The organism is Streptacidiphilus fuscans (genome assembly GCF_015690355.1).
Lineage (GTDB): Bacteria > Actinomycetota > Actinomycetes > Streptomycetales > Streptomycetaceae > Streptacidiphilus > Streptacidiphilus fuscans.
Window position 1 is genome coordinate 453,182 of sequence record NZ_JADPRT010000004.1, and the last position, 50,696, is coordinate 503,877.

Consider the following 50,696-nt stretch of genomic DNA (forward strand, 5'->3'; position numbering starts at 1 on the left):
GCCGGTCACCCTTCTCCGTGCCGTCCTCCCCGGTGCCGTCGGCGCTGTCGTCGCCGCTGGCGTCACCGCCGCCGTCCGGGCGGGCGGGGTCGTCCTGGGCGTCCCAGGCCTTGTTGTGCTCGTCGATCGACTCCAGCGCGTGGCTCGCCGCCTCCGCGGTCGGGAACGGGCCGAGCAGGAAACGTTCCGGGTCCTGGCGGCCCTGTTCGACGCGGTTGTGGCGAAGGCACCAGTACCACTGCTCCGGGGTGCCGAGCTGCTCCTCGTCGAGGTCCTTCTTGAACTGCTCGCCTGCGTCCCAAGCCACGGGGTCCACCTCCGGGCGGCTCTACCGACTCGTCGGCTCCATCCTTTCGCGTTCCTTTCGCGGGACGCGTGCCGGGCGGGCCCCGGGTGAGCCGAACGGGGCACGGCGGGACACACCGGGACACAGGAACCCGTTGGGTGGACCGGTGCAGCGGACCGGGCTGATGATCTGAAATGCTGCCTCGACCTGGTTCCTCACGACATCGAATGGAGAGCTTCATGGAGCCGGACCGGCCCGAGACGCCCGAAGCCGACAACGCCGGGCAGCAGGAGCCTGTCGCCCCCGCAGCGCCTGCCGCGCCGTTGTCGATGCTGGACGCGGTCGGACGCCTCAGCCCCGACCAGGCAGGCCTGATCGGCGTGCTGCTCGGGCTGCACCGCCTCAGCGACGACCCGCCGGAGAAGGCGGTCAAGGGGGACGCGCCGGAGCTGTAGCGCCGCGTTCCGCCGCTCGTCCTTCACGTTTCCGGCTCATCCTGGAAAAAAGAGTCGCTGCCGCTGTCGATCCCCGGGGTTCCCGTTCGTACAGAGGGTGAAGAGACTCCGGAGGAGGAGACCATGAAGCAGTATCTGCTCAGTGTGGTGACACCGACCGAGGGCACTCGGCCGGAACCCGAGGTGCTGGCCGGGATCATGCGGGAACTGGAGGTGTTCCACGCGGAACTGCGCGCCGCGGGCGCGTGGGTCTTCGCGGGAGGCCTCCACGACCCGAGCACCGCGACCCTGCTGCGGCCCGAGCCGTCGACCGGCGAGGTGCTGGTCACCGACGGCCCCTACGCCGAGGGCAAGGAGTACCTCGGCGGCATCTGCATCGTGAAGGCGCCGGACCTGGACGCGGCGTTGGAGTGGGGCCGCAAGGCCGCACGCGCGACCACGCTGGCCATCGAGGTGCGGCCGTTCACGGGCGAGGCCGACGGCTGATGGCCGACCCGGGCGGGCCGGGCGGACCGGGGGACCCGGGCGAGGTGTCGGGGGTCGCGGAGACCCCCGACATCGGGGAGATCCCTGACGTCGCGGAGATCCCAGACGTCGCGGAGGTCCCCGAGGTGGCGCAGATCCCTGACGTCGCCGGGATCGAGCGGGTCTTCCGCAGCCACTACGGCAAGGCCGTCGCCGTCCTGGTCCGGGCCTTCGGCGACATCGACCTCGCCGAGGAGGCGGTCCAGGAGGCGTTCGTCGCCGCCGTCCAGCGATGGCCCGAGACCGGTCCTCCGCCCAGCCCCGAGGGCTGGATCGTCACCACCGCCCGCAACCGCGCCGTCGACCGCCTGCGCCGCGAGGCGGGACGCGACGCCCGGCACGCCGAGGCCCTGGCCCTGCACGGCGAAGCCGAAGCCGAAGCCGACGCCGGAGCCGGGTCGCACGAGCGGGAGGAGGAGGGAGCCGTGTCGGACGACCGACTGCGCCTGATCTTCACCTGCTGCCACCCGGCCCTTGCCGTCCCGTCCCAAGTCGCTCTGACGCTGCGCCTGTTGGGCGGGCTCAGTACGGCCGAGATCGCGCGGGCGTTCCTGGTGCCGGAACCGACGATGGCGCAGCGGCTGGTCCGCGCGAAGGGGAAGATCCGCGACGCCCGCATCCCCTACCGCGTCCCGCGCGAGGCGGACCTGCCGGACCGGCTCCGCTCGGTGCTCGCGGTGCTCTACCTCGTCTTCAACGAGGGCTACGCCGCCTCCGCCGGCGAGGAGTTGGTCCGTCAGGACCTGTGCGCGGAGGCGATCCGGCTGGCCCGGCTGCTGGTCGCGCTGATGCCCGACGAGCCGGAGGCGCACGGCCTGTTGGCGCTGATGCTGCTCACCGAGTCCCGCCGCCCGGCGAGGACCGCGCCGGACGGCTCGCTGGTGCTGCTGCCCGACCAGGACCGCTCCCGCTGGGACGCCGCGCTGGTCGCCGAGGGCCAGGACCTGGTCCGCCGCTGCCTGCGCCGCAACGCTCCCGGGCCTTACCAGCTTCAGGCGGCCATCGCCGCCGTCCACAGCGACGCGGCGTGCGCGCAGGACACCGACTGGGCGCAGATCGTCGCCCTCTACGACCACCTGCTGCGCCTCGCGCCGAGCCCGGTGACCGCGCTCAACCGGGCCGTCGCGGTGGCGGAGCGGGACGGTCCGGCGGTCGCGCTGCCACAGGTGGACGCGGTCGCAGGGGAGTTGGACCGGCTCTACGTGCTCCACGCCGTCCGCGCCGACCTGCTGCGCCGCCTCGGCCGACGGGAGGAGGCGCTCGCGGCGTACGAGGCCGCGCTGGCGCGCTCGGACAACGCGGCGACCGCCGCTTTCCTGCGGTCACGCCACGACGCGCTTCAGGACTGCTCCGGCTCCGGCTCCGGCCCCACGGGCTTGTCCGGCTTCACGGGCTCGTCGGGCGGTGCGGGTGCCGCAGATGCTGCAGGTTCCACCGGGTCGACGGGGTCGGACGCCGAGACGTAGGCCTTGTCGCGGAGCGGGAGTTCCTTGAGGAACCAGCTCAGCACGAACGCCAGCAGCCCGATCGGCACGCCGACCAGGAACACCACGTGCAGCGAGGCGTCGAAGGCCTGGATGAAGCCGTGCCGGATCGGCGGCGGCAACGCGTTGAGCTGGGACGGGCTGGCCGTCACCGTGCTGCCGTGGAGCTGCTGGACCGCCTGTGGCGGAAGGTACTTGGGCAGGTTGGCGGTCAACTGCCGGTTGAAGACCGCGCCCAGCGCCGAGACGCCGAACGAACCGCCGATGGTGCGGAAGAACGTCGTCGAAGAGGTCGCCGCGCCCAACTGCTCGTGCGGGACCGCGTTCTGCACCGCGACGACCAGCACCTGCATCACCAGGCCGATGCCGAAGCCGACCACGAACATGTAGGCGGACGACACCGCCAGGCTCGTCGTCGGCGTCATCAGCGAGAGCAGCCAGACGCCGAAGGTCATGATCGCGGTGCCGAAGATCGGGAAGATCTTGTAGCGCCCTCGTGAGGTGACCAGACGCCCGCTGGTGATGAAGGTGATCAGCATCCCCAGGATCAACGGCAGCAGTTGGAGACCGGAGCTGGTCGGACTGGCCGAGTGGACCGTCTGGAGGTAGAGCGGAATGTAGATGATGACGCCGAACATGGTCGCGCCGATCAGGAACCCGATCGAGTTGGCGACCGCGAAGACCGGCGTCCGGAACAGCACCAGCGGCAGCACGGGCTGCGCCGCGTGCCGCTCCACGACCACGAAGAGCCCGATCGACACGATCGCGGCCACGCCGAGGCCGATGATCGGCCCGGAGGTCCAGCCGTAGGTGGTGCCGCCCCAGGTGGTGAGCAGGATGACGGCCGTGGCCGCCGCGCCCAGCAGGGCCGCGCCCGCGTAGTCGATCCGCTGCCGGGTGCGGGTCCGCGGCAGGTGCAGCACGGCGGCGATGACGAAGACCGCCAGGGCGCCGATCGGCAGGTTGATGTAGAAGACCCAGCGCCAGCTCAGGTGCTCGGTGAAGAACCCGCCCGCCAGCGGGCCGATCACCGACGAGGCGCCGAAGACCGCGCCGAAGTACCCCATGTACCGGCCGCGTTCGCGCGGGCTGACCACCTCGCCGATGATCGCCTGCGCGCCGACGATCAGCCCGCCCGCGCCCGCGCCCTGGATCGCGCGGAAGATGATCAGCTCGATCATGTTCTGCGAGAGCCCGGACAGAGCCGAGCCGACCAGGAAGATCACGATCGCGGCCTGGAACAGCTGTTTACGCCCGAAGAGGTCGCCCAGCTTCCCCCAGAGCGGCGTGGAGATGGTCGACGTCAGCAGATACGCCGTCACCACCCAGGACAGGTGGTTGAGTCCGTGCAGGTCGCCCGCGATGGTGGGCAGCGCGGTGGCGACGATGGTCTGGTCGAGGGCGGCCAGGAACATGCCCATCATCAGGGCGGAGAGGATGATCAGGATCCTGCGGTGCTCGGCGCGCGGGTCGGGCACGCCGGGGCCGCCGGGTGCGCCGGGGCGGTGCGGGTCCGGGGGACGTGTGGAGGTGGGCGTACCTGGTCCACCGCGTGGCCGGTCAGGTGTGTTCCCGGTCATGCCGCACCTCCTGGTGGCGGGACCCGAGCGCTGTCACCTCACTCTCCAGGCTAGTTAGTTGCCTGTAACAGGTAAACAGGAACAGAAGCGGAGGGAAGCGTTTCGCTTGGCTGGGGGCGGGTAGCGCGGACAGTAGTGCCTGTGTGGCTTCCGGACGACGGAGCGTTTCCATGACTGCCACGACTGCGAAGCACCCTGGGAAGAGCGCCGAGGAGGAGGTCTGCGTCCAGTTCGCCGGATGCCGACCCGAGGACGCCGAAGCGGTGATGACCGCGCTGGAAACGGCCTTCCCGCCTGAGCCCACCGCCGGCCACGTCCGGCCCGAGGGATCCCGCCCGGCCTCGAACGTCTGGTCGTTGCTGCTGGACACCGGCGGACGCCACGGTACGCACCTCGCCCCGGTCCACCTCGACGGCGAGGTCTCCGCCGACCTGATCGGCGCGGCGGACTCGGTGCACCGCGTCCGCGAGGCGCTGGAGGAGGCCGTCCACGTCCAGGACCGCGGCGTCGTACCCGGCGAGCACGAGCTGGAGTTGCGGCTGTTGCTCACCTGACCTGACCTGTTCTGACATCTCGGCTGACCATGCGATTCAGGGACCGGATCGACGCAGGCAGACAGCTCGCCGAACGCCTGCTGGACCGTGGCGTGGCGGACCTGCCCGACCCCCTGCTGCTCGGCCTCGCCCGGGGCGGCGTGCCGGTCGCCGAGCGGGTCGGCGTCGCCCTGGACTGGCCGTGGGACGTCCTGGTCGTCCGCAAGATCGGCGCGCCGGGCTGGCCGGAGGTCGGAGTCGGCGCGCTGGCGGGCGACGACCCTCCCCTGTTCGACGACGCCTCGCTGGCCACGCTCGGCCTGACCCCGGCCGAGCTCGCCCCCGACGTCGCTCGCGAACGCGCCGAACTCCACCGCAGGGCGCTTCGCTATCGCGGTGACCGGCCGGCCCCTGTCATCTGTGACCGGGCGGTGGTCGTCGTCGACGACGGGCTCGCGACGGGCATCACCGCTCGCGCGGCGTGCACGCACCTGCGCGCAGCGAAGCCCGCGCGGCTGCTGGTCGCGGTCCCGGTCGCTGCGCGGGAGGCGATCGGCGTCGTGGGACGCGTGTGCGACGAGGTGATCTGCGTCGAAGTCCCGCGCTTCTTCGGCGCGGTGGGGGAGTGGTACCAGGATTTCCACCAACTGACGGACGAGGACGTGCTCCACGCGTTGCGTTAGTTCCCCGCGCCCCTGAAGCGGGTGCAACTCCCTGCGGTAGCTCACAGAAATGTCCAACTTGTCCGCAGCCGCAAGCCCACTCAGCCAACGCTCAGCAGGCTGTCGCAGAGTTGTGACGCTCGTGACCCCCAACTCGGGACTGAGGCCCTGACCTCGCGCCTTAGGGTTGGTCCGTGGCAGCGAAGCGATCTCCCCTCTCCGGTACGTCCCCGCGCGAATCCCGCGGCCCGGGACACAAGGCCTTGCTCGGTGTTCAGCTCGTCGGCGCCTCCGCGCTCGCCGGCGCGATCGTCGCGGGGATCGCGTTGCCCGCCGTCGGTGGGGTGGGGCTGTCGGCCAAGGCCGCTGCGAACGACTTCAACAACCTTCCCGGCGACCTCGTCGTCCCGACGCTCTCGCAGGCGTCGACGATCTACGACGCCAACGGCGGCGTCATCGCGACCGTGTACTCGCGTGACCGCACGTCCGTGCTGCTCAGCCAGATCGCCCCGGTGATGCAGAACGCGCTGGTCGACATCGAGGACCACCGCTTTTACCAGCACGGCGCCATCGACCTCCAGGGCACGCTCCGCGCGCTCCTCAAGGACAGCAGCAGCGGCGGCGTCTCCCAGGGTGGATCGACGCTGACCCAGCAGTACGTGAAGAACGTCTTCATCGAGGAGGCCGGCGACAGCGCGGCCGGTGTCGCCGAGGCGACCCGGCAGACCGCCGGGCGCAAGATCCAGGAGCTGAAGTACGCGATCGAGCTGGAGCAGAAGCTCAGCAAGCAGCAGATCCTGGACAACTACCTGAACATCACCTACTTCGGTGGCGGCGCCTACGGCGTCGAGGCCGCGGCGGAGCTGTACTTCAGCAAGCACGCGAGCCAGCTGACGCTGCCCGAGGCGGCGCTCCTCGCCGGGCTGGTGCAGTCGCCGTCCGCCTACGACCCGGTGCAGAACCCGGCGTCGGCGTTGACCCGCCGCAACGAGGTGCTGGACGCGATGGCCAGCTACGGGAGCATCTCCACCGCCCAGGCGGTCCAGGCCAAGGCCCAGCCGCTCGGCCTGAAGGTGACCACGCCGAAGACCGGCTGCATCGCCGCCAAGGCGGGCGACGAGTTCTTCTGCAACTACGTCGAGCACGTGCTGCTGGACGACCCCGCGTTCGGCGCGACGTCGGAGGCGCGGCAGGCGCTGTTCGACCAGGGTGGGTTGAAGATCCACACCACGCTGAACCCGCAGGACCAGGCCGCCGAAGAGCAGGCCATGCAGAACCACATCTACTCCAGCGACAAGGCGGTCGCGGTCTCCAGCATGGTGCAGCCCGGCAGCGGGCAGATCCTGGCGATGGCGCAGAGCCGTCCGTTCGGCACCGGCACCAACCAGACCGAGATCAACTACAACGTCGACGCCATGCACGGTGGCGGCGAGGGCTTCCAGACCGGATCGGTCTTCAAGGCCGTCACCGCGGCGACCGCGCTCTCCCAGGGCATTCCGCTCAGCTACCCGATCAACTCGCCCGCCTCCGCGGACTATCCGGCGATGACCGACTGCGACGGCGTGGTCCACCCGGCCGTCCCCGGCGACCAGAACGACACCACCGTCCCGTACGGGAACATCGACATGGTCAAGGCCATGGCCGACTCGGTGAACACCTACTTCGTGCCGCTGGAGGCGCAGGCGGGCCTGTGCAACGTCGTGCACATGGCGCAGAGCCTCGGGCTCGGCAACCAGGGCATGATGAACGCCGCCGGGACCGGCCTGGAGCCGCTGGCGCAGGCGCAGTCGCTGACCCTGGGCGTCAACGACCTCACCCCGCTGCAGATCGCCAACGCCTACGCGTCCTTCGCAGCCAACGGCACGTACTGCAGCCCGACGGCGATCACGCAGGTGGTCGACGCCTCCGGCAAGAGCCTCACGGTGCCGTCGGGCAACTGCCACCAGGTGCTCACGCCCGCCGTGGCGCAGCAGGTCAACACGCTGCTCCACTCGGTCGTCTCCGACCAGGGCACTGGTGCCTCGGTGGCCATCCCGTACTCGGACGCGGGCAAGACCGGTACCACCAACAGCGAGGCCCAGGCCTGGTTCGCGGGGTACACCACGCAGGTCTCGGACGCGACCGTGGTCACCAACCCGAACTACCCGCTGAACTCCCTCAACGGCGTGGACATCGGCGGCCACAGCTACGACCCGGCCTACGGTTACGAGACCGCCGGCCCGATCTGGCACGACGCGATGATCGCGGCGATGTCGGGCCAGCCGAACACGGCGCTGGGCTTCGCGCCCGGCCCGAAGAACTGAGAACTGAGTTCTGACGAACTGCACCTGCCGGTGGCCCCGCGCGGCGGAATGATGACCATGTCCGCCGCGTTGGGCTGGGTGGAACGGACCGAAGGAGGATCTCGTGGTGGCGCAGACGGAGAAGGCTGTCCTGGCGGGCGGTTGTTTCTGGGGCATGCAGCAGCTGATCCGGCGGCAGCCGGGCGTACTGACGACGAGGGTCGGCTACAGCGGAGGTGACGTCCCCAACGCCACCTACCGCAATCACGGCACCCACGCGGAGTCGATCGAGATCGTCTACGACCCGGCCGAGACCGACTACCGGGCGATCCTGGAGTTCTTCTTCCAGATCCACGACCCGACGACCAAGGACCGCCAGGGCAACGACATCGGCGCCAGCTACCGCTCGGCGATCTTCTACCTGGACGACGAGCAGAAGCGGATCGCCGAGGACACCATCGCGGACGTGGAGGCGTCCGGGCTGTGGCCCGGCAAGGTCGTCACCGAGGTGGCCCCGATCGGGCCGTTCTGGGAGGCCGAGCCGGAGCACCAGGACTACCTGGAGCGCTACCCCAACGGCTACACCTGCCACTTCCCCCGTCCGGGCTGGAAGCTGCCGCGCCGCGAGAGCTGAGCGACGCCCGATCGCACCATCGCGCCCCGGACCGGCAAGCCCGGTTCCGGGGCGCGATCGTTGTGCGGCTATGGTGTCCCGATGCCCGACACCGCCGTGACCGCAGCTCCGACCGCGACCTCGACCGCGACCTCGACCGCGACCTTGTCCGCCACCTCGACCGTCCGCACCCGTCTCTACCGTGACGGGAAGCTCGCCCTGGAGAACTTCCCGGCCGCCGAGATCTCGGACCACGTCGCCGAGGACGGCTCGGTGGTCTGGCTCGACCTCTGCGCACCGACCCCGGACGACTTCGCGCTGCTCACCGAGGAGTTCGGCCTCCACGAGCTCGCCGTCGAGGACGCCCGCCACGAGCACCAGCGGCCCAAGCTGGACCGCTACAAGGACCACTGCTTCCTCTCCATGTACGCGGTGTGCGCCGCCCATGACCACGAGGACCTGGTCATCCGCGAGCTGTCGGTCTTCGTCACCGCGAACGCGCTGATCACCGTCCGGACGGACGACCGGTTCGACATGGACGACGTCGTCTCCCGCTGGGACGACGCGCCGGAGCTCGGCCAGTTCGGCGTCGGCTTCCTGCTGCACGGGCTGCTCGACCACGTCGTGGACGGGCACTTCCGCGCCGTGCAGGACATGGACGACCGGATCGAGGAGCTGGAGGACATCCTCTTCGACGCCAACGCCAAGGAGACCCGCGACATCCAGCGCGCGTCCTTCGCCCTGCGCAAGAGCCTGGTCCGGCTGCGGCGGATGGCGCTGCCGATGCGCGAGATGGTCAACACCCTGATGCGCCGCGACGTGCACGTCGTGGCCGACCCGATGATGCCGTACTACCAGGACGTCTACGACCACGTGCTGCGGGTGACCGAGTGGACCGAGTCGCTGCGCGACATGGTCGGCTCGATCATGGAGACCAATCTGACGGTCCAGGGCAACCGGATGAACATGATCATGAAGAAGGTGACCAGCTGGGCGTCGATCGTCGCCGTCCCGACCGCCGTCACCGGCTTCTACGGCCAGAACGTCCCGTACCCGGGCTTCGGCACCGAGTGGGGCTTCTGGGTCTCGACCGGCGTGACGATCGGCATCTCGGTCGCGCTCTACTTCGGCTTCAAGCGCCGCGACTGGATCTGAGCGGGGAGATCGGAACTGCCTCGGGCGGGGTAAGAGAGACGCGGGGGACCTCTTTCGACCGGAGGTGCTTCTGATGAGTATCGAGACCCACATCGACCGCGACCGCGCCCAAGGCGACCTGCTCGACGGCCTGATCGCCGACCACGAGGAAATCACCCGGACCTTCAGCGCCTTCCTGGGCGTCGGCTTCGGCCACCCGGAGCGCAAGGAGATCGCCGACCAGGTCACCCGCCAGATCGTGGCGCACGACGCCATCGAGGAGGCGCTGGTCTACCCGATGATCCGCGAGCGGACCGAGGGCGGCAGTGCGATGGCCGTCCCGTGCCTCGGCGCGCACGCCCAGACCGACGTGCTGCTGCGCCGGATCCGTCTGCTCGACGCGCACGCGCCCGGCTTCGACCGGCTGATGGGCGTGCTGGGAACCCACGTCACCGGGCACATGCACTGGGAGGAGGCACAGGTCTTCCCGCTGCTGCGCGCCACGCTGGACCAGGAGGAGCTGGACCAGCTCGGCGACCGGGCGCGCGGGATGCGCCGCCACCCGCTGCTGGAACCGGCCCCGCACCCGGGCATCGAACCGCCGGCGGACGACTACCGCCCGGCGGAGCGCACCACGACGGGCAAACTGCGCTACCTCTTCACCCCTGCGGGAGGCTGGGACCGGATGCGTCCGCACTGACGTCACTGGCTCCACTGACGCCTGCGGGGACGGGGTCGGCTACCGGTTCGGTCTCGGCGTCGGCGGGGACGTGCGGGGCGGCCTGCTGCGCCGCGGTCCAGCGTGCCTGGAACGACGGCAGGAGCCGGAGCAGGTAGCCGACGCGCAGCGGCTCGCCGGTACGTCCCTTGATGTCGTGCTGCTCGAAGAGCCAGGCGGACAGCTGCTCGGCGTTCGGGTGGGCGCCGTGCTGCCGGGTGTACTCGTCGAAGCCGTGCTGGTACTGCTCGATGGGCGTGCCGGCGCCGAACACGGTCGGCGTGGACGGGACGGTCACGGGGACCGCTTCCTGCTGCTCTTCGACCGGCTCCGTCACGCCCTGCTCGGGCTCGGTAGGCGCGGGCGGCAGCGCGGGGCGGACCGGGGGAGCGGGGGCGGGCTCGGGCTCGATCCGGGCGATCTCCAGCTCGAACTCGGGCAGCCGTTCGCCCAGGTTGGCCAGCTTGAGCAGCAGGATCTGGTCGACCGGCGCCTTCTGCCGCCAGAACAGGCCGTAGCGCGACCGCAGTCGGGCCCGGAAGACCAGTCGGCGGCGCTCCATCTCCAGCGCGTCCTGGTAGTTGCGCAGCTCCCACAGCTGGCGGCGGCGCCAGAGCCGGAAGGTGGCGACGGGGGCGAAGAACCAACGGCCCAGCCGCGTCCCCTCCATGAACTGGTTGGCCTCGATCTGGGCCATCCGCCCGACCATGTGGCGCGCCGCCTCGATCGCCGCGACGAACAGCAGCGGGACGACCGCGTGCATGCTCGTGGCCAGCGGATTCGGCCAGGCCGAGGCGGCGTTGAAGACGACGGTCGCCGCCGTCAGCAGCCACGCCAACTGGCGCAGCAGCGCCAGCGGGATCCGCATCCAGGTCAGCAGCAGGTCCAGCGCCAGGAAGACGGTGATGCCGACGTCGATGCCGACGGGCAGCACGTAGGCGAACCAGCCGAAGCCGTTGCGCTGGGCCAGCCGCATCACGGCGTCGTACGAGCCGACGAACCCGATCATCGCGATCACCAGCGTCCCGGTGACCACGACGAGCGCCAGCCTTCTTTGCCCGCGCAGCAGTTGGCGGCGTTCCATGTCCCGTCCCCTTGGAAGTGCTCGGTTGTCCGTTCCGCCGTGCCGCGGGTCAGACCGTGGTGCCGATGCCGCCGTCGACCGGGATGACCGCGCCGGTGACGTAGGAACCCGCCCGGCTGGACAGGTAGACCGCGACCCCCGCCATGTCGTCCGGGCGGCCGATCCGGCGCAGCGGCGCGGCCTGGGCGATCGCCTCGCCGAAGGACTCCAGCGTCGCGGCCATCATCTTGGACTCGAACGGGCCCGGGGCGATCGCGTTGACGGTGATGCCCTGCGGCCCGAGCTCCTTCGCCAGCACGCGGGTCAGGTGGTGCAGCCCGGCCTTGCTGGCCGCGTAGGAGTAGGCGGGGAGTGGGCTGACGTGCAGGCCGTCGATGGAGCCGACGTTGATGACGCGGGCCGGGGCCTCGTCCGTGGCGGCCGCGCGCAGCTGCGGCAGCAGGGCCTGGGTGAGCAGGAACGGGCTGCGCAGGTTCAGGTCCATGACCTTGTCCCAGCCGCTGACCGGGAACTCGTCCAGCGGCGCACCCCAGGTCGCGCCTGCGTTGTTGACCAGGATGTGCAGCCGCTCCTCACGGGCGGCGAGCTCCTGGGCGAGGCGGTGGCACTCCTCCACCTGCGACAGGTCGGCCGGGAGCGCCACGGCCTCGCCGTACTGGGCGAGCTCCTTGACGGCTGCCTCACAGGCCTCCGGCTTGCGCGAGCTGACGTAGACCTTCGCGCCCGCCTGGACCAGTCCGCGCGCGATCATCAGGCCGATGCCCCGGGTGCCTCCGGTGACGAGGGCGGTCTTTCCGGCGACGGAGAAGAGATCGTTCACGGCGGGCTCCGGGAGTCGTGGGCGTAGGCGTGGGGTGATCTTGCGCGGCCCCAACCTAGAGGGTCCGCGCGCCGGTGTGCCAGGTGGGTCCGGCATCAGCGCATGACCCCGGCGCCGGGGCCTGTTTGAGCGCCCCTCCCGGGCGCAGACTCTCCAGGGAGGGACGTAGGAAGGGAGGCGGTGGCCATGAACGGTTCCGTGCCCCTGGGCAGGCTCTTCGGGATCCCGCTGCGGGTCCACTGGAGTGCGCCGCTGCTCGTCTTCCTGCTGACCCTCGGTCTGGCCGCGAACGTCCTACCCGCCTGGGTGCCGGGGCGCTCCTCCGGCGTCTACCTGCTCGGCGGCCTGGTCGGGGCGCTGCTGCTGATCGCCAGCCTGGTGCTGCACGAGGTCGCCCACGGCGTGGTCGCCCGGCGGGCGGGGACGCGGGTCGACGACATGACCGTCTGGGGACTCGGTGGCGTGACCCGGATCGGACGGCTGCACGGCCCCGGCCGGGAGCTGCTGGTGGCGCTCGCGGGCCCGGTGGTCAGCCTGCTCGTCGCGGCGGCCACCTGGGGCGTGGGGCTGGTGGCGCTGAACGTGCTGGACTGGGACGTGCCGGCGGCGGTGCTGATCTGGACCGGCGTGATCAACCTGCTGGTCGCCGTCTTCAACCTGCTGCCCGGCGCGCCGCTGGACGGCGGCCGGGTGCTGCAGGCGGTGCTCTGGTGGCGCGGCGGCGACCGGGACCGGGCCGAGCGGCAGGCCGGTCGCTGCGGCCAGGCGCTCGGCGGGGTGATGGTGCTGGGCGGCTGGATCGTGCTGCTGCGCACCGCGACCGGCTCGGCGGGCGTATGGCTGCTGCTGGTCGGCGGGTTCCTCGTGGTGGCCGCCTCGGCGGAGGTCCGGCACGCGGCGCTGGCCGCGTCCGCGCGGGGCGTCCGGGTCGGCGAGGCGATGACCACGCCCGCGTTCACCCGGCCCGACTGGTCCACGGTCGACCGCGTCTTCGAGGAGAGCACCACCTGGCGCAGCCTCGGTGCGGTCCCGGTCGTGGACTTCAACGGCTACCCGAGCGGCGTGGTCCGCTGGCGCACGGTGCTGGGCATCCCGCCCGGTCGGCGCGGTGCGGTGCGGCTGCGGGACGTCGCCGTGCCGCTGTCGACCTGGGCGACGGCGTCGACGCAGGACGACCTGCTGGACGCGCTGGACGACAGCCGGGGACGGCTGCCGCTGCTCGTCCTCGACGGAGGACTCCTGGTCGGCGCCGTCACCACGCTCGACCTGGCCCGGCTGGTCCGTTCGGCGACTAGAGCTGGAAGTGCATGGACATCCGGCAGTGGCCGGTGAGGGCGAGCACCTCGTCCTCGTCGGCGTCATGGTCCGCGGGCGCGGCGTCGGCCGGGCGCGCCGGGGTGGCCGCGTTCGCTGGACGGGCCGGACGGGTCGGGCGGGCCGGGGCGACGGGGACGTCGAGAGCGGGGAAATCGTCGAGAACCATCACTGGCTGAGTCATGCCACCAGTTCACCGCCGTCCGGGCCCGCGTGGGGCGGTCCTTGACGCGCTCCGAGCGCTCGGGCGGCAGACCCTGACGCGCTCTTGGCGCGGGCCTGGCACCGGGCGCCCCGGACGGGCGAGCGCGGGAACGGTTTTCATCTCACACCCATTCGGGCTACGATGAAAACCGTTTCCAAGTTAACCTGAAGACATCACCGCACCGATGTCCCAGCCCAGGGGGTCCCTGATCATGCCCGCGCCCGCCGCCGCTTCCCGCCGTCGTACCGCCAAGCTGGCACTGGGCGCCGGAGCCGTCGCGCTGGTGGCGTCGGTCAGCGCCTGCGCGACCACCGCGCCCGCGGGGACCACGACGGGATCGGCCGGCGCGTCCGGCGGCAAGGTGATCCAGGTTGCGGCCGCCGAGAACTTCTGGGGCAGCATCGCCACCCAGCTCGGCGGCTCCCGCGTGCACGTGACCAGCATCATCACCAACCCGAACACCGACCCGCACTCGTACGACCCGACCGCCGCCGACGCGCGCACCGTCACCACGGCGCAGCTGGCCATCGTCAACGGCATCGGCTACGACGCCTGGGCGGACAAGCTGCTGGCCACCAACCCGGGCACGGGCCGCGCCGAGCTCAACGTCGGCGACCTTGTCGGCATCAAGCCGGGCGGCAACCCGCACCGCTGGTACTCGCCGGACAACGTCAAGCAGGTCATCGCCGCGATCACCGCCGAGTACAAGAAGCTCGACCCGGCCGACGCCGCCTACTTCGACGCGCAGCAGCAGACCTTCGAGACGCAGACCCTCGCTCCGTACAACCAGCTGATCGCCCAGATCAAGCAGAAGTACGCGGGCACGCCGATCGGTGCGTCCGAGTCGATCGTAACGCCGCTCGCCGAGGGCCTCGGCCTGAAGATGATGACGCCGGAGACCTTCCTGGACGCGATGAGCGAGGGCACCGACCCGACCGCCGCGGACAAGGCGCTGATCGACCAGCAGATCAAGAGCAAGCAGATCAAGGTCTACGTCTACAACAGCCAGAACTCGACCCCGGACGTGGTCGCGCAGGTCAACCTGGCCAAGTCCGAGGGCATTGCGGTCACCACCGTGACCGAGACACTGGCCCCTGCGAACGACACGTTCCAGCAGTGGCAGGTCGCCGAGCTCCAGGGCCTCCAGCAGGCTCTCCACCAGGCCACCGGGAAGTGACGCCATGAATCCTCCCCCCGTGAGCGCATCCGTCGACGCCGCACCGAAGGCCGTCCCGGCCCCCGCGACGACCGGCGCGACGACCGGCGCGACGACCGGCGCGACGCCCGCCGCCGCGCCCGTCGTCGCTCTGCGCGCCGCCGCCGTGCGCGTGGGCGCGCGGACGCTGTGGTCCGGCGTCGACCTGGACGTCCAGGCGGGCGAGTTCGTCGCCGTGCTGGGCCCCAACGGCGTCGGCAAGTCCACGCTGGTCAAGGTGCTGCTCGGCGTCGTGCCCGCCGCCGAGGGCGAGATACGCGTGCTCGGCCGCAAGCCCGGAGAGGCGGGCAGCCGGGTCGGCTACCTGCCGCAGCGCCGCAGCTTCGACCCGAGCCTGCGGATCCGCGGCGTCGACATCGTCCGGATGGGCCTGGACGGCGACCGCTGGGGCATACCGCTGCCCTGGGCGCGCAACCGTCGGGCCCAGCAGGAGCGCGTCCGCGAGGTGATCGAGCTCGTCGGCGCGAGCGCCTACGCGCACCGGCCGATCGGGCAGTGCTCCGGCGGCGAGCAGCAGCGGCTGCTGATCGCGCAGGCCCTCGTCCGCAAGCCCGAAGTGCTGCTGCTGGACGAGCCGTTGGACAGCCTCGACCTCCCCAACCAGAGCGCCGTCGCCGCGCTGATCGGCCGGATCTGCCACCAGGAGCAGGTCGCCGTGGTCATGGTCGCGCACGACGTCAACCCGATCCTGCACCACCTGGACCGGGTCGTGTACATCGCCGAGGGCGGCGCGGTCAGCGGTCGGCCCACCGAGGTCATCACCTCCGAGACGCTGACCCGCCTCTACCGCACCCCCGTCGAGGTGCTCTCCACCCAGGACGGCCGGCTGGTCGTCGTCGGGCAGCCCGAGGGTGCCGGAGCGCACTCCGGAGTGCACGGCGCACGTGCGGGGGAGCACACCGGAGCACACGCCGGAGCGGGTGGCTGAGATGGGAACCGCCCCTCCGTTCTCCTGGAACCTGCTCTACGACTTCCAGATCATGTGGTCGTACCCGTTCATGCTGAACGCCTTCCGCGCGGGCGCGATCGTCGCAGTCGTCGCGGGCGTCGTCGGCTGGTACGTCGTGCTGCGGCGGCAGACCTTCGCCGCGCACACGCTGTCCGTCGTCGCCTTCCCCGGTGCGGCGTTCGCGACGCTGGCCGGATTCGCGCTCAGCCTGGGCTACTTCGGCTTCTGCATCGCCGCAGCGCTGGTGCTGGCGTTGCTGCGCCGCAACCGCGCCGGTCAGCCCGGCGACTCGGAGGAGTCGGCGGCCACCGGCACTGTCCAGGCCTTCCTGCTGGCCTGCGGCTACCTCTTCATGGCGCTCTACAAGGGCCTGTTGGAGGGCCCGCAGGCACTGCTGTTCGGCAGCTTCACCGGCATCACCAGCAGTCAGGTGACCACGCTGGCCGTCGCCGGAGTCGTGGTGCTGGGCGTGCTCGCGGTGATCGGCCGCCCGCTGCTCTTCGCCTCGGTGGACCCGCAGGTCGCCGCCGCGCGCGGGGTTCCGGTGCGGGCGCTGTCCGTGGCGTTCCTGGTGCTGCTCGGCGCGGCGACCGCCGAGGCGGCGCAGATCACCGGCGCGCTGCTGGTCTTCGCGCTGATGGTGCTGCCCGCCGCGACCGCCCAGGTACTCACCGCCCGGCCGGGGTTGAGCCTGCTGCTCACCGTCGTCATCGGCTTCGGCGTGACCTGGCTCGGCCTGTTCGCGGGCTGGTACTGGAACTACCCACTCGGCTTCTTCGTCACCACGTTCGCGTTCGCGCTCTTCCTGCTCGCCCACGGCGCGCGGGCGTTGGCCGCGGCCGTCGAGCGGCGACGCGCGCTCCCGACCCTGGCAGGTGCGGCATGACGGCCCCGACCGTGAACCCGACCGTGTCCCTCGCGGTGTCGGCCTGGACCCAGCCGTTCTTCCACAACGCGCTGCTGGCAGGGACGTTCATCGCGCTGGCGGCCGGTCTGGTCGGCTTCTTCCTGGTGCTGCGTGCGCAGGTCTTCACCGGTGACGCGCTGAGCCATGTCGCCTTCACCGGCGCGATGGCCGCGCTCGCCGCCGGATACGACCTGCGACTCGGCCTCTTCGTCTCCTGCGTCCTGGTCGGGCTGCTGCTCGGCGGCATCGGCCGACGCGGCAAGGCGGACGACGTGGTGATCGGCAGCGCCTTCGCCTGGATCCTCGGCCTCGGCTCGTTCTTCCTCACCCTCTACACCGCCTCGGCCAGCGGCATGGGGAACGGCGGCGCGGGCACCTCGGTGCTCTTCGGCTCCATCTTCGGCCTCGACGGCGGCCAGACGACGGTCGCGGTCGTGATCGCGCTCGTAGTGACGGCACTGGTGCTGCTGATCGCCCGCCCGCTGCTCTTCGCGACGCTGGACGAGAACGTCGCCGCCGCGCGCGGAGTCCCGGTCAAGGCGCTGGGGTTGGGCTTTCTGGCCCTGGTCGGCCTGACGGCGGGCGAGGCCACCCAGGCCGTCGGCTCGCTGCTGCTGCTCGGCCTGCTGGCCGCTCCGGCGGGCGCGGCGCTGCGGATGACCCAGCGGCCGTTCGTCGGCCTGGCGCTCGCGGGCGGCCTGGCGGTCGCGGAGATGTGGGCCGGCCTGGCCGCCGCCGCGTGGATCCCGCAGTGCCCGCCCAGCTTCGGCATCATGGCGGCGGCGACCCTCGTCTACGCCGCGACCTACCTGCCCCGCCCGGCGGGACGTGCCGGCCGGGCGGCTGCAGCAGGCGCGTAACAGACCCGCTGGTCGGATCCAGCCAGGTCGGATCCCGTCAGGTCAGATCCAGCCGAGTGCGACCAGCGCGCCGATCGCCAGCAGCGTGACCGCCGTCAGCGTGTTGGCGCGCTTGTCGATCCAGGGGGCCGTGAGCAGCCGCGCCCCGAGCGCGGCGGCGACGGTCAGGCCCACGATCGTGCCGACGGTCGCCAGGGTGAAGACGAGCAGCGAGCCGATCGCCGCCGTCGCACCGAGCGCACCTGCGGCGAGGAAGACCGGAAGGATCGTCAGATCCGGCGAGGCGGCGGCCCCGAAGGGGATCAGCAGCCCGGCCAGTCCGCGCGGGCTGCGCTGCGGGTGACTGTGCTGCGGGTGGCTGTGCTCGTGTTCCGTTGTCGGTCGGTCCAGTACGGCCGTGGTCGCGACGGCGTGGGCGTGGTGGCCGTCGTGGTCGTGGTGGTGCGTGTGCCCGTGCCCGTGGTCGTGCCCATGCCCATGCCCATGCCCATGCCCGTACCTGTGCCCGCCGTCGGCGTCGTGGCTGTGGCCGTGGCCTTTGCCCAGCAGGTCCAGGACGAGGAAGACCGCGCCCGTCACCAGCAGCACGCCGCCGACGACGAGGTCGGTGTGGCGGGCGATCGTCGTACGGAACTGGAGGCCGACGACCACCAGCACCGCGCCCAGCAGCAGCGAGACGAGCACGTGGGTCAGCGCGGCGGTCAGGGACAGTCGGACGACCCGGCCGGTGCGGTAGCGCCGGGTGCGGGAGAGGACGGCGAGCGGCAGCCAGTGGTCCGGCATGACGGCGTGGCCGAAGCCGACGCCGCCCGCCGCGAGCAGCAGCGCAGGAAGCGTGTTCACAGGACCACCGTACACACTCATCTTCGCATCCGTGAAGATGAGAAGACAGATGCCCGAGGCTTCTACCTGCGACAACGTCGCAATTACCGCGCTGTCGCTACGGCGCGGGGTCGTACTTGTAGCCGACGCCGCGCACGGTGGCGACCATCCAGCGGTACGGATTGCCCAGCTTCCGGCGCAGCCGGGCGACGTGGACGTCGACGGTCCGGCCGTCGCCGACGTCCGGCTGGTCCCAGACGAGCTCCAGGAGCTGGCTGCGCGAGAAGACCAGCTCCGCGTTGAGGACCAGATGGGCCAGCAGGTCGAACTCACGCCGGGTCAGGTCCAGGACCTGGCCACCGGCGGAGGCCCGGCGGCGACGCCGGTCGATGTCGATCCCGGGTGGCACCGCCGCCGGGACCGGTGGCCGACGGCCCGCCGGAGGCAGGCGGGACGGCGGGATGGCGGCGGACAGCTCGCGGTGCTGGTGCGCGCGCTGGTAGGTGACCGTCACGGGGAAGTCCTTCCGGGCGGGGGGCGGCGGTGAGTTCGGCTCAGCGGCGCGCGACGGCGTTGCACGGACCGTCGGGGCCGTGGCGTTCCGCACGGGCGCAGATCGCGCGGGCGGCGGGGAGCGGCAGGTCGAGGTGGGGCGCCAGCCACTCCGCGCGGTGGCCCTGAGCGGCCAGGATGTACGCGGCGTGCACCCGCGCGTCGTAGGCGACCTCCGGGGAGGTGGTCGCGGCGAAGTCGTTCGGGTCGAGCAGGTAGACCCGCTCGACGCCGTCGTGCAGCGCCAGGCGCAGCGTCCCGCGTGCGGTCGAGGACTCGGCGGCGGTGGTCCGCAGCGCGGTCACGGTGGCCTGGGCGAGCGTCACCTCGGCGGACTCGGCCGCGGCCCTGGTGTGCTGGAGCCGGCCGAACGCGCCGCGCAGGGCGTCGTGCAGGCGACGGCCGGTCGCCTGCGTCGGGGTCGGGGTGTGCGGGGTGTGCAGGCGGAAGGACATCACGGTCATGGCGAAGGGGCTCCTTCTGGGCAGGCGTGCGCGCGCCACAGCCGTAGGAGACGTGGCGGACGGCGCGTGCGTGCGGTCAGCGGTGGACGCGGGCCGGACCGGGCTGGGCTGGACGGGCTTGGGCCGTACAGCCGGGCAGGGGTCGACCCGGACTGGGACTCGGACAGTCGTCCATGACTTCGCCTCCCTCCGGCCGTGGTGCGTCTGGCACCGATGCGACGCGGCAAGGAGCGGACCGGCGTGAGAGACCGCGACGGCACGCGGCACACAGCCGGAACACCCCAACTCGTCAGAGCTTTGGCACTCCACGGCGTGATCCCTGGTGCGCTGACCGGGAAGCCACTTGGCCTCAACCCTTAGGTCGGGAGGAGGTGTCCTGATCCGGAGCGTCTCTCGACGGGTGGGATCAGTGGCCTGTGTCCGTGAAGACGCCTCACCGAACGAGGTGCCCTCTTCGTTTCAACGCCTCCAGCATAGATCAGTGATTCGGTGGGAAAGCAAGTCCCCGGATTCTTTGACGTGTTGTTGTCGCGACGGTTCCGGGGCTGACGTCATTTCATCTCTCCGCCCACCTGCGACCGATGCGCAACTACCGGCGCGGCCGATTGTTACGTGCCGGGTTGACTTTTCCCGGTGCGGCTCGCTTCACTTCTCCTGCGACACCTCGTTCGGTGAGGCGTCTGCACGGACACAGGCCACTGACCCGACGACGTCGAGAGACGCCCAGGGTCAGGACACCTCCTCCCGGCTTAAGGGTCGAGGCCAAGTGGCTTCCCGCTCGCTCTTCGGGCGGGACACGCCGTGCAGTGCCGAAGCTCTTACGTGAGAGGTGTCGGTGTTCCGCACGGGAGTGCGCTGACCTGGGGAGGTGGGGCCTGATGAAACCTGGCAGTAGTCCGCATCCGCGCCCGACCGGTCCCACAGTCGGCAGCTCCTGAAGTTCCTGGCAGTTCCTGAAGTTCCCGGCACGCGGGTACGCACACGCATGGCCTGATCCGGTGATTCCGCCGGTCCGGTCACGGGCGTGAATTCGTGCTGCCCGAATTCGGCGCGCCGAATTCACCCCACTTCACCAGAACCATTTTCCTACCGCCCGCACGACGCTCGCCCCTGTCGTTTCCACCCACGGCGTGCGTCCCTTCGGGCTGCCCGATTCCGAGGAGGAATTCCCATGGCTTCCGACACCGCACGCCCCGCCGGACACCCCGAACCGCCGTCCAGAGACGCCGTCGTGGACGGCGGTTCGGCTGTGCTGGACACCGCCCATGTCGGGGACATCGTCGGTGCGCTCGGTACGATCCGCCAGGACGACACCGAGCGCCGGACGAACTGGTGGCACCGGATCCGCACGCTGCTGGCCATCATGGGGCCGGGCCTGATCGTGATGGTCGGCGACAACGACGCCGGCGGCGTCGGCACCTACGCCGGCGCGGGCCAGAACTACGGCATGAAGCTGGCCTGGACGCTGGCGCTGCTGATCCCCGTGCTCTACGTCAACCAGGAGATGGTCGTCCGTCTCGGCGCGGTCTCCGGGGTCGGTCACGCCCGGCTGATCTTCGAGCGCTTCGGCAAGTTCTGGGGCGCGTTCAGCGTCGGCGACCTGTTCGTCGTCAACGCGCTGACCATCGTGACCGAGTTCATCGGCGTCCAGCTCGCGCTGGGCTACTTCGGGATACCGAAGGACGTGGCGATCCCGCTCGGCGCGGCGCTGCTCTTCGCCGTGGTGGCGGGCGGATCGTTCCGGCGCTGGGAACGGTTCCTCTTCGCGCTCATCGCGCTGAACATCGTGATGCTGCCGATGGCGTTCATGTCCCACCCGAAGGTCGGGGAGACCGCGGCCGGCTTCATCCCGCAGTTCCCCGGCGGTCTCAACTCGACGCTGCTGCTGGTCATCGTCTCCATCGTCGGCACCACCGTGGCGCCGTGGCAGCTCTTCTTCCAGCAGTCCAACATCGTCGACAAGCGGATCACCCCGCGCTGGATCCGCTACGAACGCGCCGACCTGTGGATCGGCATCGCGGTCGTCATCGTCGGCGCGATCGCCATCATGGGCACCGCCGCCTGGATGTTCGAGGGCACCGACCTCTTCGGCCAGTTCAGCGACGCGGGCGGCGTCGCCCAGGGTCTCAAGCAGCACGGCAGCAACGCGCTCGGCTCGCTCTTCGCCATCGTGCTCCTCGACGCCGCGCTGGTGGGCGCCAACGCGGTCAGCCTGGCCACCACCTACACGCTCGGCGACACCTTCAAGCGTCGCCACTCGCTGCACTGGAAGATCTCCGAAGCGCCGCTGTTCTACGTCGGCTACGCCATCCTGATTGCGATCGCGGCGGCGATCACCATGTTCTCCGACGCCCACGTGCAGGGCCTGATCACCCAGGGCGTGCAGGCGCTGGCCGGTGTGCTGCTGCCCTCGGCCACGGTCTTCCTGGTGCTGCTCTGCAACGACCGTCCGGTGCTTGGTCCGTGGGTGAACACGGTGAAGCAGAACATCGTCGCCGGCGTGATCGTGTGGACGCTGGTGCTGCTGTCGCTGTCGCTGACCGCGACGGTGTTCTTCCCCAACCTGACCACCTCCCAGCTCGTGTGGGGTTTCGCGGTGGGCGTGGTCATCGGCGTGCTCGGCGGCGGGCTGGTCGCCCTGCGGTCCCGGAACGCCGCGCGGACGGCGGCCGCCGCCACGGTCGAGGCGGCGTTCGAGGGCGTCGAGCCGGGCGAGGTGCGGTCGCTCGACCGGGCCAAGCTCAGCTCCGCCGACCGCAAGGCGCTCCTGGAGGCCGACCGTGATGCGTGGCGCACCCCGGCCCTCTCCACGCTGTCCCGGCCGCCGTTCTCGCCGCTTCGCAAGGCGGGCCTGCTGACGCTGCGCGGCTACCTGCTGATGGCCGTGATCCTGGTGGTCGTCAAGATCGTCCAGATGGCCACCGGCCACTGACGGCCCGTCATCAGTCGCTGACGGCCGCTCAGGCAGTAGGAGACGTCCCGCCGACGTGCCGACGCCTGGAGTTCCCCCGCAGGACGGCTCCGACCACGCATACTCGGCCCGACCCCCCATGCGCACCACCGAACGCGCACCACCGAACGCGCACCACCGAACACGAACCACCGAAGGAGTCCGGGCTGTGCAGTCCCTGACCACCGCCGAATTCCTGATCCGTCTCGGCACCGGCGTCGGCTGCGGCGCGCTGATCGGCATCGAGCGACAGTGGCGCGCCCGGATGGCCGGTCTGCGCACCAACGCGCTGGTCGCCACCGGCGCGACGCTCTTCGTCCTCTACAGCGTCGCGGCCGGGGACACCAGCAGTCCCACCCGCGTCGCGTCCTACGTCGTCTCCGGCATCGGCTTCCTCGGCGGTGGGGTGATCCTGCGCGACCGGGGCGGCGTGAGAGGGCTCAACACGGCCGCCACGCTGTGGTGTTCGGCGGCGGTCGGGGTGCTGGCGGCCTCCGGGCGGTTGCAGTTGGCGTTCCTGGGGACGCTCGCGGTGCTCGCCGTGCATCTCGTGCTGCGCCCGGCCGGGCGGATGCTGGACCGGGCGCCCGCGGCCGGGTCGGACCCGGACAGCAGCAGCCGTGTGATCGTCCATCTGCGGTGCAGCCGCCGCAACGAAACCCATATCCGCGCGCTGCTGCTCCAGGCGCTGACCGCCGCGGGCCTCACCCCAGCAGGCTTGCGCGCGACCCGGGAGGGGGAGGACATCGCCAGCCTGCGCGCGACCGTGACGGTCGAGGGCGAGGCCGGCAAGGCGTTGGAACCGGTGGTCACCCGGCTCTCCCTCGAACCGGGCGTGCTGGACCTGCACTGGCACATGGAGGAGGAGCCGCACAGCGACGGGGCCATCGCCTGACTGTTGCCTGGCCGTCTGACGGATCATCAGTTTGTCGGTGGAGAAGAGAAGACGGAGAAGCCGAGGAGAGGAGTGCGTCGGTGCCGATCACCCGAAGCCGGGTCAACGGCGAGGTCCTTGCCGCAGCGGTGGTGCTGGCGGTGGCCTGCGGGGAGCTCGTCGTCCTGGCGGTGGCCCCGCGCGTGGACCGGGCGTTGGCGACGGGCGTGCTGCTGGTGGCCGTGGCCGCGTTGGTGCTGACGCTCGGCGCGGTGCGTGTGCGCAGGCGACGGAGGTCGTCCGGGGTGACGCCGGGCACTACGAGGCCGGACCGGCCGGAGTGGTTCGACGCGTCGGCTCTCGCCGACTTCCCCGCCGCGCTGGTCGAGCCGTATCTGCGTGGTCCGGGCGCGGTGGAACTCCATCGCGTCCAGACCGGCTGGATCCTGGCCCGCGAGGGCCATGACGCCCGCTGGCTGGCCGCCCACCTCGGCCTGCCGCACGAGGCCGCCACCGCGCTGGTCGACGCGGCCCGGGCGCTGCCGGGCACCGGTCAGGACCCGGCCTGACCCTCCGTCGACTGCGTCCCGTCGACCTCCGCCTCTTCCGACCCTCCCGTTGCTGACCCCGCCGTCGCCGCCTGCCGCATCGCGGCGGGAGCCAACGCGCGCAGCGCGTGGTACCCGAACAGGACGATGATCGTGCCGAGCGCGATGCCACCGAGTGAGAAGTTCGCGCTGATCTTCATGGTGACGCCGCCCGCGCCGACGATGATCCCGGCCGCACAGGGGATCAGGTTGATCGGATTGGTCAGGTCCACCTTGTTGCGGATCCAGATCTGCGCGCCGAGCAGCCCGATCATGCCGTAGAGGACGACGGTGATCCCGCCCAGCACCCCGCCGGGGATCGCCGCGATGATCGCGCCGAACTTGGGGCAGAGACCGAACAGCAGCGCGAAGACTGCCGCACACCAGTACGCCGCGGTGGAGTAGACGCGGGTCGCCGCCATCACGCCGATGTTCTCGGCGTACGTCGTGGTCGCGCCGCCGCCGACCGCGGTGGAGACGACCGTGGCGAGGCCGTCGGCGGCGATCGCGTCGCCCATCCGGTCGTCCAGGTCCGCGCCGGTCATCTCGCTGACGGCCTTGACGTGACCGGTGTTCTCCGCGATCAGCGCGATCACCACCGGCAGCGCGACCACGATCGCCGACGCGCTGAACGTGGGCCCGTGGAAGTGCGGCAGGCCGACCCACCGGGCGTGGCCGACGCCGGAGAGGTCGAGCCGCCAGTGGTCGGTGACCTTGCCGCTGCCGTCCGGCGAGTGGATCTTGCCGAGCGTCCGGTCCAGCACCCAGGAGAGCGCGTAGCCGAAGACCAGCCCCAGGAAGATCGCGATCCGGGACCAGAAGCCGCGCAGCGCCACCAGGGCGAAGCCGGTCGCGCACATGGTGGCCAGCGCCACCCACTGGTCCTGCGGCCAGTAGGTGCCCGCGGTCACCGGCGCCAGGTTGAAGCCGATCAGCATGACCACCGCGCCGGTCACGGCGGGCGGCAGCACCGCGTGGATGATCCGCGCCCCGCCCGACCTCACCACCAGGCCGAACACGGCCAGCACCACACCGGTCACCAGCAGCGCGCCGGTGATCGCTGACGTCGACCCGCCCTGCATGCGGATCGTCGTCGCCGCGCCCACGAAGGAGAGGCTGCTGCCGAGGTAGCTCGGGATCCGGCCGCGGGTCAGCAGCAGGAAGAGGATCGTGGCGACGCCCGACATCATGACGGTGAGGTTCGGGTCCAGGCCCATCAGCAGCGGCGCGACGTAGCAGGCGCCGATCATCGACGCGACGTGCTGCGCGCCCAGGCCGATGGTCCGGCCCCAGCTGAGCCGCTCCCAGGGCTTGACGACCTCGCCGGTCTCGATGTGCCGACCGTCGCCGTGCAGTTCCCAGCCGCCGAGGCCCCGGCCTGCCATCAGCCCTCCCAATCGTCGTGTTCCGTAGTCTTCTGCGGCGTTCCGCAGCGTTCCGCCGTGTTTCGGCCCAAACCGGACCAGGTTATCCGAGGTGGCACCTGTGTTCGGCCACGGTGATCGGTACCACGGCATGACGGTCCATGACCGCTTTGCCTCTACCGTTGAAGCCATGGACCTGCTCCGCCGCATCCGCCTCTTCGCGCGTGCCCATCCCTACTGGATGGACACGCTGCTGGCGTTCGGGCTCTACGGGCTCACCCTGATCTGGCGCGACGGCGGTCCGACCAAGAGCTGGTCCTCGATCGACCCCTCCGAGGTGCTGGTCGTCGCCGGGTTCCTGGTCTACGCCCCGCTGGCGCTGCGCCGCCGCTACCCGGTGACGGTGCTGGCGCTCGTCGTGGCCGCGACCGTCGGCTACATGTTCGTCGGGCCGGTGCGCGGACCCATCCTGGCCGGTGCGGGGCTCGCGATCTACACCGTCTGCTCCGTCGTCGAGCGGCGGCTGGCGCTCGCCATCGGCGGTGTCGCCGTCCTCTCCGTCGGCATCGCGAGCATGGCGCTCTCCCCGGAGAAGTGGGACCAGGCCGTCAACGGCTACGCCTTCGCCTGGACCGCGATGACCGTCGCGATAGGCGAGGCTGTGCGCAGCCGTCGCGCCTTCGTCGCGGCGATAGAGGAGCGGGCCCGCCGGGCGGAGCACACCCGCGAGGAGGAGGCCCGCCGTCGCGTCGCCGAGGAACGGCTGCGGATCGCCCGTGAGCTGCACGACATCGTCGGCCACCACATAGCGCTGATCAACATCCAGGCCGGGGTCGCCTCGACCGTGCTCGCCACCCAGCCCGACACGGCGCGCGAGGCGCTGGCCCAGGTCCGCGAGGCCGGACGCGCGGCGCTGACCGAGCTCGGCGCGACCGTCGCCGTGCTGCGGCAGACCGGCGACGGCGACGACAACTGCGCCAGCCCCCGCGAACCCGCGCCGGGACTGGACCAGCTTCCTGCGCTGCTGGCCAAGTTCGAGAAGGCGGGCCTCCAGGTCGAGCGGCAGGTCGAAGGCGTGCCGCAGCCGCTTCCGGCCACCGTCGACCTGACCGCCTTCCGGGTGGTCCAGGAGTCGCTGACCAACGTCCGCAAGCACGCCGGGTCCTCGTCGGCCGCGGTACGGCTCGACTACGGGCCGCGCACGCTGCACATCGAGGTCGAGGACGACGGGCCCGGCGGAGGGCCGAGCGAGCGTGCGGACCGCAGTGAGCGGGCCGAGCGGGCCGACCGTGCCGAGCGCGGCGAACGCGCCGGGCGCGCGGAGCAACGGACGTCCGGCGGATACGGGATCATCGGCATGCGCGAGCGCGCGGCCACCGTGGGCGGCAGCTTCCGTGCCGGACCGCGGCCGAACGGGGGGTTCCGCGTCGTGGTGGAGCTGCCCTACGAGCCGGGCGCGGGCTCTGCCGCGACCGTGCCCACCACCTCCGCGGCAGAGGCCCCTGCCGTCGCCGGAATGACGGGAACCGCATGACCATCCGTGTGCTGCTCGCCGACGACCAGGTACTGGTCAGGGCGGGTCTCAAGGTGCTGGTGGACTCCGCGCCCGACCTCACGGTCGTCGGCGAGGCCGCCACCGGGCACGAGGCGGTCGCGCTGGCCAAGTCGGCCCGCGCCGACGTGGTGCTGATGGACATCCGGATGCCGGAGCTGGACGGCCTGGAGGCCACGGCCCGGATCATCGCGGACGAGGACCTGGCGGGCGTCCGGGTCCTGGTGCTGACGACCTTCGAGATAGACGACTACGTCTTCCAGGCGCTGCGCGCCGGGGCCAGCGGCTTCCTGGGCAAGGGCGCGGAGCCGGACGCGCTGCTGGACGCGATCCGGGTCGTGGCGCGCGGCGAGGCACTGCTGACGCCCGCCGCGACCAAGGAGCTGATCTCCCGGTTCCTCTCCCAGCCCGACCGCGCGGCACCGGTGCCCGCGCCGACCAGCCTGTCGGCGCTGACCGACCGCGAGCGCGAGATCGTCGCTCTGGTCGCCACCGGTCTCTCCAACGACGAGATCGGTGAGCAACTCGGAGTCAGCCCGCTCACGGCGAAGACCCACGTCAGCCGCGCCCTGCTCAAGCTCGGCGCGCGCGACCGCGCGCAGTTGGTGGTCCTCGCCTACGAGAGCGGCCTGGTCCGGCCGAACACCGGGCAGCCCACGGAGGAGTGACGCGGCGCAGCGCGACGGCAGGTTGGCAGCTGGTCCCGTGAACAGCAGCCGGGCAGCTCAGCGTCTCGGCGTGGATTCATTCCCCACACCGGCGGTGATCCATCCCACAGGCGCATGCGGGGGACGGGTCTTGCGCCCTTGACACCGGTTCGTGGCAGACTGACTGCAGCAGTACGACGTTTGCGCACTCCGGGGTCGGTGAAATTCCGAACCGGCGGTTACAGTCCGCGACCCGTCCGCCTCCAGCGGCCGGTTGACCAGGTGAAATTCCTGGACCGACGGTTAAAGTCCGGATGGGAGGCAGTGCGCGGCGGACGTCGGGCTGCGGCGTCGTCGCAAGGCGCGCATCCTCCCCGGATGCGTTCGGCGTCCGGTGTGTCCCGTTTCGGGCTACCCGGCCGCGCTCCGCGTCGTCCCGTGACCCGTGGTTAGTCGTCCGTTGTCAGCTCCCGCTACAGCCCCGGAGACCGCGCAGTAGGCGCGAGGTCACGGAGAGCTGAATGTTCACGGGAATCATCGAAGAGCTTGGCGAGGTCCTCTCGATCGAGGACCTGGGCGACTCCGCCCGGATCCGCCTGCGCGGCCCCCTCACCACCGCTGACGCCCACGAGGGCCAGTCCATCGCGGTGAACGGCGTCTGTCTCACCGTCCTCGACACCGACGCCGAACTGGCGGCCCAGCCCGGCGAGTTCAGCGCCGACGTGATGCGCGAGACGCTGGAGCGGTCCAGCCTGGCCGCCCTCGCCGTCGGCTCCCGGGTCAACCTGGAGCGGGCGATGGCCCTCGGCGCCCGCCTCGGCGGACATCTGGTGCAGGGTCATGTCGACGGCACCGCCGAACTGCTCTCCCGCACCCCTGGCGAGGCCGGCGCGGACGGCACCCCGCAGTGGGAGGTGCTGCGCTTCAGCCTCCCGGCTGACCTCTCCCGCTACCTGGTCGAGAAGGGCTCGATCACCGTCGACGGCATCAGCCTGACGGTGGTGGAGGCGGCCCGTGACTCGTTCACGGTCAGCCTGATCCCGGCCACGCTCGCCCACACCACGCTGGGCGCCAAGGAGATCGGCCAGCCGGTCAACCTGGAGGTCGACGTGATCGCCAAGTACGTCGAGCGGATGCTCACCGACCGCGCCTTCGACCTGAACGGCGGCAGCGCCGGAACTGGCGCCGACGCGCGTGACGTCCAGGCTCTGGCGGACGCCACCGGGCGTACCCGGCCGGGGGTCTGACGCATCATGAGCAGCTTCCTCACGGAGCTCAACGGCACCGCGTTCACGGTGTTCGGCGAGCACATCAAGTGGTCCGACATGATCGGCAACCTGCTCGGCCTGGCCGCGCTGGCGCTCGGCTGGCGCCGGTCGGTCGTCAGCTGGCCGGTTCAGCTGCTCTCCGGCCTGGTGCTGGTCTCCGCCTACGCGTCCGCCCACCTGAGCGGCGGCGTCGGCAAGCAGATCGTCGTCATCGTCGTCGCGGTCTGGGGCTGGCTCCGGTGGAGCCGAGGGCGGCAGCGCGAGGGCGGCATCTCCGTCCGCTTCGCCACCTGGGCCGAGCGGGCCTGGCTGGTGCTCGGCACCGCCGTCGGCACGGTCGCCGTCGCGCTGCTCTTCCAGGCCTACAACCTCTCCTGGTCGCCCTGGGAGGACGCGTACCTCTTCGTCGGCACGCTCGCCGCGATGATCGCGCAGGGCCGTGGCTGGGTCGAGTTCTGGTTCGCCTGGCTGGCCGTCGACCTGGTCGGCGTGCCGCTCGCGTTCACCAGCGGACTCGCCTTCTCCGGCCTGATCTACGTCGTCTACTTCGTCCTGGTGGTGCTGGGCATGCGGTCCTGGTGGCTGCGCACCCGCATCCCGCAGCAACCCACTCTCCCCGCGCAGCAGGACCGCGCAGCGAACGCGGAAGGAGCCGTCGCATGACCGCCGTTCAGGATCTCGCTCAGCAGGAGCTTGCCCTTCCGGACCTGGCCCAGCAGCACGGCGAGGTCTACGAGGACCTCACCCTCGACAGCATCGAGTACGCCGTCGCCGAACTCGCCGCCGGGCGCGGCATCGTGGTCGTCGACGACGAGAACCGCGAGAACGAGGGCGACTTGGTCTTCGCCGCCGAGCTCGCCACGCCCGAGCTGGTCGCCTTCGCCATGCGCGAGTGCCGCGGCCTGCTCTGCGTGCCGATGGTCGGCGAGGACCTGGACCGGCTGGAGCTGGACCAGATGGTCCAGCAGAACACCGAGTCGATGCGCACCGCCTTCACCGTCTCGGTCGACGCCCGCGAGGGCACCACCACCGGGATCTCCGCCGCCGACCGGGCGCTGACGATCCGTATGCTCGCCGACCCGACCACCGTCCCCGGCGACTTCGTCCGCCCCGGCCACGTCTTTCCGCTGCGCTCCCGCGCGGGCGGCGTGCTGGAGCGCGACGGGCACACCGAGGCAGGGCCGGACCTGTGCCGCCTGGCCGGGCTGCGTCCGGCCGCCGCGATCTGCGAGATCGCCAACGACGACGGCACCATGGCGCGGCTGCCGGAGCTGGTCCCGTTCGCGCGCCGCCACGGCATGGCCATCGTCTCCATCGAGGACCTGATCGCCTACCGCCGTCGCACCGAGGCGCGCGTCACCCGGGCGGCGACCACCTCGCTGCCCACCGAGCACGGCTCGTTCACCGCGCTCGGCTACCGCAGCGAGCCGGACGGCGTCGAGCACATCGCCCTGGTCGCGGGCGGTCTCGGCCCGGACGGACGGCTGCCGGACGGCGAGGATGTGCTGGTCCGGGTCCACTCCGAGTGCCTGACCGGCGACGTCTTCGGCTCGCTGCGCTGCGACTGCGGGCCGCAGCTGGGCGCCTCGCTCGACCGGATAGCGCAGGAGGGCCGCGGCGTCGTCCTGTACCTGCGGGGTCACGAGGGCCGCGGCATCGGCCTGCTGCACAAGCTGCGCGCCTACGAGCTGCAGGAGGACGGCCGCGACACGGTCGACGCCAACCTGGAGTTGGGCCTGCCTGCCGACGCCCGCGACTACCGCGCCGCCGCGATGATCCTTGCGGACCTCGGCGTCCGCTCGGTGCGGCTGCTGAGCAACAACCCCGACAAGCACGAGGCGCTCAGCGGTCACGGCGTCCAGGTGACGGACCGTGAGGCCGTGCGCGTCGGCGTCGGCGAGCACAACCTGCGCTACCTGCTGACCAAGCGCGACCGGATGGGCCACGACCTGCCGTGGCTGGACGAGCCCGTTCCGGCCCACAGCGCCTGACAGCCACACGCACGGCCGAAGAACGACCACCGAGAAACACCACCCAGAACACCGAGAATCACCACCGAGAGGACGAGGCAAGTGAGCGGCGAGGGAGCCCCCAAGCTCGACGTGCAGGGCGCGAAGGACCTGAAGGTCGCGGTTGTCGCGGCGCAGTGGCACACCGTGGTCATGGACGGTCTGATCGCGGGCGCCGAGCGGGCGCTGGACGAGTACGGCGTCACCGACCGCACGCTGCTGCGCGTGCCCGGCAGCTTCGAGCTGCCGGTGGCCGCCAAGGTGCTCGCGGCCTGTGAGTACGACGCGATCGTCGCGCTCGGCGTCGTCATCCGAGGCGGAACACCCCACTTCGACTTTGTGTGCGAGGCCGCGACCATGGGCCTGACCCAGGTCTCCGTGGACTCCGGGATCCCGGTCGGTTTCGGCCTGCTCACCTGCGACAACGAGCAGCAGGCGCTGGACCGGGCGGGACTGCCCGACTCCAAGGAGGACAAGGGCCACGAGGCGACCACCGCGGCGCTCAGCACGGCCGTGCTGCTCCGCGGCCTGGCCGGCTGACCCTCTCCAGGTGTCGACAGGCTTGTTGTCCATGACGCCGTCCGTACGGTGGGACGACACGACCTGTTCCCGGGGAAGCACGTAGGGTGGAGCCCATCATGGCGCAGAAGACATTCGAAGAGCTCTTCACCGAGCTGCAGCAGAAGGCCACCTCCGGCGCGACCGGTTCGCGCACCGCCGAGCTGGTCGGCCTGGGCGTCCACGCCATCGGCAAGAAGGTCGTCGAGGAGGCGGCCGAGGTGTGGATGGCCGCCGAGCACGAGTCCGACGAGCGGACCGCCGAGGAGATCTCCCAGCTGCTGTACCACCTGCAGGTGATGATGGTCGCGCGCGGCCTCAGCCTGGAAGACGTCTACGCCCATCTGTAGACCCCGCGTGTCATGACGCAGCGGGGCACCGAGCCGTTTCGGTGCCCCGCTTCTTCGTGTCCGGGGCCTGATTCCGCGGACGTCTCGTCACCTGCACCAACCAGCTCTTCCCACCGCTCAGTTCACCGAGTTCACCCAGTTCACGCAGTTCACCCACGCAGCACCGGACGAAAGGCCAAGACCCATGCTCCGCATCGCCGTCCCCAACAAGGGCTCCCTCGCCGAACCGGCGGCCGGCATGCTCCATGAGGCCGGGTACCGCCAGCGCAAGGACAGCAAGGAGCTGGTCCTGGTCGACCCGGAGAACAACGTCGAGTTCTTCTACCTGCGCCCGCGCGACATCGCGATCTACGTCGGCTCCGGCCGTCTCGACGTCGGCTTCACCGGCCGCGACCTGCTGCTGGACTCCGGGGCCAACGCGGAGGAGATCCTCTCGCTCGGCTTCGCCGGCTCGACCTTCCGCTTCGCCGGCCCGCCCGGGGTCGCCACCAGCGTCAAGGACCTGGAGGGCCGCCGGATCGCCACCTCCTACACCGGCCTGGTCGAGAAGCACCTGGCCGACGCGGGCGTCTCCGCCACCGTGACCAAGCTGGACGGCGCCGTCGAGACCGCCGTGCAGCTCGGCGTCGCCGACGTGATCGCCGACGTGGTGGAGACCGGCACGAGCCTGCGCAACGCCGGTATGGAGGTCTTCGGCGAGCCGATCCTGGTCTCCGACGCGGTGGTGATCCGTTCCGTCGGCGCGACCGAGGACCCCGCCGTCGACCAGTTCATGCGGCGTCTGCAGGGCGTCCTGGTGGCCCGTCGGTACGTGATGATGGACTACGACATCCGTGCGGAGCGCGTCGCCGAGGCGGTCGCGCTGACTCCCGGCCTGGAGTCGCCGACCGTCTCCCCCCTGCACAGCGAGGGCTGGGTGGCGGTCCGGTCGATGGTGCTGCGCAAGGAGGCCCAGCGGATCATGGACGACCTGTGGGGCATCGGGGCGCGCGCCATCCTGGTGACCAACATCCACGCCTGCCGTCTCTGAGAGGCCAACCCACCCGTGCATCCTTGGCGGTCACCGGGGGAGGATCACTGGTGAACCACGAGGGAGACACTGTGGAGGCGCTGACATGACCGCCCGCCCGAGCCGGGTGACCGGGCCGCCGACGTTGCCGCACACCTGGCGGCCGGTGCTGACCCGCGTCGTGCTGCTCGGGCTGGCGGTGCTCTCCGTGGCGTTCTTCGCGACCATCGCGATCCTCTCCGCGCCCGACTGGCAGCGCCACGACCGGATCGGCATCGGCAGCTCCGGCGTGGTCTTCGCGATCGTCCTGGTGGTGCTGGCCCGTCCCAAGGCCAAGGCCGACCGGACCGGGCTGACGGTGGTCAACTTCGTCCGCACGCGCCGCCTGGAGTGGCCGCAGATCGTCTCGGTCAACCTGCGGCAGGGCGACCCGTGGGTGCTGCTCGACCTCGCCGACGGGGACACGCTCGCGGTCGTCGCGATCCAGCCGGGCGCGGGACGGCGTCAGGCGGCCCGGATGGCCAACGAGTTGCAGGCGTGCGTCGACGCCTACGGGACGGCACAGCGCTGACCGGGCCGGGAAGCATGCCGCCGACCGGAACGGCACATCGCTGACCTGCGTCGTTCATCCGGAGTTTTCAGGCATCCTGGTACGGTAGGCGTCTTTGCCAAAACTTTGGATGACCTGGAGAAGTTGCCCCGTCCATGGACCCTCACAGTATCGCCGCGGCCTGGCTGCTGTTCGGCATCGCCGTCCTGCTGATCCTGGCCAACGGCGTCTTCGTGGCCGCCGAGTTCGCCTTCGTCACCGTCGACCGGGGGGAGGTGGACCGGGCCGCGGCGGCGGGGGACCGGCGGGCCGCCGGGGTCGCGCGGGCACTGCGCACCCTCTCCTTCGAGCTCTCCGGCGCACAGCTCGGCATCACCGTCACCTCGCTGCTCGTCGGCGTGCTGGCCAACCCCGCACTGGCCCGGCTGCTCTCGCCGCCGTTGACGTCCCTGGGTCTGCCCGGGTCGGTCGCGACCGGGGTGGCGGCGGTGGTCGGGTTGGTGATGGCGACCGTGCTGCAGATGGTGATCGGCGAGCTGGTCCCGAAGAACTGGGCGATCTCGCGTCCGCTCCAGGTGGCCCGCGCGGTCGCCGCGCCGCAGCGGATCTTCTCCACGCTCTGCCGCCCGCTGATCCTGCTGCTCAACGGGATCGCCAACCGGATCGTCCGCGGGTTCGGCCTGGAGCCCGCCGAGGAGCTCGCCTCCGCGCGCAGCGCCGAGGAACTGGTCGCGCTGGCCCGCCACTCGGCGAGCGAGGGCGCGCTGGAGAGCGACACCGCCGACCTGTTCGTCCGCACGCTCGGCCTGGCCGAGCTGACGGCGGAGAGCGTGATGACCCCGCGCATCGACGTCGCCGCGCTGGAGGACCACGCCACCGCCGCCGACGTGCTCAACCTGACCCGGGCGACCGGGCTCTCCCGCTTCCCCGTCTACCGTCAGTCGATCGACGACGTGGTCGGCGTGGTGACGCTGAAGGACGCGCTCGCCGTGCGGGCAGGGAACCGCGCCGCGGTGCGGGTCGGCGCGCTCGCCTCGCCGCCGCTGCTGGTGCCGGAGACGCTGCCCGCCGACCGGTTGCTTGACCTGCTGCGCAGCCGTCAGCAACTGGCCGTGGTGGTCGACGAGTACGGCGGGACGGCCGGGGTGGCGACGCTGGAGGACATCGTCGAGGAGATGGTCGGCGAGGTCCAGGACGAGCACGACCCCGCCGACCTGCCCGAACTGCGGCCGGTCGCGGCCGTCGAGGGCCGGTCGGCGTGGGAGGCGGAGGGCCGCTGCCGCGTCGACGTACTGGAGTCCGTCGGCCTGCGGGCGCCGGACGGCCCGTACGAGACGGTCGCCGGTCTGCTCACCGACCTGCTCGGCCGCCTGCCCGCGGAGGGCGACAGCGCGGAGCTGCCCGGCTGGCGGCTCACCGCGCTGGAGGTGCAGCGGCACCGCACCGAACTGGTCCGCCTGGAACGCCTGGTGGACCCGGAACAGCGCGATCACCGAAACCACCGCGACCGGAACCATGGGCACCGCTCCGATCGTGCCGCGCAGGGTCCGGCCAGTCCGACGAGCCCGGCGAGTCCGGCGAGCCCGGCGGGTGAGCGATGAACGTTCTCGAACTCGCGCTCGCCATCCTGCTCGTGCTCGGCAACGCCTTCTTCGTCGGCGCGGAGTTCGCGCTGGTCTCGGTGCGCCGCAGCCAGGTCGAGCCGCTGGCGGAGGCCGGAGACCGGCGCGCGGCCATAGTCGTGCGCGCACTCGAAGACGTCACCGCGATGATGGCCGCCGCCCAACTCGGGATCACCGTCTGCTCGTTGCTCCTCGGCGCGCTGGCCGAACCGGCCCTGGCCGGACTGCTGGCAGGCCCGTTCCACGCGCTCGGCGTGCCCGAGCAGCTGGTGCACCCGATCTCCTACGTGCTGGCGCTGGCCGTCGTCGTCGCACTGCACATGGTGATCGGCGAGATGGTCCCGAAGAACATCGCGCTGGCCACCCCCGAGCGCGCCGCGCTCGTCCTCGGCCCGCCGCTGGCGGCGATCGCCCGCACACTGCGGCCCTTCATCGGGTTCCTCAACGCCTGCGCCGAGCTGCTGCTGCGGCTGATCCGCGTGGAGTCCAAGGACGAGATCGACGCCGCCTACACCAGCGAGCAGCTCGGGCATCTGATCAACGACTCCTACGCGGCGGGCCTGTTGGCCGGACACGCGCAGGAGCGGCTGGAGGACGCGCTGGAGCTGGGGCTGCGGCCGGTGCGCGAGGTCGTCATGCCGATGGACCGTCTGGTCACGGTCGACCGCACGGTGACCGCCGAGGGCCTGGAGGAACTGGCCGTCCGCACCGGCTACTCCCGCTTCCCCGTCGTCGGCGACTCGATCGGCGACCCGGTAGGTGACTCGGTCGGTGACGAGCCGTCCCCGGGGTTCCTCGGCTACCTGCACGTCAAGGACGTGCTGGATCTCGAGGAGCGGGACGCGACGGTGCCGCAGCGCCTGTGGCGGCCGATCCTCACCCTGTGCGGGGACCTTCCGCTGGACGACGCGCTCGGCCAGATGCGCCACTCCGCCGCGCATCTGGCGGGCGTCGTGGACGCCGAGGGACGCACTCTGGGCCTGGTCGCGCTGGAAGACGTACTTGAGGAACTGGTCGGTGAGGTCCACGATCCTGATCACCGTGCCACCCGCTAGGGTGACACCCGGTCAGTCGAATGAACGACTGACCGATTGACAGCCTCACGGGGGAGTGATGAGCAACGTGAGCGATCGAAGGCTTGAAGTCGATCGTGTCTCCAAGCGTTACGGCGACACCGTCGCGCTGGACGGTATGGCTTTCGACGTCCGGGCCGGAGAGATCTTCGGCTTCGTCGGAAGCAACGGCGCCGGCAAGACCACCACCATGCGGATCATCCTGGGCGTGCTGGCCGCCGACTCCGGCGAGGTCCGCTGGGACGGCGCGCCGGTGACGCTGGAGACCCGCAGCCGCATCGGCTACATGCCGGAGGAGCGCGGCCTCTACCCGCGGATGAAGGTCGGCGAGCAGCTGGAGTACCTGGCCCGCCTGCACGGCCTCACCCGCGCCGACGCGGTCAGCGCCGCCCGGACCTGGTCCGAGCGCCTGGGCGTCGAGGCCCGCTTCGGTGACGAGGTGCAGAAGCTGAGCCTCGGCAACCAGCAGCGCGTCCAGTTGGCCGCCGCGCTGGTCCACCACCCGGAGATACTCGTCCTCGACGAGCCCTTCTCCGGCCTGGACCCGGTGGCCGTGGACGTGATGAGCGAGGTGCTCCGCGAGAAGGTCGCCGAGGGCATCCCGGTCATCTTCTCCAGCCACCAGCTCGACCTGGTCGAGCGGCTCTGCGACCGCGTCGGCATCGTCCGCGCGGGCACCATGGTCGCTTGCGACACCGTCGAGGCGCTGCGCGCCTCCGGCGGCGAGGAACTGCTGGTCCACGCGCCGGAGGCACCAAACGGATGGGCGGACGGCCTGCCCGGCGTCAGCGTTCGCGGCCATGACGCCGGACGCACGGTCCTCGCCCTCGCCGACGGCGCCGACGACCAGGCGGTTCTGGCCGCAGCGCTGGCCACCGGCCCGGTCCGCGAGTTCGCCCGCCGCCGCTCCACGCTGACGGAGCTCTTCCGGCACGTGGTCAGCACGGACAACACTGCCGCCGGCACTGCTGTCGGCACGACGGGGGAGAGGGTTCAGTGAGCAGCGAGCAGCACAACCGCCTGGAGGTCGGCAGCGGGGAGGCGATCCGGCTGGTCGCCGGTCGCGAACTGCGGGTCCGGCTCCGCTCCAAGGCGTTCCTGATCGTGATGGCGATCTCCGCCCTCGCGTTCGTCGCCCTGCCGATCATCACCAAGTTCGCCCACTCGTCGCCGAGCACGGCCAAGGTCGCGGTCACCCAGCAGGAGGCCGCCTACGGCAACTCCCTGGAGCAGATCGCGAACGCGCTCCACCAGAACGTCTCGGTCACGGTCGTCCCGGACGCGGCGGCGGGCACGGCCCTGGTCCAGAGCGGCAAGGTCGACGCCTTCGCGGTCCACACTTCCGGCAGCGGAACGGCGGTGACCGTCAAGAAGACCCTGCCGGACTCGCTCAAGACCGTCCTCTCCCTGGTCGGCCAGCAACCCACGCTGGCGTCGCAGCAGGTCCAGGTCACGGCGCTGGAGAAGAACGACCCGCAGCAGGGCCAGAAGATCACCATCGCGATCGCGGCCGGGCTGCTGATGTACCTGATCCTGATGACGGTCGGTCAGATGGTGGCCCAGGGCGTGGTCGAGGAGAAGAGCAGCCGCGTCGTCGAACTGCTGCTCGCCACGATCAAGCCGTGGCAGCTGCTGGCGGGCAAGGTCGCGGGCATCGCGGTGATCGGCGCGCTGCAGCTGGTCGTGCCGAGCGTGATCGGCCTGGCCATCGGCATGGCCGACGGCCAGTTGAACCTCCCGCTCAGCGCGTCGGTCGGCAGCTTCGCCTGGACGCTGGCCTGGTTCCTGGCGGGCTTCTGGCTCTTCGCCATGATCTTCGCCTCGGCCGGCGCGATGGTCTCCCGCCAGGAGGACCTCGGCGGTGTGATGGCGCCGATCATCATGCCGCTGGTCGTCGGCTGGGTCGTCGCCATCTCGGTCCTGCCGAGCAACCCGCAGAACCAGCTCGCCGAGGTTCTTTCCTTCGTCCCGCTGACGGCCCCGGAGATCATGCCCATGCGCTGGGCGCTCGGCGTGGCCCCGCTCTGGCAGGTCCTCGTCTCCCTGGCCCTCACCCTCGCCTGCGGCGCGGTGATGCTGCGCTTCGCGGGACGGATCTACCGCAACTCCGTCCTGCGGAGCGGGGCCAGGGTGCCGCTCAAGGAGGCGTTGAAGGCGGCGTAGTAGTTGCACTGCCTCGGGGGCGCGGGGCTCTGCTGATTTGCGGCTCCGCCGCGTGGGCGCGACAAGCCACCCTGTGTGGTGAGTCGCCGATCGAGCAGGGCCATTCGCACAGGGTGGTTGCTCGCGCAGTTCCCCGCGCCCCTGAGGAAGGTGCAAGTACCTGCGGGAGTGAAAAGTCAGCGTCCGTCTATTAGCTCGCCGTAGGCCTGGAGCACATCCGGCAACCGCAACGCGGCCAGGTCCTGCCGGGACGGCGGATCAGCCAGGACGGAGAGACGCAAGTCTCGGTACGCGCAGGACTTCTCGTACAGCGTCCGCATGAAGCGGCCGTTGCCGAGGTCGTCGATCCAGCCCTCGCGGACGACGTGGGCGCAGATGGAACGGAGTTCCTCCAGCGCCTCCTCGTCCCAGAAGTCCCCGTCGCCCTCGGCCAGCGTCTCGCCGATCGCGGAGAGTTCGTCCGGCCGGTAGCTGGGGAAGTCGACGCGGGTGGTGAACCGCGAGCTGAGCCCGGGATTCGCTGCCAGCAGGCGGTTCATGCCCTCCGGGTAGCCGGCGAGGATCACCACCAGCCGGTCGCGGTTGTCCTCGGCGCGCTTCAGCAGGACCTGGAGCGCCTCGTCCCCGTACGCGTCGCCCTTGGAGTAGCCGGAGTTGGCCAGGCTGTAGGCCTCGTCGATGAAGAGCACGCCGTCCAGCGCCGAGTCGATCAGCTCGTTCGCCTTGACGGCCGTCTGACCGAGGAACTCGCCGACCAGGTCGGCTCGTTGGGCCTCGACCAGGTGGTCGCCGCTGAGCAGGCCGAGGGCGTAGAAGACCCGGCCGAGGATCCGGGCCACCGTGGTCTTGCCGGTACCCGACGGGCCGGAGAAGACGAAGTGCCGCTTCGGCGGCTGCACCGGGAGGCCTTGGTCGGCGCGGAGGCGGGCCATCCGCAACTGCGCGGACAGCGCCAGCACCTGGCGCTTGACCGGTGCCATGCCGACCATCCGGTCCAGCTCGGCGAGCGCGGCGTCCAGGCGCTGCTGGTCCGGCTGGACGGTCGTGCCGGGGGGCAGCGGCGGCACCGCCGCGGAGTCGGCGCGGTGGCGCGCGCCCAGCGCGGTGGCCCCCGGCATCCGGGGTTCGGCGTCGTCGCTCTCCTCGGGCTCGTCGTCCTCGTCGGCGTCCGCGGCACCCGTGCCCGCCGCGTCGAAGTACGCGGAGTCGGCGGAGTCGGCGGCGCCGTTCGCGCCGTCCACGGCGCCTGAGGCCGCGTCCGCGTCCGCACCGTCGTCGTCCTCGTCTGCGAGAGGGAAGCCGGGCAGCGGGTCGTAGTAGGCGGGGTCGAAGGCCCCTTCGAGGGAGGAGTCCAGCGAAGGGTCCAGCGGGTCGAACGGCGAGGCCGACGCCGTCTCGGGCGGTGAGCCCGCGAAACCGGCGCCGCCGCTCACGTGGCGCGGGCGGTGCAGACCGGGCTCCGGCGGGGACTCCAGCAAGGACGGGTCGACGCCGTCCTCCGCGGTGATCGCGGCAAGGCGGGCGGCGGTGTCCATGAAGCCGGGGTCGACGCGGTGCACCGCACGGTAGAGCGAGAGCGCCGCCGCGCTGCGGCCGACGCCCTCGTAGGCGCGGGCGAGCCAGTAGCGCAACTCCTTGCGCTGCGGCTGCTCGGAACGGCAGCGGGCCAGAGAGGTGGCCAGCGGCAGTTCGGCCTGACCGGCCATGTCCAGCCGCACCCGGGCCATCCCGGCGAAGAGGCCCGCCTCGATCCCGAGCAGCGGATCGTCCAGCAGGCCGTCCGTGTCGCGGATCAACTGCTCCCAGTCCTTGGTCAGGTAGGAGCGGCAGGCGTGCAGGAACCGGACCGCGTGGTCCAGCCCGGGCGGCGGGCAGTCGGCCAAAGCCTGGTCCAGCTCGGGCAGATGGCGGCCGTCCAGCCAGTGCGAGGCGTGCGCGAGCGCCAGGTCGCGCTCGTCCTCCAGCAGTGGCTGCACCCACCAGCCCAGCCAGTACCAGGAACTGAGCGGGCGCCGGTGCCTGCCCCGCTGCTCGCCGAAGCGGTGCCGGTTCCGGTACATGGCGAGCAGCGCGGCGGAGGTGTCCGAACGCAGGGCGTGCAGGCCCAGCCACGCGTCGGCCATGCCCGGGTCAAGGCGGACAGCGGCGCGGAACTCCTCCTCGGCGCGGGTGTACGCGCCGGCGGCATAGGCGTCCATGGCCCGCAGCCAGGCGCGGTCGGCCAGGCTACGGGAACGCCTGTCGCCGTTGTCCTCTGTCCCCACCGCTCTGCCCCCTGCTGTGCCGCGACCCGCCGCCCAGCTGCTGGGCTGGCCCCAGCTACTGGACCGACCCGGGAGGCCTGCAGACGCCGCACTTTGACGGTCCGTGAGCGCGCGGGGCCGAGGCACCGCGCTCATGGGGGCATCGTACCGGCCCGATGCTGATCCGGAAGAGTGCCGTGCGGCCGTATCGGCTGGTGGGAACACGGACAAACGGCGGACACAAGCGGCGCGCGGGGTTCCGGTGGTAACCGACGGTCACGCAGGCCGCACGACGCATGTCGGGCCAAAGGGGCGGATCCGCCGAAAAAAGGACGAGCTGCCGGCCACGGGGGAACGGCCGGCAGCTCGTGTCTCTGGAGCGCGATCACGCTCTGTCGCGCTGATGAGAACGTAGTTGCTGCCAGGCCCGCAGGTCAAGGCCCCACCTGCTGCAGGTCCCTGGTGCAACTCCCTTTGCGGGGTGGCAATTCATTGGCTCGCAGACAACACACCGGGCACACGCAGTCATGATTACGGTGCGTCGCCGATCGGATCCCCGGTCGCCCCGTCCACCAGAAAATTGGCGAAAGGTCTGGTGGGATCGTGCCGAAAGTGTGTCGACTGCTCCACGAACCAGTGCGACCAGAAGTCGGCCTGATCCGGTCCGTCCCGGTCCTCGCCACGCGCGCGGGCGGTGGCGGCGTCGAGTTCCATCCAGACCACCGCGACCAGATACGGCCGCACCGCCCGGCGTCCGCCGCCGACCCCCTCCAGCAGGAGAAACGGAGGGGCGGCGGCCAGTTCACGGGTGGCGGCGAAGCGGCGCAGCGTCCAGTCGTAGACGCGGTGCCGCACCGGCCGCCCGGCGGCGAGCGGCTCCAGCACCTCGTCGCGCAGGCGGTCGGTCCAGTCGAAGAACTGCTCGTGCGTCGCCAGGTCGTCCAGATGCACGACCGGCGCGTCCCCGGGACGTGGCGAGAGCGCGGCCGAGAGCCGGGCGGCGAAGGTCGTCTTCCCGGAACCGGCGAAGCCGTCGACGGCGATCAGCCGGGTCGGGCCGCAGGAGGGCGGCAGCGCCGCCAGCCGCGCCGCGAGTGAGTCCAAGGTGAGCATGATGCTGTGAGGGTATCCAGCCACCCTGCGCCGGTTACGCTCGGCGCATGGCACTGCGCAACGCGATCATGTCCGCGCTGCTCGACGGCGAGGCTTCGGGCTACGACCTGGCCAAGGCCTTCGACGCCTCGGTGGCGAACTTCTGGATGGCCACGCCGCAGCAGCTCTACCGCGAGCTGGACCGGATGGAGGCCGACGGCCTGGTCCAGGCGCGGGTCGTCGAGCAGGAGCGGCGGCCGAACAAGCGGCTCTTCTCGCTCACCGACGCCGGCCGCGCCGCGCTCCACGCCTTCACGGCCGAGGCCCCTCGGCCGTCCGCGATCCGGGACGAACTCCTGGTCCAGGTGCACGCCGTGGACGCGGGCGAGGCGGACGCGGTGCGCGCCGCGCTCCGTGAGCGTGCGGCCTGGGCGGAGGCGAAGATCACGCGCTACGAACGCCTGCGCGCACGGCTGCTGGACGGTCGCGGCGAGGAGGAGTTCCTGGCCGCCGCCGAACCCGTCGGTCCCTACATCACGCTGCTGCGCGGCCTGATGTTCGAGCGGGAGAACCTGCGCTGGTGCGAGCAGGCGCTCGCCGTCCTGGAACGGCGTGCCGTCCCGCCGGACGCGGCGCTCACTCCGCCGACTCCCCGGACGTCACCGACTCCGCCGACGAGCCCAGCGCCTCGGCGGTGATCCGCTCGAACTGCGCGCCCATCGCCGCCGCGAGCGCCTGCGCTCCGGAGAGCGGGCGCACCATCACCGTGAACTCGTCGATCAGGCCGTCCTCGTCGAAGTGCAGGAAGTCGCAGCCGTGCACCTCGCGGCCGTCGACGGTCGCCTTGAAGACGAAGGCGCGGTCGCGGTCGTCGTCGCCGCCGATCTCGCGGACGTAGCGGAAGTCCTGGAAGACCCGGCCCGCTCCGCGCAGGATCGCCGCCGTGAAGGCCTTGCCCGGGTAGGGCTTGAAGACGACCGGGCTGGTGAAGACGACGTCCTCGGCCAGCAGCGCCTCCAGGGCCGCGTGGTCACCGGCCTCGACCGCTGCCCGGAATGGGTGCACCGTGCGCTCCATGGCCACGCTCCGCTTCGTCGCTCTGTTGCTTCGTCGAACTTCGAAGATAGTCAATTAGTTGAGTATCTGCGTCGGCGAGCGTAGTCACCGTGCCGCCGGCTGTCGAGGGTCGCCGCGAACCGGCCGATCGGGGTATGGCCTCCCGAGTTTACCTGACGTACCGTCAGATACCTTTCCTGTCGAGGAGGCCAGCGTGACCCTCCGTCCCGTCCCTCTGGACGAGTACCCCGTGCACCAGGTGCCGCTGTCCATGCGGCACGTCGCCACCGGCGACCGCAACGCCTACGACCGCTGCATCTTCCACGTGTTCGACCACAGCGGCCGCGCCCTCCTCATCGCCGGGCTCGGGGTCTACCCCAACACCGGCGTCATCGACGCCTACGCGACGCTCAAGGTCGGCGACACGCTGCATGCCGTCCGCGCCTCGGACGCGCTGGGCGAGGACCGGATGAAGCTCCAGGTCGGGCCGATCCGGATCGAGGTGGTGGAGCCGCTGCAGACGCTGCGCCTCGTCTGCGAGGGGGACGGCACACCCGACGGCCTTGCCGTCGACCTCACCTGGCAGTCCGAGTTCCCCGCGGTGTGGGAACCGCACCACGTCGGCCGCACCGGTGACCGGCTCACCCTCGAAGGTCGGCGCTTCGTGCAGGCGGGCGGCGCGACCGGCGTGATCCGCGCCGGGGGCGTGGAGTACCGGGTCACGCCGGAGGAGTGGACCGGCACCCGGGACCGCAGCTGGGGCGTCCGACCGATCCCCGGCGAGCAGCCCGGCCGCGCGGCCGAGGAGCAGCGGCCCGAGGGGTTCCACTGGGTCTGGTGCCCGATCCGCTTCCGGGACCGCTTCGTCATGGTGATCCTCCAGGAGGACGCCGACGGCTACCGCACCCTCAACGAGGCACTTCTCGTCCACGCCGACGGGACCGGGCGGGACGCGACCGGCCACGGCGAGGCAAGGCACGACGGGACGCGGCGCGACGAGCAGCTCGGCTGGCCGCACGTCGACATCCGCTACCGCTCCGGCACGCGTGTGCCGGAGGGCGCGGTGCTGCACCTCACCGACTCCGCGCGCAAGCCGGTCGAGATCCGCGCCGAACTCCTCGGCGGTTCCCCGCTCGCCGTCGGCGCCGGCTACCCGCCCGCCGCCGACTGGCAGCACGGCACCTGGCAGGGACGCGGCTGGGTGGACCGCCGCAGCTACGACCTCACCGACCCGAACGACCTCGGCCTCGCCGCGTACGGCGTCACCGACCACGCGGCCCGGTTCACCCTCGACGGGGAGACCGGCCACGGCATCTTCGAACACGGCAGCTTCGGCCGCCACGATCGTGGGGGTACCCCCTAGCCGAAGGCCGGGGGAGGCTTTGCCGACTTCTCCTCCGTCGCACCCTGATCCGTCCGTTCACGAGAGGAGCAGCCGCGCCATGGCCACCCCCAGCGCACCGCGTCCGCGCACCAGCACCCGCGACCCCGAGCAGCTCCGCGTCCGGCTCGCAGCCTGGATCGACGGCTGGCTGCCCGGAGCCTCCGTCACCGATCTGACCGTCCCTCAGTCCAACGGCATGTCCAGCGACACCGTCCTCTTCGATCTGCGGCACGCCGACGGCAGCGTGCAGCCCTGCGTGCTGCGACGCGCCCCGGACCCCGCCGACCCCGCCGGTTTCACCGTATTCCCCGGGTATGACATGGAGCGGCAGTACCGCTGCATGGAACTGGTCGCCGCGCACACCAAGGCCCCGGTGCCACGCCTGCTGCGACTGGAGACCGATCCCGAACCACTGGGCACCGCAGCCATTCTGATGGAACGTGTGGACGGGCGAGTCCCGCCCGATGTCATGCCCTACACCTACAGCGGCAACTGGCTGCACGAGGCGACCGACGCCGAACGCGCCGAGTTGGAGCACGCGAGCGTCGCCCTCCTCGCCGAGCTGCACACGGTCCCGGTGGCCGAAGCAGCCTTCCTGCAGCCGGATCAGGGCGACGGCAGGAGTACCCTACGCAGGCACGTCGACGCCCAACGCGCCTACTACGCCTGGGTGGTGGACGGAAACCCCGCCTCGCCGCTGATCGAGCGCGCCTTCGCCCGGCTGGAGCAGCTCTGGCCGAGCGAGGAGGGCGAGACCGTACTGAGCTGGGGCGACGCACGCATCGGCAACGTGATCTACCAGGGCTTCACCCCGGCGGCGGTGCTGGACTGGGAGATGGCCGACCTGGGCCCGCGGGAGCTGGACCTGGGCTGGTTCGTCTTCCTGCACCGGTTCTTCCAGGACCTGACGGTCGCCTTCGGTCAGCCCGGACTGCCCGGCTTCCTGGACCGCGACCGGGTCACGGCCCAGTACGCCGAGGCCAGCGGCCACACACCGACCGACCTGGAGTTCTACACGCTCTACGCGGCGCTGCGCCACGCGGTGGTGATGCTCAGGATCGGCCACCGGCAGATCCACTTCGGCGAAGCCCAACTGCCGGAGGAGCCCGACCGCCTGATCCTGCACCGCGACGCGCTCGCGGCCATGGTCGAGGGCCGCTACTGGTCCTGACGGACCGTTACTGGCCCTGACGCCGTATCGGGGTCGACCCGGCCCCGCCCACGTGCGAGAACGGCTGCCGACGCCAGTCGAGCTCCGCGGGCAGGGTGAGGAACTCGGCGAGCGAGGGCTCGGAGTCGAACTCCGGGTCCTCGTCGGCGTCGTAGTCCGCGGCGTCCTCCAGCCCGCGGCCCGAGCCCTGGCAGAGGGCGGCCGAGAAGGGGTGCCACGGGTTGCTCACGACGGCGTGCTGCGGGAAGCGCTCCTCGTTGTCCAGCACGGCGATCGGGCGGTGGCAGTCGGGGCAGAGGAACCGGGTGATCTCCCAGGTCTCCGCCTCGCCCGGGTCCATGCCGGGCGTTCTTTCGGAGTCGAGGCGCTCGCCGAGCCCGACAGGCTCGACGACAGCAGGAAGCTGTTCGGCAACAGTCATCTGAACTCCCCCTGGAGCAGGCACGCGGACCTCGGTGGTCGCGACCATAGCGAGCACTTCCCGCGCGCGGCATCCGATAATCCTGGGCGTGGCAGCGTGGTTGTCGTGCGACTGTGGCCTTGCTCACATCTCGCGTCGGATAAGTTGTGCGGGTGGAGGAACTCGACCGACAAATTGTGCAGCTGCTGGTCGCCGACGGGCGGATGAGCTACACAGACCTGGGCAAGGCCACGGGCCTGTCCACCTCGGCGGTGCACCAACGGGTGCGACGTCTCGAACAACGAGGAGTGATCCGCGGATACGCCGCGATCGTCGACCCCGACGCCGTCAACCTGCCGCTCACCGCGTTCATCTCGGTGAAGCCGTTCGACCCGAGCGCGCCCGACGACACCCCGGAGCGGCTGGCCGGCATCGAGGAGATCGAGGCGTGCCACAGCGTGGCGGGCGACGAGAACTACATCCTCAAGGTCCGCGTCACCGCACCGGGTGACCTGGAGGACCTGCTCGCCCGCATCCGCTCCGCGGCAGGCGTCTCGACCCGCACGACGGTCGTGCTGAGCACGCCCTACGAGGCGAGGCCACCCCGGTTCAGATGAGTGCCCCGCGCCCTGAGGTGAGTGCAGCCTTCTCGCTTGCATAACCTTGACCGCATGAGCGCCGCCGCACCCCTCACCGCCCTTGCCGAGACAGCCCCGCGCAGCGTCCTGCTGCGCGGCGGGGACGTCTACAGCCCGGCCGACCCCTTCGCCACCGCCGTCCTGTTGCAGGAGGGGACCGTGGCCTGGGTCGGCGAGGAGGGCGCGGCCGAGAGCTACGCCCGGGACGCCGAGCTGGTCGTCGACCTCCAGGGCGCGCTCGTCACCCCGGCGTTCGTCGACGCGCACGTGCACGCGACCTCCACCGGCCTCGCGCTGACCGGGCTGGACCTCACCGACTGCCCGAGCCTGGCCGAAGCCCTGGACCGCATCCGCGCCTTCGTCGCCACGCGCGACACCCGCGACGGCGTCCTGCTCGGCCACGGCTGGGACGAGACCAAGTGGCCCGAGCACCGCGCGCCGTCCCGCGCAGAGCTGGACGAGGCCGCCGGCGGGGCCGCGATCTACCTCTCCCGCACCGACGTCCACTCCGCCCTCGCCTCGACCGCGCTCCGTGCGCTCGTCGGGCCGGAGTTGGCCGCGCTGCCCGGACACGCCCCCGACGCGCCGCTGAGCCGCGACGCGCACCACGCGGTCCGCCGCGCCGCGCTCGCGCATCTGACGCCCGCTCAGCGGGACGCGGCCCAACGGGCGACCCTCGCGCACGCGGTCACGCTCGGCATCGGCTCCCTGCACGAGTGCGCGGGCCCGGACATCTCCTCCGAGGCGGACCTCTCCGCGCTGCTCGCACTGGCTGCCGGGACGCCCGGTCCGGAGGTCTTCGGCTACTGGGGCGAGCTCGGCGCGGTCGAGACGGCCCGGCGGCTCGGCGCGGTCGGCGCGGGCGGGGACCTGTTCGTCGACGGCGCGCTCGGCTCGCACACCGCCTGTCTGCACGACCACTACACCGACTCCGCCCACACCGGCGCGTCCTACCTCTCCGCCGCGCAGATCGCCGACCACGTCGCCGCCTGCACCGAGGCGGGCCTCCAGGCGGGCTTCCACGCCATCGGGGACGCCGCGCTGACCGCGCTGGTCGACGGCGTCCGCGCGGTGGCCGAGAAGCTCGGCCTGGACCGGGTCCGGTCGATGCGCCACCGGGTCGAGCACGCCGAGCTGCTGACCCCCGCCCACATCGCCGCCTTCGCGGAGCTCGGCCTGACCGCCTCCGTCCAGCCCGCCTTCGACGCGGCCTGGGGCGGCCAGGACGGCATGTACGTCGAGCGGCTCGGCTCTGCGCGCGCGCGGACGATGAACCCCTTCGCGGCGATGCTGCGCGCCGGAGTCCCGCTCGCCTTCGGCTCCGACGCCCCGGTCACCCCGCTGGACCCGTGGGGGACCGTCCGCGCCGCCGCCTTCCACCGCACGCCCGAGCACCGGATCTCCGTGCGAGCCGCGTTCACCGCGCACACCCGCGGCGGCTGGCGCGCCCTCGGACGCGACGACGCCGGCGTGCTGGTCCCCGGTGCGCCCGCGTCGCTGGCGGTCTGGGAGCCGGGCGAGCTGGTCGTCCAGGCGCCGGACCAGCGGGTCGCCAACTGGTCCACCGACCCGCGCAGCGGCGTCCCCGGCCTGCCCGACCTCACGCCCGGCCGCGAGCTGCCGCGCTGCCTGGCCACGCTGGTCGGCGGCCGCGCCGTCCACCTCGCTGCCTGAGCGGCTCCCGCCTGAACCGCCTGAGCCGCGCCCGCCGCCTGACCGGCGCGACGGGCTCCGCCGGGCACCCGTCCGGCGGAGCCCATCATCCTCGCGAGTGGCCCGACACGCCCGGATACCGCCGAACGAAGGGTTGCCCACACGCCGCTCACAGCCCCAGCACACGTGGCTGACCTGCGACGACGCGCCGTCCGCGCAGGTAGAGCGGCGGTTGACAGGCCGCCCCGGCGGGCGAGTAGGTTCGTCGTCGTCCACCCCACCTCACCACCCACGCCAAACCCGGGATCGCCGCTGGCAGGCAGCCAGGTCCAGTGTTGCCGGACCGGGGAGCGTGGGCGGCACCGGGTCCGCGGGCCCAACGCCGACGGGTGCGACCCGGGCTCGGCCCGGACGCTCAGTAGACAACGGCTTCTGGTCGACCCGCAGCCAGCGGATCCCGAGTCGGCCCGAAGAGCGTCCGGGCCGAGCCCGTTTCCGCGCCGTTTCCAGCCCCGTTCCGGGCCCCTTTCCGCGCCTCTTTCCGAACCTGTGCGCTCCCGTCCTCACCTGCGCTTACCGTGAGGATGTACCGTCTTCCCACTGCCATGGATCATCGTGATCACCCGATCGGCTGCGGATAGGCGGCGAGCGTGCCCTTGACTCTGGAAACCGACGACCGCGCGGAGGCCCAGCCCACCGCGCGTCCGTCGCGCCTCGCGCGCGTCCGCGCCGGGTTGCCGCGCACGGGGCTCGCCGCGCTCTGCGGTGCGCTGCTCGCCCTCTCCTTCCCCTCCTTCGGGATCTGGCCGCTGTCGATCGTCGCCGTCACCGGACTGGCGCTGCTGACCTACCGGCGCACGCTCAAGCAGGCCGCGTGGACGGGCATCGTCTTCGGCGGCGTCTTCATGTTCTGGCTGCTGATCTGGATCGACGTCATCGGCTACGACGCGTGGGTGCTGCTGGCGCTCGCCGAGGCCGCGTTCGTGATGCTGATGGCGATGGGCCAGGCGGCCGTCTCCCGGCTGCCCGCATGGCCGCTGTGGACGGCGTGCCTGTGGGTCACCCAGGAGTGGGCCCGCGACCGGGTTCCGCTGGGCGGGCTCCCGTGGGGCCGGCTCGCCTTCGCCAACACCTCGTCACCCTTCACCCCGCTGGCCGCGCTCGGCGGTGCCCCGCTGGTCACCTTCGCCGTCGCGCTGAGCGGCGCGCTGCTGGCCGCCGCGATCCTCGCGCTGCGGGCCCGCGGACGCCGCGCGGGCGTGGCCTGCGCGGCGGGCGCGGTCGCGCTCGGCGTCGTCGGGTACGCGGTCCCGCTGCCGACCGGCGGCGACACCGCCGGTGGCCCGGCCTCGGCCGAGATCGCGCTCATCCAGGGCAACGTGCCGCACGCGGGCATGGACTTCCTCGGCCGTCCGATGCAGGTGCTCGGCAACCACGTCGCCGCCACCGAGGCGCTGATGGCCAAGGTCGGCGAGGGCAAGCTGCCGCAGCCGCAGCTGGTGATCTGGCCGGAGAACTCCTCCGACGTCGACCCGTACGTCACGCCTGAGGCCTACCAGCTGATCGACGGCGCGGCGAAGCAGGCCGGAGTCCCCATCCTGGTCGGCGCCCTGGTGGACGGCCCGGACGCGACGCACGTGATGAACGAGGGCATCGTCTGGGACCCGAAGACGGGCCCCGGCGCGCACTACACCAAGCAGCATCTGGTGCCGTTCGGCGAGTACGTGCCGTTCCGGTCGTTCCTGAGCCAGTACATCTCCGAGCTGAAGCGGGTCGCCGTCGACTTCTCCCCGGGCGACAAGACGGGCGTCCTCCAGGTGGGCCCGGCCAAGATCGGCGACGTGATCTGTTTCGAGGTCGCCTACGACGGCATCGTCCGCGACGCGGTCACCAAGGGCGGACGCGTCATCGTCATCCAGACCAACAACGCGACCTACGAGCACACCGACCAGCCGGACCAGCAGTTCGCGATGTCGCGCCTGCGCGCGGTCGAGCACGGCCGGTCGGTCGTGATCGCCGCGACCAGCGGGATCAGCGCGGTCATCGCCCCGAACGGCTCAGTGATCGAACGCACCCAGCTGGCCACCCAGGCCGAGCTCGAAGCGAACGTCCCTCTGCGGGACGGTCTCACCCTCGCGGACCGCGTCGGAGCGACGCCGGAGTGGGCACTGGCCCTGCTGGGGCTTGCAGCCTGCGGCTTCGCCGTGTGGCAGCGTCGGCGGCAGCCGAAGTAGTTGCAGCACGCTGGGGGCGCGGGCTCCGTGGAACACAGGATTCACCTCGTGCGTTTCCGGTAGGAACCCCTCGTTCGACGAAAGGTCCCGGCCACCGTGCGCGGCTCACGCATCAAGCGGTTCCTCCCTCTGCTCGTCGCGGCCTACGCGCTGCTGGAGCTCTGGATCGTCGTAGAGCTCGCCGGAGTCATCGGGTGGCTCGCCGTGCTCGCGCTGCTGGCCGGCGGGTTCGTGCTGGGCGGGTGGGTGATCAAGCGGGCCGGGTTGCGCGCCCTGCGCGCGACCACGACCGGGCGGATGCCCGACGGCGAGGCCAGGACCGCGGTGACCATCGCCGGAGGCGTCCTGCTGATGGTGCCGGGCTTCCTCTCCGACGTGGTCGGGCTGCTCTGCCTGGTGCCGCCGGTGGCCAAGGCGCTGCAGCGGGTCCCGAGGGCGCTGCTGCGGCGCGGACCGCTGGGTGACGCCGTCCGGTACCAGGAGCAGGTCCAGGAGCAGATGCGGATCCACCAGCCGGACGGCAAGGTCGTCCAGGGCGAGGTGATCCACGACGACGAGCCGAAGTCCGGTCCCTACGACTACGGCCGCCGCGACGACGACGGCCCCTACGGCCAGATCCGCCGCTGACCCGACCGGTCCCCGGAGGACCCCGGACCGGTTACCGGAAAAGGGGAAAAGCACGACGAGGCCCGGGCTCCCCCGAAGGGGAGCCCGGGCCTCGTCGTCAGGTCCGTGCCGCTGTCGCGGCTACGCGGACTTGCGCGCGTCGCGCGGATGCACCGCG

49 protein-coding genes, 1 pseudogene and 3 riboswitches (1 of these 53 cut by a window edge) are annotated in these 50,696 nt (G+C 71.4%); of the genes and pseudogenes, 37 read left to right on the forward strand and 13 right to left on the reverse strand.

Going from position 1 to position 50,696, the window contains the following annotated elements; all coding sequences use genetic code 11:
- Nucleotides 1-307, reverse strand: partial view of a hypothetical protein gene (locus tag I2501_RS12710; RefSeq protein ID WP_196194020.1) — the 5' portion only. It extends 5 nt beyond the left edge of the window; only the first 307 of its 312 coding nucleotides appear in the window; the start codon lies at nucleotides 305-307; its stop codon lies off the left edge, out of view.
- 218 nt (nucleotides 308-525) lie between these two features.
- Between I2501_RS12710 and I2501_RS12715 the strand changes: the two genes are divergently transcribed.
- The 3 genes from I2501_RS12715 to I2501_RS12725 all read left to right on the forward strand — a co-directional run bounded on the left by I2501_RS12715 (nucleotide 526) and on the right by I2501_RS12725 (nucleotide 2,732).
- Nucleotides 526-741, forward strand: a complete 216-nt coding sequence (locus I2501_RS12715) for a hypothetical protein (protein ID WP_196194021.1) — start codon at nucleotides 526-528, stop codon at nucleotides 739-741.
- Nucleotides 742-864: 123 nt separating this feature from the next.
- Nucleotides 865-1,227: a YciI family protein gene (locus I2501_RS12720; RefSeq protein ID WP_196194022.1), complete on the forward strand. Its 363-nt coding sequence runs from the start codon at nucleotides 865-867 to the stop codon at nucleotides 1,225-1,227.
- On the forward strand, nucleotides 1,227-2,732 hold the full coding sequence (locus tag I2501_RS12725; protein ID WP_196194023.1) for an RNA polymerase sigma factor: 1,506 nt from the start codon (nucleotides 1,227-1,229) through the stop codon (nucleotides 2,730-2,732). The genes I2501_RS12720 and I2501_RS12725 overlap by 1 nt, the downstream gene beginning before the upstream one ends.
- A 218-nt stretch (nucleotides 2,733-2,950) precedes the next feature.
- Here I2501_RS12725 and I2501_RS39250 read toward each other — a convergent pair.
- Nucleotides 2,951-4,330 (reverse strand): annotated as a pseudogene (locus tag I2501_RS39250) (MDR family MFS transporter); the annotation flags it as partial.
- Between the two features lie 170 nt (nucleotides 4,331-4,500).
- On the opposite strand from I2501_RS39250, the gene I2501_RS12730 reads away from it, so the two are divergent.
- From I2501_RS12730 to I2501_RS12755, 6 genes are all read left to right on the forward strand, one after another.
- Nucleotides 4,501-4,884: a hypothetical protein gene (locus tag I2501_RS12730; protein WP_196194024.1), complete on the forward strand. Its 384-nt coding sequence runs from the start codon at nucleotides 4,501-4,503 to the stop codon at nucleotides 4,882-4,884.
- A 29-nt stretch (nucleotides 4,885-4,913) separates the two neighbouring features.
- A complete protein-coding gene (locus tag I2501_RS12735) occupies nucleotides 4,914-5,546 on the forward strand; it encodes a phosphoribosyltransferase (RefSeq protein ID WP_196194025.1) in 633 nt (210 codons plus the stop codon).
- 173 nt (nucleotides 5,547-5,719) lie between these two features.
- Nucleotides 5,720-7,828: a transglycosylase domain-containing protein gene (locus I2501_RS12740; RefSeq protein WP_196194026.1), complete on the forward strand. Its 2,109-nt coding sequence runs from the start codon at nucleotides 5,720-5,722 to the stop codon at nucleotides 7,826-7,828.
- A gap of 103 nt (nucleotides 7,829-7,931) precedes the next feature.
- Nucleotides 7,932-8,441 (forward strand): peptide-methionine (S)-S-oxide reductase MsrA, encoded by a 510-nt coding sequence (gene msrA / locus I2501_RS12745; protein WP_328806338.1) that lies wholly within the window; start codon nucleotides 7,932-7,934, stop codon nucleotides 8,439-8,441.
- Nucleotides 8,442-8,522: 81 nt separating this feature from the next.
- Nucleotides 8,523-9,575, forward strand: a complete 1,053-nt coding sequence (locus I2501_RS12750) for a magnesium transporter CorA family protein (protein ID WP_196194027.1) — start codon at nucleotides 8,523-8,525, stop codon at nucleotides 9,573-9,575.
- Between the two features lie 73 nt (nucleotides 9,576-9,648).
- Entirely contained in the window at nucleotides 9,649-10,254 is a 606-nt protein-coding gene (locus I2501_RS12755) for a hemerythrin domain-containing protein (protein ID WP_196194028.1), read from the forward strand.
- Here the strand turns inward: I2501_RS12755 and I2501_RS12760 are convergent.
- On the reverse strand, nucleotides 10,214-11,356 hold the full coding sequence (locus I2501_RS12760; RefSeq protein ID WP_196194029.1) for a DUF2637 domain-containing protein: 1,143 nt from the start codon (nucleotides 11,354-11,356) through the stop codon (nucleotides 10,214-10,216). The genes I2501_RS12755 and I2501_RS12760 overlap by 41 nt on opposite strands.
- Nucleotides 11,357-11,405: 49 nt before the next feature.
- Entirely contained in the window at nucleotides 11,406-12,176 is a 771-nt protein-coding gene (locus I2501_RS12765) for an SDR family oxidoreductase (RefSeq protein WP_196194030.1), read from the reverse strand.
- Nucleotides 12,177-12,362: 186 nt separating this feature from the next.
- Here I2501_RS12765 and I2501_RS12770 point away from each other — a divergent pair, with 186 nt between their 5' ends.
- Nucleotides 12,363-13,508 (forward strand): site-2 protease family protein, encoded by a 1,146-nt coding sequence (locus I2501_RS12770; RefSeq protein WP_196194031.1) that lies wholly within the window; start codon nucleotides 12,363-12,365, stop codon nucleotides 13,506-13,508.
- On the opposite strand, the gene I2501_RS12775 is transcribed toward I2501_RS12770, so the two are convergent.
- Nucleotides 13,468-13,674 carry a hypothetical protein gene (locus tag I2501_RS12775; protein ID WP_196194032.1) on the reverse strand — a complete coding sequence of 69 codons (207 nt, stop codon included), beginning with the start codon at nucleotides 13,672-13,674 and terminating at the stop codon, nucleotides 13,468-13,470. The genes I2501_RS12770 and I2501_RS12775 overlap by 41 nt on opposite strands.
- A gap of 205 nt (nucleotides 13,675-13,879) precedes the next feature.
- On the opposite strand from I2501_RS12775, the gene I2501_RS12780 reads away from it, so the two are divergent.
- Genes I2501_RS12780 through I2501_RS12795 form a run of 4 tightly spaced genes read left to right on the forward strand, consistent with a single transcriptional unit; the run spans nucleotide 13,880 to nucleotide 17,627 of the window.
- A complete protein-coding gene (locus I2501_RS12780; protein ID WP_236046161.1) occupies nucleotides 13,880-14,872 on the forward strand; it encodes a metal ABC transporter solute-binding protein, Zn/Mn family in 993 nt (330 codons plus the stop codon).
- Nucleotides 14,873-14,891: 19 nt separating this feature from the next.
- On the forward strand, nucleotides 14,892-15,839 hold the full coding sequence (locus tag I2501_RS12785) for a metal ABC transporter ATP-binding protein (protein ID WP_328806339.1): 948 nt from the start codon (nucleotides 14,892-14,894) through the stop codon (nucleotides 15,837-15,839).
- A 1-nt stretch (nucleotide 15,840) separates the two neighbouring features.
- A complete protein-coding gene (locus tag I2501_RS12790; protein WP_196194034.1) occupies nucleotides 15,841-16,746 on the forward strand; it encodes a metal ABC transporter permease in 906 nt (301 codons plus the stop codon).
- Nucleotides 16,743-17,627: a metal ABC transporter permease gene (locus I2501_RS12795; protein WP_196194035.1), complete on the forward strand. Its 885-nt coding sequence runs from the start codon at nucleotides 16,743-16,745 to the stop codon at nucleotides 17,625-17,627. The genes I2501_RS12790 and I2501_RS12795 overlap by 4 nt, the downstream gene beginning before the upstream one ends.
- 42 nt (nucleotides 17,628-17,669) lie before the next feature.
- Here I2501_RS12795 and I2501_RS12800 read toward each other — a convergent pair whose 3' ends face one another.
- From I2501_RS12800 to I2501_RS12810, 3 genes are all read right to left on the reverse strand, one after another.
- The gene (locus tag I2501_RS12800) at nucleotides 17,670-18,470 is read right to left on the reverse strand and encodes a hypothetical protein (RefSeq protein WP_215909529.1); all 801 of its coding nucleotides are present in this window, start codon (nucleotides 18,468-18,470) and stop codon (nucleotides 17,670-17,672) included.
- 97 nt (nucleotides 18,471-18,567) lie between these two features.
- Nucleotides 18,568-18,963 (reverse strand): winged helix-turn-helix domain-containing protein, encoded by a 396-nt coding sequence (locus tag I2501_RS12805; RefSeq protein WP_328806340.1) that lies wholly within the window; start codon nucleotides 18,961-18,963, stop codon nucleotides 18,568-18,570.
- A gap of 40 nt (nucleotides 18,964-19,003) precedes the next feature.
- Entirely contained in the window at nucleotides 19,004-19,465 is a 462-nt protein-coding gene (locus tag I2501_RS12810) for a hypothetical protein (RefSeq protein WP_196194038.1), read from the reverse strand.
- Nucleotides 19,466-19,738: 273 nt separating this feature from the next.
- Nucleotides 19,739-19,917: riboswitch (M-box (ykoK) riboswitch) on the reverse strand.
- Nucleotides 19,918-20,121: 204 nt separating this feature from the next.
- A riboswitch (M-box (ykoK) riboswitch) is annotated at nucleotides 20,122-20,301 on the forward strand.
- 335 nt (nucleotides 20,302-20,636) lie between these two features.
- On the opposite strand from I2501_RS12810, the gene I2501_RS12815 reads away from it, so the two are divergent.
- The 3 genes from I2501_RS12815 (at nucleotide 20,637) to I2501_RS12825 (ending at nucleotide 23,858) form a co-directional block, all read left to right on the forward strand.
- Nucleotides 20,637-22,397, forward strand: a complete 1,761-nt coding sequence (locus I2501_RS12815) for an NRAMP family divalent metal transporter (protein ID WP_196194039.1) — start codon at nucleotides 20,637-20,639, stop codon at nucleotides 22,395-22,397.
- Between the two features lie 187 nt (nucleotides 22,398-22,584).
- The gene (locus I2501_RS12820) at nucleotides 22,585-23,310 is read left to right on the forward strand and encodes an MgtC/SapB family protein (protein WP_196194040.1); all 726 of its coding nucleotides are present in this window, start codon (nucleotides 22,585-22,587) and stop codon (nucleotides 23,308-23,310) included.
- An 80-nt stretch (nucleotides 23,311-23,390) separates the two neighbouring features.
- The gene (locus I2501_RS12825; protein WP_196194041.1) at nucleotides 23,391-23,858 is read left to right on the forward strand and encodes a hypothetical protein; all 468 of its coding nucleotides are present in this window, start codon (nucleotides 23,391-23,393) and stop codon (nucleotides 23,856-23,858) included.
- Here I2501_RS12825 and I2501_RS12830 read toward each other — a convergent pair.
- Complete coding sequence (locus I2501_RS12830; RefSeq protein WP_196194042.1) at nucleotides 23,843-25,261, reverse strand: uracil-xanthine permease family protein; 1,419 nt, start codon at nucleotides 25,259-25,261, stop codon at nucleotides 23,843-23,845. The two genes, I2501_RS12825 and I2501_RS12830, sit on opposite strands and share 16 nt — an antisense overlap.
- A 169-nt stretch (nucleotides 25,262-25,430) precedes the next feature.
- Here I2501_RS12830 and I2501_RS12835 point away from each other — a divergent pair, with 169 nt between their 5' ends.
- From I2501_RS12835 to I2501_RS12895, 13 genes are all read left to right on the forward strand, one after another.
- Nucleotides 25,431-26,774, forward strand: coding sequence for a sensor histidine kinase (locus I2501_RS12835; protein WP_236046162.1), 1,344 nt, complete (start codon nucleotides 25,431-25,433; stop codon nucleotides 26,772-26,774).
- Nucleotides 26,771-27,460, forward strand: a complete 690-nt coding sequence (locus I2501_RS12840; RefSeq protein WP_196194044.1) for a response regulator — start codon at nucleotides 26,771-26,773, stop codon at nucleotides 27,458-27,460. Before I2501_RS12835 ends, I2501_RS12840 begins: the two co-directional genes overlap by 4 nt.
- Nucleotides 27,461-27,640: 180 nt before the next feature.
- Nucleotides 27,641-27,771, forward strand: a riboswitch (FMN riboswitch).
- Nucleotides 27,772-27,960: 189 nt separating this feature from the next.
- Complete coding sequence (locus I2501_RS12845; protein ID WP_196194045.1) at nucleotides 27,961-28,686, forward strand: riboflavin synthase; 726 nt, start codon at nucleotides 27,961-27,963, stop codon at nucleotides 28,684-28,686.
- A gap of 6 nt (nucleotides 28,687-28,692) precedes the next feature.
- Nucleotides 28,693-29,370, forward strand: coding sequence for a nicotinamide mononucleotide transporter family protein (locus I2501_RS12850; RefSeq protein WP_196194046.1), 678 nt, complete (start codon nucleotides 28,693-28,695; stop codon nucleotides 29,368-29,370).
- Nucleotides 29,367-30,698, forward strand: a complete 1,332-nt coding sequence (locus I2501_RS12855; protein ID WP_196194047.1) for a bifunctional 3,4-dihydroxy-2-butanone-4-phosphate synthase/GTP cyclohydrolase II — start codon at nucleotides 29,367-29,369, stop codon at nucleotides 30,696-30,698. The genes I2501_RS12850 and I2501_RS12855 overlap by 4 nt, the downstream gene beginning before the upstream one ends.
- 81 nt (nucleotides 30,699-30,779) lie before the next feature.
- Nucleotides 30,780-31,256, forward strand: coding sequence for a 6,7-dimethyl-8-ribityllumazine synthase (gene ribH, locus I2501_RS12860; RefSeq protein WP_196194048.1), 477 nt, complete (start codon nucleotides 30,780-30,782; stop codon nucleotides 31,254-31,256).
- A gap of 98 nt (nucleotides 31,257-31,354) precedes the next feature.
- Nucleotides 31,355-31,624, forward strand: coding sequence for a phosphoribosyl-ATP diphosphatase (locus I2501_RS12865; protein ID WP_196194049.1), 270 nt, complete (start codon nucleotides 31,355-31,357; stop codon nucleotides 31,622-31,624).
- Nucleotides 31,625-31,808: 184 nt separating this feature from the next.
- On the forward strand, nucleotides 31,809-32,654 hold the full coding sequence (gene hisG, locus I2501_RS12870; RefSeq protein WP_196194050.1) for an ATP phosphoribosyltransferase: 846 nt from the start codon (nucleotides 31,809-31,811) through the stop codon (nucleotides 32,652-32,654).
- A gap of 85 nt (nucleotides 32,655-32,739) precedes the next feature.
- Nucleotides 32,740-33,204, forward strand: coding sequence for a PH domain-containing protein (locus tag I2501_RS12875; RefSeq protein WP_196194051.1), 465 nt, complete (start codon nucleotides 32,740-32,742; stop codon nucleotides 33,202-33,204).
- Nucleotides 33,205-33,353: 149 nt separating this feature from the next.
- On the forward strand, nucleotides 33,354-34,784 hold the full coding sequence (locus I2501_RS12880) for a hemolysin family protein (protein WP_408022730.1): 1,431 nt from the start codon (nucleotides 33,354-33,356) through the stop codon (nucleotides 34,782-34,784).
- Entirely contained in the window at nucleotides 34,781-35,860 is a 1,080-nt protein-coding gene (locus I2501_RS12885) for a hemolysin family protein (RefSeq protein WP_196194053.1), read from the forward strand. Before I2501_RS12880 ends, I2501_RS12885 begins: the two co-directional genes overlap by 4 nt.
- Nucleotides 35,861-35,918: 58 nt before the next feature.
- Nucleotides 35,919-36,878, forward strand: a complete 960-nt coding sequence (locus tag I2501_RS12890; protein WP_196194054.1) for an ABC transporter ATP-binding protein — start codon at nucleotides 35,919-35,921, stop codon at nucleotides 36,876-36,878.
- Entirely contained in the window at nucleotides 36,875-38,041 is a 1,167-nt protein-coding gene (locus I2501_RS12895) for an ABC transporter permease (RefSeq protein WP_196194055.1), read from the forward strand. Before I2501_RS12890 ends, I2501_RS12895 begins: the two co-directional genes overlap by 4 nt.
- Nucleotides 38,042-38,217: 176 nt before the next feature.
- On the opposite strand, the gene I2501_RS12900 is transcribed toward I2501_RS12895, so the two are convergent.
- Entirely contained in the window at nucleotides 38,218-40,239 is a 2,022-nt protein-coding gene (locus I2501_RS12900) for an AAA family ATPase (protein ID WP_196194161.1), read from the reverse strand.
- Between the two features lie 576 nt (nucleotides 40,240-40,815).
- Entirely contained in the window at nucleotides 40,816-41,397 is a 582-nt protein-coding gene (locus I2501_RS12905; protein ID WP_196194056.1) for a uridine kinase family protein, read from the reverse strand.
- A gap of 47 nt (nucleotides 41,398-41,444) precedes the next feature.
- Between I2501_RS12905 and I2501_RS12910 the strand changes: the two genes are divergently transcribed.
- A complete protein-coding gene (locus I2501_RS12910; RefSeq protein WP_196194057.1) occupies nucleotides 41,445-42,074 on the forward strand; it encodes a PadR family transcriptional regulator in 630 nt (209 codons plus the stop codon).
- Here I2501_RS12910 and I2501_RS12915 read toward each other — a convergent pair.
- Nucleotides 42,013-42,441, reverse strand: coding sequence for a nuclear transport factor 2 family protein (locus I2501_RS12915; RefSeq protein ID WP_196194162.1), 429 nt, complete (start codon nucleotides 42,439-42,441; stop codon nucleotides 42,013-42,015). The two genes, I2501_RS12910 and I2501_RS12915, sit on opposite strands and share 62 nt — an antisense overlap.
- A gap of 262 nt (nucleotides 42,442-42,703) precedes the next feature.
- On the opposite strand from I2501_RS12915, the gene I2501_RS12920 reads away from it, so the two are divergent.
- Both I2501_RS12920 and I2501_RS12925 read left to right on the forward strand, forming a co-directional pair.
- The gene (locus tag I2501_RS12920) at nucleotides 42,704-43,795 is read left to right on the forward strand and encodes a hypothetical protein (protein WP_215909608.1); all 1,092 of its coding nucleotides are present in this window, start codon (nucleotides 42,704-42,706) and stop codon (nucleotides 43,793-43,795) included.
- A 79-nt stretch (nucleotides 43,796-43,874) separates the two neighbouring features.
- Nucleotides 43,875-44,987, forward strand: a complete 1,113-nt coding sequence (locus I2501_RS12925) for a phosphotransferase family protein (protein ID WP_196194059.1) — start codon at nucleotides 43,875-43,877, stop codon at nucleotides 44,985-44,987.
- Between the two features lie 7 nt (nucleotides 44,988-44,994).
- Here I2501_RS12925 and I2501_RS12930 read toward each other — a convergent pair whose 3' ends face one another.
- Entirely contained in the window at nucleotides 44,995-45,408 is a 414-nt protein-coding gene (locus I2501_RS12930) for a hypothetical protein (protein ID WP_236046163.1), read from the reverse strand.
- A 152-nt stretch (nucleotides 45,409-45,560) separates the two neighbouring features.
- On the opposite strand from I2501_RS12930, the gene I2501_RS12935 reads away from it, so the two are divergent.
- The 4 genes from I2501_RS12935 (at nucleotide 45,561) to I2501_RS12950 (ending at nucleotide 50,539) form a co-directional block, all read left to right on the forward strand.
- Nucleotides 45,561-46,004 carry an Lrp/AsnC family transcriptional regulator gene (locus tag I2501_RS12935; RefSeq protein ID WP_196194060.1) on the forward strand — a complete coding sequence of 148 codons (444 nt, stop codon included), beginning with the start codon at nucleotides 45,561-45,563 and terminating at the stop codon, nucleotides 46,002-46,004.
- A 54-nt stretch (nucleotides 46,005-46,058) separates the two neighbouring features.
- Nucleotides 46,059-47,699 (forward strand): amidohydrolase, encoded by a 1,641-nt coding sequence (locus tag I2501_RS12940; protein WP_196194061.1) that lies wholly within the window; start codon nucleotides 46,059-46,061, stop codon nucleotides 47,697-47,699.
- A gap of 629 nt (nucleotides 47,700-48,328) precedes the next feature.
- Complete coding sequence (gene lnt / locus I2501_RS12945) at nucleotides 48,329-49,912, forward strand: apolipoprotein N-acyltransferase (protein WP_328806341.1); 1,584 nt, start codon at nucleotides 48,329-48,331, stop codon at nucleotides 49,910-49,912.
- Nucleotides 49,913-50,008: 96 nt separating this feature from the next.
- A complete protein-coding gene (locus I2501_RS12950) occupies nucleotides 50,009-50,539 on the forward strand; it encodes an FxsA family protein (protein WP_196194062.1) in 531 nt (176 codons plus the stop codon).
- The last annotated feature ends 157 nt before the right edge of the window (nucleotides 50,540-50,696 follow it).

Excerpts from the sequence above, each read along its gene's own strand:
- I2501_RS12715 (WP_196194021.1), top strand. The coding sequence starts at position 526 with ATGGAGCCGGACCGGCCCGAGACGCCCGAAGCCGACAACGCCGGGCAG.
- I2501_RS12720 (WP_196194022.1), top strand. The coding sequence starts at position 865 with ATGAAGCAGTATCTGCTCAGTGTGGTGACACCGACCGAGGGCACTCGG.
- I2501_RS12725 (WP_196194023.1), top strand. The coding sequence starts at position 1,227 with ATGGCCGACCCGGGCGGGCCGGGCGGACCGGGGGACCCGGGCGAGGTG.
- I2501_RS12730 (WP_196194024.1), top strand. The coding sequence starts at position 4,501 with ATGACTGCCACGACTGCGAAGCACCCTGGGAAGAGCGCCGAGGAGGAG.
- I2501_RS12735 (WP_196194025.1), top strand. The coding sequence starts at position 4,914 with ATGCGATTCAGGGACCGGATCGACGCAGGCAGACAGCTCGCCGAACGC.
- I2501_RS12750 (WP_196194027.1), top strand. The coding sequence starts at position 8,523 with ATGCCCGACACCGCCGTGACCGCAGCTCCGACCGCGACCTCGACCGCG.
- I2501_RS12755 (WP_196194028.1), top strand. The coding sequence starts at position 9,649 with ATGAGTATCGAGACCCACATCGACCGCGACCGCGCCCAAGGCGACCTG.
- I2501_RS12760 (WP_196194029.1), bottom strand. The coding sequence starts at position 11,356 with ATGGAACGCCGCCAACTGCTGCGCGGGCAAAGAAGGCTGGCGCTCGTC.
- I2501_RS12770 (WP_196194031.1), top strand. The coding sequence starts at position 12,363 with ATGAACGGTTCCGTGCCCCTGGGCAGGCTCTTCGGGATCCCGCTGCGG.
- I2501_RS12775 (WP_196194032.1), bottom strand. The coding sequence starts at position 13,674 with ATGACTCAGCCAGTGATGGTTCTCGACGATTTCCCCGCTCTCGACGTC.
- I2501_RS12780 (WP_236046161.1), top strand. The coding sequence starts at position 13,880 with ATGTCCCAGCCCAGGGGGTCCCTGATCATGCCCGCGCCCGCCGCCGCT.
- I2501_RS12790 (WP_196194034.1), top strand. The coding sequence starts at position 15,841 with ATGGGAACCGCCCCTCCGTTCTCCTGGAACCTGCTCTACGACTTCCAG.
- I2501_RS12795 (WP_196194035.1), top strand. The coding sequence starts at position 16,743 with ATGACGGCCCCGACCGTGAACCCGACCGTGTCCCTCGCGGTGTCGGCC.
- I2501_RS12810 (WP_196194038.1), bottom strand. The coding sequence starts at position 19,465 with ATGACCGTGATGTCCTTCCGCCTGCACACCCCGCACACCCCGACCCCG.
- I2501_RS12815 (WP_196194039.1), top strand. The coding sequence starts at position 20,637 with ATGGCTTCCGACACCGCACGCCCCGCCGGACACCCCGAACCGCCGTCC.
- I2501_RS12830 (WP_196194042.1), bottom strand. The coding sequence starts at position 25,261 with ATGGCAGGCCGGGGCCTCGGCGGCTGGGAACTGCACGGCGACGGTCGG.
- I2501_RS12835 (WP_236046162.1), top strand. The coding sequence starts at position 25,431 with ATGGACCTGCTCCGCCGCATCCGCCTCTTCGCGCGTGCCCATCCCTAC.
- I2501_RS12840 (WP_196194044.1), top strand. The coding sequence starts at position 26,771 with ATGACCATCCGTGTGCTGCTCGCCGACGACCAGGTACTGGTCAGGGCG.
- I2501_RS12845 (WP_196194045.1), top strand. The coding sequence starts at position 27,961 with ATGTTCACGGGAATCATCGAAGAGCTTGGCGAGGTCCTCTCGATCGAG.
- I2501_RS12850 (WP_196194046.1), top strand. The coding sequence starts at position 28,693 with ATGAGCAGCTTCCTCACGGAGCTCAACGGCACCGCGTTCACGGTGTTC.
- I2501_RS12855 (WP_196194047.1), top strand. The coding sequence starts at position 29,367 with ATGACCGCCGTTCAGGATCTCGCTCAGCAGGAGCTTGCCCTTCCGGAC.
- I2501_RS12865 (WP_196194049.1), top strand. The coding sequence starts at position 31,355 with ATGGCGCAGAAGACATTCGAAGAGCTCTTCACCGAGCTGCAGCAGAAG.
- hisG (WP_196194050.1), top strand. The coding sequence starts at position 31,809 with ATGCTCCGCATCGCCGTCCCCAACAAGGGCTCCCTCGCCGAACCGGCG.
- I2501_RS12875 (WP_196194051.1), top strand. The coding sequence starts at position 32,740 with ATGACCGCCCGCCCGAGCCGGGTGACCGGGCCGCCGACGTTGCCGCAC.
- I2501_RS12885 (WP_196194053.1), top strand. The coding sequence starts at position 34,781 with ATGAACGTTCTCGAACTCGCGCTCGCCATCCTGCTCGTGCTCGGCAAC.
- I2501_RS12890 (WP_196194054.1), top strand. The coding sequence starts at position 35,919 with ATGAGCAACGTGAGCGATCGAAGGCTTGAAGTCGATCGTGTCTCCAAG.
- I2501_RS12900 (WP_196194161.1), bottom strand. The coding sequence starts at position 40,239 with ATGGACGCCTATGCCGCCGGCGCGTACACCCGCGCCGAGGAGGAGTTC.
- I2501_RS12905 (WP_196194056.1), bottom strand. The coding sequence starts at position 41,397 with ATGCTCACCTTGGACTCACTCGCGGCGCGGCTGGCGGCGCTGCCGCCC.
- I2501_RS12910 (WP_196194057.1), top strand. The coding sequence starts at position 41,445 with ATGGCACTGCGCAACGCGATCATGTCCGCGCTGCTCGACGGCGAGGCT.
- I2501_RS12920 (WP_215909608.1), top strand. The coding sequence starts at position 42,704 with ATGCGGCACGTCGCCACCGGCGACCGCAACGCCTACGACCGCTGCATC.
- I2501_RS12925 (WP_196194059.1), top strand. The coding sequence starts at position 43,875 with ATGGCCACCCCCAGCGCACCGCGTCCGCGCACCAGCACCCGCGACCCC.
- I2501_RS12930 (WP_236046163.1), bottom strand. The coding sequence starts at position 45,408 with ATGACTGTTGCCGAACAGCTTCCTGCTGTCGTCGAGCCTGTCGGGCTC.
- I2501_RS12940 (WP_196194061.1), top strand. The coding sequence starts at position 46,059 with ATGAGCGCCGCCGCACCCCTCACCGCCCTTGCCGAGACAGCCCCGCGC.